We start from the raw sequence: 48,714 nt of genomic DNA, 5'->3' as shown, positions 1-48,714 counted from the left end.
AGGCAATGAGGCCAGCGCCAAAGGCGAGAGCTCTTCTGGGTACGGGCATGGGGATACTCACAATCTGTGCGGAGGAATGAAGAGGTGGTGAGGAGGTGGATAACGGGAGGTATTTGCGAGGCGTTGGACGTCAGCCCGGGAGTTCGCCGCCGGCTATGCCGCTGACGAACTTGCGTTGGGCCACGATGAACAGCACCACTATCGGCAGGGTCACGAGCAGGGCTGCCGCGGCAAGTTCGCCGTAGGAGGTGCCTGTCTCGGCCTGTTGGAACACTGATAGTGCGAGAGGAGGTGTGTAGAGCGAGCTGTCGCGCGCTACCAACAAGGGCCACAGATAGTCGTTCCAGTGCGTAAAAATCGACAGCACCGAGAAGGCCGCGATCGATGGCATCGACGTCGGGACGACGACACGCAGCAGGGTGGAGAACACGCCGAGGCCGTCGGCCTTCGCGGCCTCGAGCAGTGCGTCGGGGATCGTGACCATGTATTGCCTGAGCATGAAGATCCCGATGGCGCTCGTTGTGAAGGGCAGGACGAGGGCGGCGAAGGTGTTTGCGAGCCCCACCGAGCCGATTCCGAGATAGAGCGGAAGCGCGATGGCCTGGGTGGGGATCAGGAGGCACGCGAGCACGATCGCGAAGGCAGCATCGCGGCCACGGAAGCGCAGCTTGGCAAAGGCGTATGCCGCGGGTATGACCGTCACGAGCTGTGCGGCCAGGATGCCAAGGGTGACGAGTGCGCCGTTGAGCATGGCTTGGCCCAGGTTCGCTTGGTCCCAAGCGCGGGTGAAGTTGCCGAGGTCTAGGGATTCGGGAAGCAGCTGCAAGCCATCGAGCACGGCCTCGTCGGCAGGAGAGACCGACATGCGAAACATCCAGACGACGGGAAATACCGAGATCGCGGCGAATACGGTGACCGCCACAATCTGAATGCTCCTGCCTATCAAACGTCGGGTGCGGTGTGTGGTGCGCATTAGAGTTCCTTGTCTCCGAGGAAGGCTCGACGGCGAAGCACGCCAATGAGCACGAGAACGACCAGTAGCAGTGTTGACACTGCAGCCGCTTGACCGAGGTCGAAGTAGACAAAGCCGAGTCGCCAGGTCATGGTCAGGATGGTTTCCGTAGCCCCGAGCGGTCCCCCGCCGGTGAGGACGTTGACTGTGTCGAACACCTGCACCGCCTGCAGAACGGCCATGACTGTTGCAAACACGGTCGTCGGTCGAAGCAGGGGCAGTGTTACGCGACGAAACGTCGACCACGGGCCGAGGCCATCGGCGGCGGATGCCTCGTAGAGCGCCGTCGGGATGCTCGTCAAGCCTGCCAAATAGAAAATCATGACAAACGACGTCAGCCGCCAGATTCCAACCAGTGCCACGGTGATCAACGCGTACCTGGAGTCACCAAGAAAGTTGATCGGGGCTAGGCCGACCAGCGCAAGTGCCTCGTTTACAAAACCGCCACGGTTAGCGAAAATCCAGCGGAACACCACGGCCATCGCGACCATGTTGGTGGCGAAGGGCAGGAATAGGAGCACCTGAAGAAGTGGCCTGGCCCGCCGAAACGAGGCAACCAGAAGGGCCAGGCCCAGTCCGAGGACCAGGCTCGGGATGATCGTCATCGCTGAATACAGCACGGTATTCCAGATCGACTCGACAACCGCGGGGTCGGAGAAGAGAGCCGTGTAGTTCTGCAGCCCAGCCCAGCGCCACACAGTTCGGTCGCCGAGGTCGATTTGGAACAGGCTTCCCACGAGCGCAAGAACGCCGGGCAGTAGCAGAAAGAGCCCGATCAGGATCAGCGCTGGCAGGGCAAGCGCCCAGCCGCCGATTCGTATGCCCCTCACAAGCGTTCCCCCGCGAGCGTGGCGAGCGGGTAGGCCGCGAGAAGACCGTCACGATGCAGCGCGACGGCCGTGCCGTCGTGCACGACCAGCGGAGCCAGGATCGGAACTCCGGTGGCGAAGCGGCCCAGCTCGTCACCCGTGCGCGCGTCTAGCGTGACGATGTCACCGTCGAGCGCCGGGATCAGCAGCCGGTCGCCCACCGTGGTCGCCTGGGCGAAGAGCGGATGAGGACTGCGCCGGTAGGTCAGGAAGCACTCGTCGGAGTCGGCCGCAATTTCCGTGCGCCAAAGCTGCTCGCCCGAGACGGGGTCGAGCATCGCGACAGCGCCGCCGGCGTCGACGACTAACACGCCGTGGCTGCCGAGATTGACCCCGACAGGGTTCCACGGCACTGAGGTCGGGTACGACCAGCGTATTGCGGAACCGGACGCCGAACGCCGGAAGACATTCGTCAGTCCAGTGGCGATCAGGTCGCCCGTTGCAGGGTCAACGCTGGGGGTGCGTATCGGCAGGCCGGCGCCGCTCGTCAAGACATCGAACAAGCCTTCAGCCACCACCTCGTTAGAGTTCGCGATCGTCTCGCCCGTTTTCGGGTCAAGTCGTACGGGCGTGCTCGGCTCGGGAAACCCCGCCCAGAGCACCGTCGTCAGGCTGCCGTTCGCTCCCGATCGGTCGACTACCGGGGCGCTGAGGGTGATGAAGATCTGATACGCGGCGATGTCCGATCGCTCCCACACGATCTCGCCTGTGCTCTGGTCGAGGGCTCGGAGTGCAGCCTGGTCGCCAACCAAAACGAGTCCGTCGACGAGTGTCGGTGGGTAGAAGCCAAAGCGCCGAAGCGGGTCCGATGTCGGCCGCTGCCACAACATCTCACCCGTGCTCGGGTCGTGCGCCCACGTCGTTCCAGACACAGTCGAGCTGATGATAGCCGCGGTCCCGGCACCCGCGGGCGCGCTACGCAGCGGAGCGTCAAGACTGGCCTGCCACAGGGGCTTTCCCGAGCAGGCGTCGTATGCGGCCAGCGCGCCGCGGGCCTCATCATCGAGCGCGAGCGGTACGAGCACCCGACCGTCAGCAACGATGAAAGGTGTGCGCTGTCCAATCGCCGGGGTCGATGTGCTCCAGAGTGCCTGTGTGGTGCGGGCCCAACCTGAACGGGTGTCGGATTGTGGAGGATAGGTTTGGTGTGACCCTGTGGTGATCCGCTCGCCGTCCCACACAACGATGCGATATGTGGCCGGAGAGTTGTCTACACCGCCGAACATGGCCGGAGGGGTGTTCACGTGCAGCGTGGGGCCGCTCGCGACGACCCGGGAGGTGTGCCGGTGGCCGGAGAACGTCGCGATCGGGGCACTGGGCAGCCCGTCGAGAATGGAGCGCCACGGCTGGTCGTGACAGAGCATGATCCACGGAGTCCCGGTCGCGAGCATCTCAAGGTCGGCGCGTAGCCAGGTGTCCTGGGTCTCGTGGTCTAGACCGAGTTCATGCGTGAACCAGTCCACGGCAACGACGTGGAGGCCAGGTAGATCAAACGAATACCACCTGGGCCCCAGGTAGTCTTCGTAATGCCTGGGCTCCCCGGAATGGATGGCATAGCCGTTGCGGCTAACCAGATCCGTCGGATCCGGAACGAGATGGTCGTGGTTTCCCGGGATCGCGTAGACAGCCAACTCGGTCGTTGCGGTCGCAGCGACGAAAGCTGCGAATTCTTCGGGCAGACCACGGTCGGTCAGGTCTCCCGTGACGACGAAGGCCTCGAGTCCCGGATGAGCCGCGGCGATCTCGCGGAAGGCCTGCGACAGGCGTTCGCCGGTCCCGATTTCGGCCGGTTGGGGATAGCCGGCTCCCGTGCCGAGGTGGGTGTCTGTGAGATGTGCAAAACGGACGGGCAGCTGCACCGGAGCTGGGCTGAGGGTGAATACCGGGTCGATCGCGCTTGCGCCGACGTACCATCGGTCGACCCGCCATCCAGCCGGCCGGGTAATGAACACGGGTCCGCGGACCTGGTCAATCCGAAATCGCCCATCCTCGTCGGTGCGAGTGACCCGTAAGCCGTCGCTGACGACGACTCCTGGCATCGGTGAGCCTGCATCACTTAGTACGGTGCCTTGCATAATTTCCCTCTCTGCGTCTCTCGGCCGTTAGATGCGGTGAGAGTTAACGACTGCCTCGGATGCGGCGCGCGCTTCGGGCGCGCCTTCGAGCTGCATAGCCAGGACGCTGTAAATGGCGTCGATCAGTGACAGGTGGACGATTCGACTAGTCATGGCCTCGACCCGATAGCGTGTCTCCGAGCTACCCGCGACGAGCAAGAGGTCAGCGAACTCAGCCAACGGTGAGCTGAGGAAGCTGGTGATTCCGACAACGACCGCCTTTGACCTGACGGCCGTGCGGGCGACGTCCAGCGTCGACGTCGTTGACCCCGTGTGGCTGATCACGAAACAGACGTCGCGCTCATCAAGGCCGCGGGCGATCACCTCTTGGGCAATGAAGTCAGGGGTGAACGCGGCGTCGAGCCCAAGTGTCGTGAAACGGTAGGCAGCGTCTGAAGCGAGCGGGGCCGAAGTGCCCACCGCGGCGAAGCGCACGCGACGTGCCTTCACCAGCGCAGTGACAATAGCTACGACTGTGCTCGGGTCAAGATGCGCCGCAGCATCCTCAAGCGCAGCACTATTCTCGCGCAAGGTCCCCAACACGGTCGCGGTAACCGGATCGTCGTCGTGTGTCGCGGCCGGGCGCTGGGGAAGGACGGTCTCGCGGGAGAGAAGCAGCTTGAATTCCTGAAATCCGTGCAGGCCGAAGCGCTGGCAGAACCGCACTACCGAGCCGACGGACGTGCTAGAGACCTGAGCCAGTTCGGTCACCGAATAGGTCATAACCGAATGAGGGTCAGCACGCACCACTCGCGCGATCTGCGCCTCGGATGGCGAAAACGCAGCCGAATCGCGACGGATCTGCTCGAGGATCGGCTGCTCATCAGAGCGCCAGAGCCTCGACACTGTCTCAGGCTGTCTATTCATGGTGCTCACGCTAAGAATCGCGCGTGACCGGTCAGTGACACCCAATCAAACGGCGGATGAACTTTCCAGATACTCGCTGTTCATGGAAAGAAACTCCAGAGACACCCCTCTGATCATCCCAACGCAGAGTTGCCAGTAGTCGCGCAGGAACATTCAAAATCTTTGGTCACCCGGCCGTGAAGATCACCGTACCGAGGGGCCAGGCAGCCGTCCTGGGCTCCGAAAACGCAGCCACGCCCAACACACCGAGACCCCGGAACCGAGCGCCCAGGGCATTTCATTCTTGATCCTCTTCCAGCTGACGTTCCTTCTAAACACCTTTGTGCTGATCGACACGCTGCACAGTTGGTTGAGCGGTTTCGTCAAAGTCAGCGCGGTCGGTCGCATGATCACGACGGCAAGTTCGCGAGCGATATCTGGCTGGCCCTTACCGACGTCGCCGTGATCGTAGCGATCTCCGCGCGTCTGACCGTATGGGCGTACGTGTGGAAGCCCTAAATGTCAGGGTGCACAACTTCCGTGATGCGAACCCTGACTCAGCGTCGAAATTGGTCGCCTTCAGCCACGCTAAGCGCAAGGCGACTTTTCCGGCCGACACTCTGCCTCGGGAATCTAAAGCTTTTCGAGACACGAGTTACCTCTTGCGCGCCTCTGTAGGAGGTGGCGGATTTCCGGGGCGCCATTTGTCTTGGAAAGATGTCTTACCGTGAAATGTCTTTCACGCGCCACTTCTAGCAGTTTCTGAGGCAGAATGGCCGGGTGAGATATCTCGGGTATACGCGGGTCAGCACAAGAAGCCAAGACGCGAAGTTGCAGGTCGACGCCCTGGTCAAGTCGGGCGTGCAGGAGCGGGACATTTTTGCTGACGTCACCTCGGGCAGTCGGACCGCTATTTCACGTCCTGGGATAAAGAAGCTGCTCGAGTACGCCCAGCCCGGAGACACCGTCGTGGTGTGGAGGGTCGATCGCCTCGGCCGGTCCCTCATCGATGTACTCAACACGGTGAAGCTGCTCCGAGAGCAGGACATCCAAGTGAAGAGCATCTCGGACGGGATCGACCCGTCGACAACGTCGGGCCGGCTGATGCTGAACATGCTCGCCACCTTGGCCGAGTACGAACGCGAGCTGATCACCGAGCGTGTGAACGCAGGAATCACCGCCGCCCGAAATAGCGGCACCAAGTTTGGTAGGCCCTTGTCCGATCCCGCGGTCGTAGCCGACAAACTCAAGCTCGTAACCGAGGCCCGGGCGAAGGGCCGGACCGCGGAGGATGCGGCAAAGCTCGTCGGGTGGAGTCGTGCCACTTTGTACCGGCATCAGCAGGCCTTAGCGGCCCGCGAAAGCTCCACTGTGTAGGTGACTTGTGGACGCGGCCGAGCGGTGGCGTGTTCTTCGGCTGCATGTCGAAGACCAGATTCCGCTCGCGGTCCTTGCCCGGGAAACCGGGATCTCCGCTCGAACTCTGCAGCGCTGGCACCAGCTCTACCGCGCAGGCGGCATCGCATCACTTGACGCTCATGCGCGTATAGACAAAGGTGCCCGACGAACCTCAGCAGAGACGGTCGCGTTCATCGAACGACTGGCGCTCAGTCGGCCGCGCCCGAGTCTCGCCACGCTGCATCGTCTCGCCATCACCGATGCTCAGGCGCGTGAGCTGCCGCCGCCGAGCTATGCGACAGTGAGGCAAATCGTCCAGGCCCTCGATCCGGCACTTGTCACTTTGGCGCTGGAGGGGCCAGTCTCGTACCGAGACAAGCACGAGCTCGTCTTCCGGCGCCGCGCGGAACACCCCAACCAGACGTGGCAGTCCGACCACACTGAACTCGACATCCTCATCGTCGGCGCTGACGGAAAACCTGACCGACCGTGGCTGACGACCGTGATGGACGACTACTCCCGTGCGATCTGCGGATACATGGTGTTCAGCGGAGCCCCGTCAGCTATTAACACCGCCCTCGCCCTCCGGCAGGCGATCTGGCGGAAAACCGACCCGACATGGGCAATGTGCGGCATCCCCGACATCCTGCACGTCGACCACGGCTCCGACTTCATCAGCCACCACCTCGAACGAACAGCTATAGCTCTGCACATCAGGATCATCCACTCGACCGTCGGCAGGCCACAGGGTCGCGGCAAGATCGAGCGGTTCTTCGGCACCGTCAACACGGAACTCGTGAGCGCGCTCCCCGGCCACCTCGGGCCGGGTAGCCGGGCACCAACTCCCGTCCTCGACCTTGCCGGGCTCGACCGTGCGATCGGCGAATTCATCGGCACCTATAACGACCGGACCCATCGCGAGTTGGGGATCTCACCGCGTGACGCCTGGGTCGCTGACGGTTGGCTGCCGCGAATGCCCGACAGTCTTCAAGAACTCGACGGACTGCTCCTTACTGTTCCGAAGAACCGAGTGGTGCAACGTGACGGCATCCACTTCCAAGGCCAGCGCTACCTGGCCCCAACGCTCGCTCCGTTTGTGGGGCACACCATCACGATCCGGTACGACCCCCGCGACATCTCCGAGATCCGCGTGTACGACCGGGACAATTTTATCTGCACCGCAATCGACGAGGCCCACCCCAACCTGCGTCTCAGTCTCCGCGACATCGAAACCGCTCGTCGCGCCCGCCGCAAGCAACTGCGCCGCGCGATCAACGATCGCATCCCGACCGTTGCCACCCGCGAGGAACCTCGCGCCCCTGAACCGACAAAGCGGCGGCCGAAGCTGCGCACCTACGAAGAGGACGAGTGATGAACCAGGCATTCATCGTCACCAAAGAACACCGACGCTTCACCGAGTTCGCCAACGCCGTGCGGAAAGAAAAGACCATCGGCATCTGTCACGGCGCTGCCGGCGTCGGGAAGACGAACTCCGCCCGTCGGTACGCGAACTGGGAAGCGCTCGAGCCCTACATCAACGAATGGGGTCCCAGGGGTGATCACGATGCGAAGCATTACGCCCTCGCGAACCGATCCCGCACCGTCTTCTACACACCGGAAGTGCTCTGCCGCCCTAAAGACCTTATGCACGACATCGATCATTGGCAGGTGAAAGTTGGGATTTGCGCCGACGAGCACCTCCGCTCCCTCATGCCGGAGTCGGAAAGGGTCAGGCAGAACGATGTCACCCGCCTTGTGGAACTCCTCATCGTTGACGAAGCGGAACGGCTCACCCCCACCGCCCTCGAGCTGCTCCGCGACCAGCACGATCGCACCCACCTCGCGATGATCTTGATCGGCATGCCGGGCATCGACGAGCGATTCCGCCACTACCCGCAGCTCTACAGCCGCCTCGGATTCTCACACCATTACCGCGCTCTCGGACGCGACGAACTCCTCTTCGTCCTCGATCGCCACTGGAAACGACTCGGCAAGACTCTCGACCCGGAAGACTTCACCGACGCGCAAGCGATTGCCGCCATCGAGCGCATCACCCGCGGCAATTTCCGCCTTCTCGAGCGACTTTTCCCTCAGATCAACCGGGTATTGAAGATCAACCAGCTCGACACCATCACGGACGACGTCATTGAGGCTGCGGCCAGCATCCTCGTCATCGGCAACTAACGACACGGAGCGATCAAAGAAAACCGCCAAAGAGCGGCAAACTCCACAACGTACGCCCAGCTCATGCTTGTCTGAAACTCGTGTCGTAAAACTATGTCGAAAAACCTTGAGTCTGGGTATTATCGACAGATGTTGTTCGGTTACGCACGAGTCTCCAGTACAGATCAGAATCCAGCTCACCAAGTCGACGCGTTGGCGTTGGCGGGCGTCGAGGTCGAGAACATTCATGTCGATCACGCCGGCGGCGCGAAGGCGTCACGGCCACAGTTGGATGCTGTTCTGCAGCGAATGCGTGGCGGTGACACGCTGGTGATCACCCGCCTCGACAGGCTGGGCCGGTCGGTTTTGCATCTGATCACGCTCGGTGCCGATCTGCGTGGGCGGGGGATCGGGTTGAAAGTCCTCGAGCAGGGAATCGATACCGCCACCGCCGAAGGTCGGGCGATGTTCGGGATGCTGTCGGTACTCGCGGAACTTCAGCGTGAGCTGATTGTGGCGAACACTCGGGACGGCTTGGCCGCTGCGCGGGCGCGCGGCAGAAAAGGCGGCCGCCCATCGAAGCTCACCGACGATCAAATCGCACTTGCTCAACGGCTGTACGACGCCGGAGAGAATACGGTCGCGCAGATTGCGGCGATGTTGAACGTGCCCCGCACAACTGTGTATGGCCATCTCAACAAGAACAAGTCAGCTTCGACCTCCACAGCGCATTCTCCCGGGGACGTTCCTGTGAATTCTGTTGTGCCCATGCGAGTGCCACGCACCTGCCCGACGTGTGGTTACGAGCCGAGTACGCGAGCGGAAGCTGCTCATCAACGCGGCGACCTGGCTGTTGCGTGGCTCCATCCGGATGTCGACGATCCGAATGCGGTCGTCATCCGTTCGCACTGTCGCCATTGCGAACCTGAGCCACCCGCTTTCGACGTCGCGTGCACCGTATGCGGTGACGGTCCAATTCTTGCCGACACCTTCGCACACGCCGCGACAGTCGAAGGTCTCCCGGTTCCTGTTCAACAGTGGCTGACTGCCAGTGGGTGGAATTTGACGCCCACCCTCCTGTGCCCGGACCACCGATGAGAGGCGGCGATATGGATTCATCAGTGAAAATCCAAGCGGACCTGCGTAAACGAATAGTGCACGGTTGGAATACCGACACTCCGCCAGTCGATCGACCCGCCGAGCGGATGGAGGACGCATCGTGAGCGCCGCACTGCACTCCGTCTCGGGTATCACGAACCGCAAGCCTGCCGCAGATGACGATGCCGTAGAGAAGAGGCTACGAGCCATGCTCGCCGCCATCGACGATTCCCTCGCCGGGATCAGTGACGCCCGCGAAGCGCTCCGAGGCATGTACTCAGGTCCCGCAGCATCGGATGCAGTCGAAACGTTCCTCGCGGAGGAAGCCGCCACCGAAGACATCACCACCCATCTCACCGACGCAGCCCGCAGTCTGCGCGCAGCCCTGGCCAGAATTCGCAGTCATCAGCAGTTGACGACACCGCGACTCTGACATGGCTGATACCGGCCACCAGGCCACGAAGGCGGAACAGTGACGCAGCCACAGGTAGTACCCGAGGCGATCGACCTTGTAGGCCCCGACGCCGAGATCGACGACTACAGCATCGCCATGGACGTCGAAGCGCAGTTGTTGTGCTCGTTGCTCTGGGCGCCGGCCGATCGCGCCGCGAGCGCTACCGCAGCTCTGAGCTGCGCCGACTTCTACCGACCCATCCTCGCCGAACTCTTCACCGTCATCGCGGACCTCGTGACCGCAGGCAAACCACACAACGGGGCCTACGTTCTCAGCACCCTGCAACAGGCAGGCCGAGCAGGCGGACAACGCGGCAAACAACTCACCACAGTGTTGACGGACATCACCACCATCGGCATCCCCTCAGGCGAACTCGAACACTACGTCGGTGCAGTGCTCACCCAGGCGTACCGCCGAGGATTCCGCCACGCCGCTCAATCACTGGCGCAGGCTGCTGACGAGCTTCCGGACGATCAACTGTTCGAGCATCTGCTCAGCATCGGCCGCGAGCGCCGCACCGCCTTCGAGCGGCTCAACACCATCCGAGAAGGCCAACTATGACCGACTCAGACCGGCGCGACCACGCACACGCCAAACCTGGAGTGATCCGGCACAGCATCCTCGGCGTCACCGCACTTGCCGTGGCCGCCCTGGATTTCACGATCGGTACCAAACATGTGATCACCGCAGGCATCATCGCCCTCACCGTGTCCGCGTACAGCTTCATCAGAGCTGCCGCGCTCCGGGCATCCGCCACCACGAGAGACCGACCATGACAACCGAGAAGGACACCAGCAGACCGGGCTGGAAAGCGCACACCATCGTCGCGGTGATCAGTCTCGCCGTAGGCATCATCTTCCTCACCGGCGAAACAACCGCTTCCCTGATCGCCGGAACAAGTCTCCTCGGACTCGCGATCTACCACCTGGTCGTAGCCCTGCACCTTCGCCGAGAACTCAACACATCCACCGACGAGAAAGGGAGACCATGAACGACGACGAACACGACGCCTGGCAACTGCACCACCACGGATCGAGTTGGGAAGACATCGGCACCGACATGGGATGTAGTCCGGCAGCGGCCCGCTCACTCGCCGCCGGGTACGAGCGGCGCACCGACACCGCCGCCCAGGCCGAGCAAACGGCTCTCTTCTGACCCGCCGAAACCCTTCGAGGCGCATGAGCGACATGCAGGGGATCGTGAGTCAAAAGGCTCTCGGAGAAGATCCGATCGACGATGGCCGATGTCGTCGCCCAAGGCGGAGACGCCATCTTCTGGCCTGCAATTACCGATCTAGGTCTCACGTTGACGCTTGAGGGAATCCTCGGCGCGGGCGATGAGTTGGCTCAAAGGCATCCCGAAGACACCGGCAATTGTGTGGAGCTGCGATGCGGACGCGTCCCGCGTGCCCTTTTCGATTCGCCGGATGGTCGAATCGGCGAGACCAGTTCTTTTCACCAGTTCGAGCTGCGCCATGCTGCGTTCGACACGTTCGATCCGTATGCGCTTGCCCAATTCGACCGCTAAATCCCTTGCGGTAGGTGCGGTTTCCATTGGGTGGCTCCTGAAGGGTCGTCACTACTTTTTCGGGGGCATTCGGTTCGCCTACGCTGCACTACCTGCCACGAGAAAAGTTGCACCAGCCACGCAATGGGCGGTGCATCTTTCTGTGTTCGAGCCTATTTCGTATCGAAGTGCGTCTGCTCGCACGAGGCAGACGCGCCGGCGCCGGTGATCGTTTTCTCGGTCAGGATTTTGCCGTCCGCGATGATCTTGCAGGTGAGCGTCCCTGTGCCGGGCCGATAGTTGGTGGCTGTGATCGACGCATACTTCACCAGGCCGGTGAGCGTTACGTTCTTGCGCCACGGAAGCGCCGCTGCGGCGAGTTGCTCGGTGGTCGAATTGTCGCCTGTGTAGGTGACCAGGGCGACGGCGGCGTCGCCCGTCACTTCGTATGTGACCACGATTTCTCGCTTCGCATGCTCGTCGACGACGCTGTAAACCGCAGTGCCCACACGAACGGCACAGCCCGCGAAGAATGCCAACACCACCACGACCGCGAGCAGGATCCACGGCCACGCCTTCTTTTTCGGCGGCGGCAGTGGTTGAGGCGGGTACGGCACGTAGCCAGGCTGCTGGGGGTGGCCGTACGGGGGCTGCCAGTTGGGCTGCTGCGGTGGAGGCTGCGGTGGCTGCGTCATCGCCCTTTCACATCCGGTTCGAAGAGGCTCGGGCCGATCGCATCCTCCAGCGCCAGAAACCGATTGCCACGGTAGTTGCGGTACACGCCCACTCCACCGACGAGAACGGAGATCACCAAGAATGGGAAGCCTGCAGTTTCGGAGCCTGCACCTATCCATATGCCGACGAATCCGATAGCCACCCCGACGAGGCAGATGACCGCGCCTTGGGCCACCATCCTGCGTCCCTGACCTGGGTAGGCCGACACGCGAACGGATCCGATCATGCGCGGTGGTCGTCGTTTCACCATCAAGTTCCCTCCCTGTTTTCGCTGCTCACTGTAGTCGGCAGGATTTGTGTGCCGCTGTTAGTAATCACTCGTAGATGCGATGAAGATCGCTCGCGACTCGGGGCTCAGCCAAGCGCTCATCGCCGAGGCAGCGGCGCTGTCCCCTGGTCGGGTGAGTCAGGTGGCCACGTCCGTGGGGGGTCGGTGATGTCGCCTGAATGAGGGATGGACACAACCAGACACATTAGATACAGTCGATACACTGTACGAGACTTTGGGAGGTTCGAAGGTATCCGGAGGGTTCAGTGTCGTGACGTTAGTAGAAGGTTCCACGAAAGGTACTGTTATGCAATTGATTTCAACTGATCCTGACTACAGTGGATACGTCAACGAGGTTCGACGCTACCGAACCGACGCGGCAGGAGTTCTGTACGCGGCGGTCGTTCTTGTGGCGCATGGGCGGTGGTACAGCGGGATGGCTGCCGTCGATGTGAGAGCGGATCTGTTACACACTGTTCGGGCCGCGTGAGCGAGGACGGCATGTTCTTCAGTGAGAGTACGACCGGGGATGCGGTCGAGCGCGCCTATCGATCAGCAATCAAGGACGGACTGCTCGAAGAGCATGCATATGCGGTGATTCGGAACGCGCTTCTTTCCAGCCGCCGAGATGATCTGATCTCCGAGCGGCAGTGGCGCGTATTGCAGCTGCGCCTTGAAGGGTTGTGAGCGATGTCGACACCTGGAATCGACGGCCAACTCGACATTTTCGCCGAGCTGGCGGGTCTCACCGCCGACCAGGACGATTCGATCGTGGGGGATGGTGAACAGATGTGATGTCATCTGTTCGACGAGGACGAATTGACGTCGTGAGAGGCGGAAACATTGAGTACGAACAGCGGCCGGGACGACGATGACTGGACGGCTTGGGAGGTGTTCGAGGCTGGGGCGCGGACGCCGGTGGAGCCGATCTTCACCGGTTCGGAGGAATGGGATTCCGCACCCGTGCTGTATTCCCTTCCGACGCCGACTGGTATCGACTTCAACTCACGGACTGCGCAGGCGCTGGAAACGTGGTTCGACGCCACGGTCGGCCCGACTACGGGCGTCGCCTCCTGGTCGACCTCTGAGGCGGACAGTCCTCTCATCCGCTCGTACGAGCAGATGCGGTGGGTGATGGCTGTGTCGTCCTTTGTCTTGCTTCTTTCGACGGTGGTTGTTGCCGTGGGTCCGTGGATGCTTCAGGACCTGATGTTATGGCTATTCGTGGCAACGATCGGGTCGGCCAGTGCCGCATGGGCGTGTGACAGCAAAGCAAAAGCCGTGCGCCGTGGACAAACGATGAAAACCGCTGGTCGCGACGCCCTCGCTCACGGGCGGATGCGTATCGCGCAGGGAACGCCGAGTCCACCCGAGCTGAAACTGGCCTTGCACGTAGCGCAAACGGCCCATGTCATCGAGACTTCGCCGGCCTTTTCGAGTGGCTATCTGAGCAGTCATCGCCGCCGGATCAATCTTGCCGAAGAAGTCGCAGCCTTGTCCGCTGACGCGGCGGAGTTGTGGAACGTGCGCAAGACTCTCACCAGGAAAGAGGACATACCGGAAGGCAGCGACGCTTCTGCATTGTTGGGCGTACTTGCCGCTCACGAACGCGACTTGATCTCGGTGTGGGACTCGTTGAAAGCGCGCGCGAACGCTCTCGACCGCTACCGCACCAAGGTCGACGAGATGAACGACCGCCTGCGCTACCTCGATCAACTCGAAGCGGCGGCCGGGCACGCGGACCGTATTGTCGCCCTGAAAAATCGCACTGTCGAACATCGACAAGCCGCAGAGGCTACTGACTCGATGAGCGCAGAGCTGGAAGCGGTCCGAGAAGCGATCGACTCCCTGGTCCGAGGTATGGATAAGGACATTGCCGTTCTCGAGGCCCGACCGGCCGACCGTGAAAGTGACTGAGGTCACAAGCAAAAATCCGGGGATCTAAGTCTGTTTGAAGCAAAGGAAGGGGCGCATCACTCGTTTCATAAGCAACACTAGAACCATTAGAGGTAACCGGATTCGGTTGCCCAAAATGGAGGTGAGTTGCCTGTGGCACGAAGGCCGCGCAAATCGCGCGAATCCGAGGGACAGCTGAGTCTGGAAAGTTTGTGGGCCGACCCCGATCCAAGACCGTCGACAACGACCGAGAGGAAGAACAATGAGTACCCCGATCTATCTGGAGCAAGTGCGGACCTACTTTCGGAACTATCTGCCGAGTCGGGTCGCGACGCTGGAGGATCCGGAGAGTTACTTCGCGGAGCTGGCAGAGGCGATAGCCGAGCAGGTGGCAACAGTGAGCGCGCAACTCGAAGTAACCTCACGCCTCCCGGAGGAGAGCTATTTGCAGAGAGTGGGGCGGTTGAACGCGGTGCGGGCTCAGGCCCAGGAGCTGGCGTTGACGGAGATTCTCTATTCGATTCCACCCGAGACATCCCAGAGCGACGACGTGAGCAACGCGCGGGACGTGGAGTTGGCGACGGCGACAGCGGAATCGAACGAAGTCGATCGCCGGTTGGAGATGGAAGAGGAGTCGGCGGAGGCGATCGATTGGGATCGCAGGTTCCCGCACCTGATCGAGGAGGTGCGCTGGATGCAGAGCGATCACGGGAACCTCAGCGAGGAGGAGAAGAGGGCGCAGCTCCAGGCGATCTTCGCAGCTCAGGCCGCCGCCCGACCGAAGGGCTGACCCGGGAGGTACCGAGAGATCAGACTGCGAGGGCCGCCGACGAGCAGAGCCTTACCGCGGACGCGGTTGACGCGCTCTACGCCGGGGACCTCGATGTCGAGGATTCCGAGGAGATTCGGTTCACCCCGTACACAGAGGTCGGAGCTGATGGCCGACTGAATCGGGTCGACGGGCGCAGTGACGCGACGAGTTGGCGGCCGCCGCTGGACATGCCGCCGGTTCCGAGCGGTATCCGCGCCCGCATCTCTGCAAATCTCGATGCGATCCGGACTCTGCACCGGATCGAGGAGCACGGTAAGTCGGCGACCGCAGAGGAGCAGCAGATACTTTCGCGCTGGTCGTCGTGGGGTGCGGCTTCGCAGATCTTCGACGATTCTCGCCAGGACTTGCGTGATGACGCGGCCGAGCTGCGCGCGCTGATCGGAGAGCAGGCCTGGCTCGCCGCTCAGCGCACGGTCCTCAACGCGCACTACACCGACCCCGCTATCGTGGCGGCGATCTGGGACCACCTGGGGGACTTGGGTTTCACCGGGGGAGAGGTTCTCGAACCGGGTAGCGGGTCGGGAACGTTCATCGGGTTGGCTCCACGAGCTGCGCGGATGACGGGGGTGGAGTTGGACCCGACGACCGCCCGCATCGCGGCGCAGCTGTACCCGGCGGCGACGATCCGCACGGAATCGTTCGCGGACACACCGCTGCCGGAAGGCACGTTCGACGCGGTAGTCGGCAATGTGCCGTTCTCCGGGGCGAAGTTGCATGATCCGGTACACAACCTGGGCAATCATTCGATGCACAACCACTTCATTCTCAAGTCGTTGGCTCTGGTCAAGCCAGGGGGAATGGTCGCGGTCATCACCTCTGCCTTCACGATGGACGCGCAGAACCCGTCGGCGCGACGTGAGATCGCGGGCAGGGCAGATTTCTTGGGCGCGATCCGATTGCCGACCGGCGCTCACCGCAGAACGGCCGGCACCGACGCTGTGACCGACGTGCTGATTCTGCGTCGCCGCGACGGCATACCTGTCCCGGTGGGAGGGGATTTCGAGCGGACGCTCGAGAAGTCAGCGACCCGGGCGGGCATGCTGGACGGGGATGTCCCGGAAGTGGCCACGGTGCGGATGAACGAGTACTTCGAACGTCACCCGGAAATGGTGCTCGGCACGGTGGAAGTCGGTCACGGCATGTATTCCTCCGACACGGTGAAGGTCAATGCCGGTGATCGGGATCTAGTTTCGGATCTGCGCGGCGCATTGGCTCAAGTGGCGGCCCAAGCGCGGGGTGCCGGTGTAGTGCATGCGCCACGCGGCATCAGTGCGGATGAGCGGCGGGTGGCCGCTGTCGTCGGGGGTAGCCCAGCACATTTCCCAGGGCACATCAGTCTCTCTCCGGATGGGGAGTTCCGGCGCCGAACGGTGTACGGGACGGACGAACCACTGACGGTTCCGTCGAGTCAGCAGCGCGAACTTCGGGGCCTTCTCGGTATTCGTGATGCGACCGTGGCGTTGCTCGAAGCGGAGGCCGCCTCTGCGCAGGACAACGAGTCGATCGGTGATCTGCGTTCGGTGTTGAACGCACGGTACGACGCATACGTCGATCGGTACGGGCCGATCAACAGATGTTCATGGCATCCGAGCGGGCGCTTGGACGCGGACACCGGCGAGCCGGTGTTGTCGGTGCGACGGCCGCCGGTGATGCGAACGTTCCGCGAGGATCCGCACCAACCGGCTGTGATGGCACTCGAGGATTACGACGCAACGACGGATACGGCGTCGAAGATGGCGATCATGAGTAGACGTGTCGTTGCTCCACGCACACCCCGCCTCGGTGCCGACACTCCAGCGGACGCGTTGGCGATCTGCATGGACACCCACGGCCGTATCGATATCGAAGTCGTCGCGCACCTGCTCGGTGTCGAGGAGCAAAGCGCGCGAGAGCAGTTGCGCGGCCTGGTCTTCGCGGATCCCGAGCAAGGCGGTGCGCTTGTTTCGGCAGCGGAGTATCTGTCCGGTGATGTGCGCGCAAAACTCTCGGCAGCGGAGGCGGCGCTTGTCGACGACCCGCATACCTACTCGGAAAACATTGCGCCGCTGTCGGCTGTCATTCCTGAGGACTTGGGTCCGGCTGAGATCGATGCTCGACTGGGTGCGGCGTGGATCGAAGCGGACGATGTGGAGAATTTCCTGCAGGAGGTTCTTGGTGACACCACGATTCTGGTCTCGCGGGGTGTCGGTTCGGAGTGGCGGGTCAATGGCGGTGTCGGTGGTGTCCTTTCCACCGAGGAATTCGGCACGGAGCGGGTGCCGGCACCGAAACTTGCCGAGTACCGGCTACGGCAGAAGGCGATCCGTGTCTACGACCCGGACGAGGACGGAAACTCGCGGATCTTCAACCCGACTGAGACGGATGCGGCCAACGAGAAGGCCGCGCAGCTCGGCGAGAGGTTCGCGGAGTGGGTGTGGGAGAACCCGCGACGGGCTCAGCGATTGGCGGACGAGTACAACCGCCGGTTCAACGGGATCGTGTTGCGGTCGTATCCGACCGAACACATGACCTTGCCTGGACTGACCAAGGATTTCACTCCGCGGCCGCATCAGTTGAGTGCCGTCGCACGGATGGTGGCCGAGCCGAATGTCGGGTTGTTCCACGCTGTGGGCGCGGGCAAGACGGCCGAAATGGCGATGGGGGTGATGGAGTTACGTCGACTCGGTTTGGTGAACAAACCGGCGATGGTCGTACCGAATCACATGCTCGATCAGTTCTCGCGTGAGTTCCTGCAGGCGTATCCGCAGGCGCGTGTTCTCGCTGCGGGCACTGACGATCTTGCCGGAGACAAGCGGCGCGCTTTCGTCGCCCGTGCCACGACCGGCGACTGGGATGCCATCGTGATGACGCGTGGCAGTTTCGCGCGGCTGGTGGTCAGCAATGAGACCGCGCGCTGGTACCACGACAGGGAGATTGCGCCGAGGCGGGAGTATTTGGCAGCACTCAAACGCAACGGGGGTGCGGGGCGAACGATCAAACGCACCGAGGATCTGATTCTGAAAGCGGAGGAAAAGCTCAAGAGCAAATTGTCGGGTCCGGTGGATCCGGGAATCACCTTCGAGCAGACCGGGATCGACTACCTCGTCGTCGACGAGCTGCACGACTACAAGAATCTGTCCACGGACACCAACATTCAATCGGCCGCGATCGCCGGTTCTCAGCGTGCGCAAGATCTGCACATGAAGATCGAGTACTTGCGGGACAAGCACAACGGGAGAGCGGTCACCGGAGCAACGGCGACCCCGATCGCGAATTCGATCACCGAGGCATACGTCATGCAGCGGTACCTGCGACCCGATCTGATGGAAGCTGCCGGGATCACGAATTTCGATCAGTGGGCGGGAACATTCGCTTCCACGAAGGCGGAGTTGGAGATGTCGGTGGACGGCAACTCCTGGTCGCTCAAGGAACGGGTATCGGGTTTCCGGAACGTGCCCGAGTTGCTGAAGATGTTTCACGTCGCCGCTGATGTGAAGACGGCGGAGGATCTCGACCTTCCGACACCGGCCATCGCGAGGCGGGGCGACGGGCAGCGAGTTCCCGAACTGATTTCCGTCCCGGCGACGCAGGCTCAGCGTGATTTCGTGATCAGTCTCGGTGAACGTGCGGATGCGGTCCGCAAAAAACTTGTCGAGCCGACCGTGGACAACATGCTCAAAATTTCATCGGAAGGGCGCGCAGCGGCGCTGGATCTGCGCTTGCTCACCCGCAAGGCCCACACCGCACAGGAACTAGCCGCAATTGAAGACGGTGACGATTTGTTCGCCGACGCCGGGACGGCGTTGGAGGAGGCACAGGCCGACTCCGGACACAAGATCGGTGCGGCGGCTACGTGGTTACACCGCAATTGGGAGGAGAACAAGGACAACGTCTACATCGGGAAGGACGGCGCTCCGCATCCGCGTCGGGGCGGGTTGCATTTGGTGTTCTGTGATCTGGGAACGCCGGGGGAGGGGTGGAACGTGTACGACGAACTGGCATCGGAGCTCACTACGAAAGGCGTGCCGCGCGAGCAGATCGCGTTCATCCACGACGCCAAGACCGACAAGGCCAAAGCGGCGATGTTCGCTGACGCGAAATCCGGGAAGATCGCGATCTTGGTCGGGTCGACATCGAAGATGGGGGTGGGGACGAATGTGCAGGACCGGGTTGTCTCGTTGATGCACATCGACTGTCCCTGGCGGCCGGCCGATCTGGAACAGCGAGACGGGCGCGGCGTCCGGCAGGGAAATCAGAACGCTGAAATCAGGATCGGGATCGCCATCACCGAAGGAACATTCGATGCTCGGATGTGGTCGACGCAATCACGGAAAGCCACTTTCATCAATCAGTTCATGAGAGGCAGCCTCGACGTCCGCGAGATTGACGACATCGGAGACGCGGCGATGAACGCGAACGAAGCGGTGGCCATCGCTTCGGGCAATCCGCTGGTGCTGGAAAAGGCGGAAGTTGATGCCGAGGTCGGGAAACTGGAGCGTTTGCGAAGATCTCATCAACGCAGCCAGTCCATGCTGGCGTTGCGTGTCCGCGAATCCGAATACCGGATTCCGGAACTCGAAAAGAGCATCGCCACGTTCACCAGCGCGATCGAACAGCGGGTATCGACTCGGGGTGAGAAGTTCGTGATCGAACTCGACGGGAGCACAATCGATTCTCGAATCGAGGCCGGCGACGCGATCGCCGCGCGGTTGTATGCGCTCATCGAAGACAGATCATCGCATTGGAAAGAGATCGACGGCGGTCGTATCGGACGGCTGGGCGGCTTCGAGTTGTACGCGCGCAATGTGCCGAACGGGCGCAGCGCTGACGCCGCGATCGTGTTTCCAGACATCGACGGTCATGCGGTCACGTTCAACGCGGGCACCTTGCGCAACGGTGGTGTCGGTATCGCAGTGAAGCTCGAGAATGCGATCGAGGGAATGGACCGCCGGTTGGCCAATGCCGAACGCGAACTCGCGACCGCAGTCGGAGAGAAGGGACGATCGGAGGCGAGACTCGGGTTGAAATTCGAGCACGAGGAACGGCTGGACGCACTCAAGGTGCGCAAGCGCGCGATCGACATCGAGCTTCGTGGCGATCCGGAACCAGAGGCAGGCGAGGAATCCGAGCCGACCCCGCAGAGCGATTCGCGTGCCGTCGAGCGCTCACGTCCGTCACATCTGGACCGAAGCGGCGGGCCGTCTCCTGGTGTGAACCGTGACCGCTGAGCGATAGGGGCGCACCACGTAGTCGCGCCCTGAACATGGATCTGGCTCCACCCGAGACATCGGGATGGAGCCAGATTCATTTTTTTGTGGATAGTTGCCTGTTGGTTCGTTGTGGTGCCGGTCAGTGGGCAGGGTTGGTGCCCGAAGCGACCGGAGTGGGTGGTGAGGTGGGTGTGGACGGGGAAGCGATGTTCCCCTTCTCCTTGCCTGCTTTTGCTCGTTTGCTCACGGCTGCGAGAGCGGCGGTGGGCTTGAGGTCGATCTTCTCGAGCGCGCTGACTTTCGCGCCGCCTTCACGCGCTGCCTCGTATGCAGCGGCTACGGCATTCTCGGTTGCTTCTTCGCGTGCGATCAGCTCACGTTGACCACGCTCGCGTGCCTCGCGTGCGAGCTTCCATTCACCCATCTTCACCGCGAGGTCACCGACGAGAGTTTCGACCGAGTTTTCGACGAGGGCGGCTCGGTACGCCGATGCAGCCTTCTCGGCGGCGGAATTCTTCGTTGTGGCCATGTGGTCACCGGTCCTTTCAGTTCGAATGAATCTACTGTATCGAATGGTTCGTCGTGTTGTGAATCCGTGCGGGCGAAGCGCGGAGTCTTTGAGTGAGGAGAGGTCGTGGAGTATCGCCGTTGCCGGAGGTGTTGTCCCCGGCCTGGGTGTCCGGGGCGGCGTTGTGTGCAAACCAGACGCGGAGCGGAGGAATCTGGTTTGTGCCCAATGCCGAGTTCCCCGGTGCACAGGTTGGGGGCAACACACCAGGTTCGGATGGGCGTTTTCCGCGCGCAGCGTGGTGGTGTTCGCCGCGTAGCGGCGGCCCGTTGCCCACAGATGGGGATGGCGCATGCCGCTCCTCATGTGGATGCCCGAGATTTTTCCTCTCGCTCCGCTGCGTCTCGGGCACCCACAATCCTCGCGCGCCACCCCCAAGTGTGGACGACGGGATCGGGCGGTCAGCTTCGCAGGTAGACGTCGCGGCTAGTGGGTGGCGAGCAGAGAAGAACGCGAAGGGCGGGGCTGCCGCGAGGCCGCTTCGCGACCTCTTGCCTGATGAAGAATCCGCGCAGACGCGAGTTGGGTGTGGGCCGGCGGGGTTGCTCGGGTGCGTGGTGATCGCGCGTTGTGCATTTCCGCAGGAAGCAGGCAGGTCTAGTGGAAAAGCAGAGCAAGATATTCTAAAACCCAGGGGTTTTAGCTTGCGCCTGCCGCGGGCGTGGTTCAGACTCGAAGGGGTTCGAGGTCTGAGCACCCCGGCGGCGGGGTGGATGTCGCCGGGCGGCCGGCGAGTGAGGTCCAGTCGAGGGTTCGTCTGGACGGTTGAGGAGCTGGGTTGAGCGTGAAGGCGAAGCGAGGTCACCGTTCGCACGGTGTGGTCGTTCGTTCGCGTCGCAAGGAAGCTCTGTTCACTCCGGACGAGTACGCGTTGATCGAGCAGGCTTCGACGATGAGGGGCTTGAAGTCGGGGGCATTCATCGCGGCGTCTGCGGTCGAGACGGCGAAGGCGATGACCACAGGTTCAGGAGAGAACGCTCCGGCGACGGTGCACGAGTTGCGCGGTGTCGCGGCTGAGGTGCGGGAGTTGCGTCGATTGTTGGGGAACGTGGCCGGCAATCTCAACGATGTCGCCCGTCATGCGAATTCGACGGGGCAGCTGGGCGGTAATGCTGATGCTGTCTTGGAGTTCACGCGGCGCACGAACACGAAGATCGATGCCTGGCTGATGGAGCATCTTCGGAGCCTGCGGTGATCGACAAGATCGTGAAGGGTTGGGATGCGAAGGGGTTGGTCCGCTACCTGATGGGGCGGGGCGATCACAACGAGCACACGCGCCCGACGGTGATCGGGGCGTGGCAGTCCGACCCTGGCGCGTTGCAGCCTGATCTGGTGGGGCCGGGAGATTTCGACTTCGATCCGGCGGAGTTCACAGCGTTGCTCGATCACGTGAACGCGACTGCCGAGGCGGCCGAGTTGCCCAGGCGTCAGCCGCAGACAGGTGAGCCGGGGTACACCAAACACGGATACGTGTGGCATTGCTCGCTCAGCCTGTCGGCGGAAGAGGGGAAGCTCTCGCACGCGCAGTGGAACGAGATTGCACGCGATGTGATGGACCGAACCGGGATCGCTCCGGAAGGTGACGCCGGTGGGTGCCGATGGATCGCGGTGCATCACGGTCAGTCCACAGAAGGCAACGATCACATTCACATCGCCGCGGTGTTGGTGCGCCAGGACACGGGTCGTCGCTTCCACCCGAAGAACGATTTCGGAGTGACCCGCACGGTGATGCGGGATTGGGAGGATCGACTCGGTTTGCAGGCGACCGCGATCAACGACGGTTCTGCAGCACCAGCGGCCAGTCGCGGCGAGATCGAGAAAGCGGCGACCCGGATGCGGCAGGGTTACGAGGGGCTGAGCCGGGGAGAAGCCGGTAAGGCCGCGAAGATTCAGTTGCGTCAAGTGGTGACCGAGACCGCCGCGATGAGCGCGGACTCGGAGCAGTTTCTGTCCGAGCTGCGCTCGCAAGGTGTGCTGGTGCACTTGCACCGCAACGACGACGGAAAGATCGACGGATACGCGGTCGCTGATCCCGAGGACCGCGACGCGAAGACCGGCCGCCCGATCTTCTTCGGAGGTAGAAAGTTGGCTCCGGAGCTCTCGTGGGTGAAGTTGTCGGCGCGGTGGTCCGGGGATGCGGCATTGGCGGTACCGGAGACCGGGCGGGCGCATGAGGTGTTGTCCTCGATCGCGGGAGTCGTGCGCGGGAGCGCGGTCGCAGTACGCGGCAGGACCGAGTCGCCAGTGGCGGTGGCGAAGAGCGTGCAGCCGCTGTTGGCGGTATGGGCGAGGGTCGCGGACGGTGCGCAGCGGCGCGGGGAGCTGAGCCGCGCGGCGTGGTCGTTCGATCGGGCAGGACGGATGCCGAAGTCCTTGGAATCACCGCCTGCGGGAGAAATGGCGCGGGCGTTGCGTGCTTCGACTCGTCAGTTGTCGAGAGTAGGACTGGTGTCCGGTCGCGGTATGACCCGTGACGCCGGGCTCGAGTTGGCGTTGGCGTTGTCGGAATTGTTGTTGGAGATCGCGGCGTGGCACGAGGTATCGAAACGCTCGCATCACTGCGCGGCGGCCACCAGGTCGGCTCGTTGCGTGGGACGTTTCGCGGACGAAGCGGGCCGCGGAATGTCGGGTGCTCCGCGCACCACTGCGGCAGTAGTCGACAGTGTTCGTGATCGCGCGCCTTCGCGCGGACGTACACCAAGAGCTCCGGCGTCGAGCACGCCGGAATGGTTGCCGAGGAGAGGGGAAGAGAGGAAGTTGTGATCGCAGGCGCGTGATCCGCCGCGTACAAGTCCACATCGTCGGGAGTCGCCACCCATTGCATGCTGCGAGCTGTGCTCGTGGCACGACCGACGAGTTGGAAAGGGCAGCGATGACTGACCCCACGAACGACAATGTCACCGATCGAGGTTCTACTGTTTTCGCTGTGTCACTGATGTACCGAGCTGTCGACTCGCCGGTCAGTGAACTGCATTCGACACATCCTTCTCTTACCCGAGCTGTGGAGAGTCTTGCCCGCCACGTGCACGCCGCCGCAGTCGATCCGATCGACGACGTGCGTGTGGCCATCGTGGAGGAGCCACACGGGCAAGACGCGGTCGTTGTGTTCGAATACTCAGGTGCAGCGGTGGAGGTGATCCGCGCCTTCGATGCCTTCGCGAGCACAGTCCCTTCATCGTCTAGTCCTGAATCGGTGAAAGTGATCCGTGCATTCGATGCATTCTCAAACACGGAACACTCGGCGACTGCTCCTGCTGCGGCATGGGAACGAGCGGCGCAGACCTTTCTTGCCCCGGCGCCCTCTTCGCCGACAGCGCCGGCGGTCGTATCGGACGGAGAGCAGAGATGAGTGAACACGACGAGGTTCCGACGTTCTCGCTTGGGCGTGGTGACGCGATGCGATGGATGATGGCGATGCGCGCGGGCGCGGATCTGATGCGCACTGTTCGCGAAAGCAGGGGGCGCGCGGCGTTCGAGGACGCGGAGAACGTGGCCCGGATCGAAGCGGTTGCTGCCGAGAACGGATTACGCAAGCTCAGCGCTGACGATACCGAGCAGTGGAATGCGGCGGCAGCGGCCGGCCGTGTCTACGCAGAGCAGCATCCCGAGTCGGGGATGACTGTGCGCATCGCTCCGCTGTCGGGAGGCCGGTACGGAGTGCAGGCGGGATGGGAGGACAACTACACGTCCACGGTGGTCGGTTCAGCCAAGATGGCGGGGGAGCTGAGGTCATGGCTCAACGAGAACAGCAACTACAGCAGCATCGATGACCTCCGCGGCACTGTGGAAGAACTACATCAGCATCAGCTCAACCTTGCGGCGCAGACGGCGCAGGAGCGAGCCACCTTCGAACGCGAAGAATCCCGACGCGTCGAGATAGCACGCTGGTTGCATCAACCCGAACAAGCGCGAGTACGGGCGATGTGGGAAGACACTTCGCATCCGGAGTTTCGCGGCGAGAACGGATTCGAAGAAAGCCGCCGCAAATTCTGGCTCAACGGTGTCTTCCAGCACGCGCAGAAGCACAACGGCGACCTCGCGAAGGCCACAGAGTGGGCACTCGAACACGACAAAGAGTTTTACGGAGACTGGAGGAAAAACGCTCCACGTGTGAACTTCCAGAACTTCGAAGAACCCGAGATGCGCGACGCCGAACGCAACCATGAGCTGGCCTTGATCGGCAGATGGGCGAGCGCCTTTGCCGCGGACAAGGAGTTCGAAGCAGCACAAGCCTGGGCCAGTGAGCACGACCCGGCGCTCTATCAGAACTGGCAGCGGGCACAAGCACAAGCAACTGGTCTGGACGAGACACGGCGCGGAGAGAAGTCGCTCATCGACGCGGTCTCAGTGAGTAAGGAACTCGCGGCAGCGAAAGCGTGGATGAAAAAGGCAGGCAACGAGCAGGTCGCGTTGGACTGGGAGTTCCCGGACGCGCACACCTGGCAGGGCGAGGACGGGGTGCAGGCGCAGTGGCTCCGTGGGCAGTGGCACGCAAGCGAGGCCTACACCGAGGGGTTGCCGGAGGCCGAGCAGATCGAGGAGGCGAACGCCTGGATGGCGTTGCCACGCAACGAGAAGATCGCGGCCGAATTTAATGAGCCGAGCGCACAGACGTGGGAGGACTTCCGGGAGGAATGGCTACGCGGCCGGTGGCGCGATGCGCAGGCGGAGGCTGCGCAGGACGCGCCGCCTCCGCCGACCCTGGCGGATCGCCTCGAGGGACGCGTCGATCAGTCGATCCTCGAGGACAAGAGGTGGGCGACGGCCGAGCGGCAGTTCACCGCGTTGGTGCGCGATGGTGCCGACCCGGACCGGCTCGCGGATGTCGTCGCCGGGATCACCTTCAACGAGAAGATCCGCTCTCCCAGCGCGTTCGCCTCGTGGAACATGCGGGAGGCGGCGACGAAGGGCCGTGTCTCGCAGAAGAGTGAGGACGAAGCCAAACGCGAGGTCGCGGAGGAATGGCTCGCGCAGGCGCAACCCGGCCATCCACTCGATCGGGCGCGGGCAGCGTTGCTCGTGGGCCAGATCGACGAATCGTTCGACGCCAAACTCGCCGAACATTATCCGGGTCTGCTCGACGGAGACCGTATGCGTGAGCAGGCGAACACCCAGGCGGCGCGCCACGACGGAAACGCCGACGCCGCCGAAAGCGAGGCACAGCGCATCGAGTACGCCGAAGCAGACGAGCGTGGACGAACCCGGTCCCGGGCGGCCGATAGCGCACCTGCTCACGACGATTCGCGGTCATCGAGCGATCAGTACGGGGAAGTCGTCGATCTCGACAAGACCCACGGCGGGTGGGACGAGGACATTCCGTTGCCCGATGAACCGGAACCTGACGAGCCGATCTACGACCACGATGTCGGGTCCGAGCGAAGCACCGAGATCCCGTTCTCGCAGGCGACGGCCGAGGAGTCGGAGCGGGCGTTTCCACTCGACGAGGTCGGTGACGGCCGCACCATCGCCGATGCGCGCGCGGAACGGTCGTACGCGGCCGGGGAGCGAAGCGCTGCGAGAGAGGAACGGGCGCAAGGCGAGGCTGCACAGGTACAGCCCACCGAGGCAGCGGCCAGAGCTGCTGGCCCGTTGACGCCACCGACCGGCATCAAACCCACGCATCGCCGGGGACCGCGTAAACCACCGGGGACAGCGCCGTCGACGGCAGCGAGAGTGGCCAAACGCGCGCTGTAGTCAGGTGATCAGGGGTCGGCGCGTTGTCATGACGCGTCGACTTTCTGTATGTGAGGGGATGGTCCTCTTCACCGGATCCAGTTCAGTACCCCATACGAGTCCAAGTTCCCCATCGCATGCGCGACGATGGCCGGCCACAACGACCGAGTTTTCAGGACCAGGGGGAAGAACACCAGCCCGAGCGTGGCGGCCGAGAGTACATTCCACGCACCGAATTCCGCGTGTGAGAAGCCGAACAGCGCAACACTGACGACGACGTACCAGCGCATGACCCCACCGAGAAGTGCTGCGCGAAGTCGCCGGTCACGGACGTGATCGCGAAACTGCCACAACGACAGTCCCAGCCCGCGAAAGAGGATCTCCTCGGCGATCACGTGGGCAACAATCGTCAGCGTCATCCACGCCACCGGAACGCCCGCATACCAGTCGTTGCGGTTCTCACCAGTGATCTCCGTGGAGATGCCCGTTACCGACCGCAGTTGTCAATGGCCACGAAGTTCTCCCCGTAGGCGGCCAGTAGTTCTCCCCGCTGGTGGCCACGGGTTCTCCCCGGTGGCGGCCAGTTGTTTTTCCCCACCCGCTTTCTGATTTGGGTTAGCTGAAGGGCTTCACCCCCTTGCCGGTGGTGGCTTCGGTGAGGCGGAAGGAGTCGCCGTCGGTGACGACGACGTGCGCATGGTGCAGGAGCCGGTCAACGGTGGCGGTGGCCAATGTTTTGGGCATGATCTCGTCGAAGCCGGAGGGGTGCAGGTTGCTCGAGACGGCAATCGCTCGGCGTTCGTAGGCAGCGTCGACGAGGCGATAGAATCCTTCGGCGGCGTCTTCAGAGACCGGGAGCAGACCGATGTCGTCGACGATGATCAGGTCGGAGCGGATGATCCTCGTCAGGGCTCGGGCGATGGAGTCGTCGGCACGGTGCCGGCGGACCAGGGCACCGAGGTCTTCGATGGTGAACCAAGACACCGCCAGCCCAGCTTCGACTGCGGCCTGCCCGAGTGCCTCGGTGAAGTGAGACTTGCCAGTTCCCGAAGGCCCACAGACGCAGAAACATTCACGCCGCCCGACCCACTCCAGGGTGCGGAGCGCGTCCTGGGTGGCGCGGGGAATCGACGATTTCGTTTCGTCCCAGTCGCCGAAGGTCTTGCCGGTAGGGAAACCCGCGCGTTTGCGGCGAGTGTGCAGGTTCGCCCGGTCCCGGCCGGCGGCTTCCTCAGCGAGGAGAACCCGCACGACTTCGGCGGGGTCCCAGCGTTGGGCTTTCGCGGTCGGGATGATATCGCTCAAGGACCTGCGGATATGGGGCAGTTTCAGGCGTTTAGTCAGGTCGATCGCCTCGGCCAACGGGTCGCCGTTAGCGCTGGTAACAGTGCGCAAAGGGGTGCTCATCAGGCGTCATCGCTTTCATCGTCAGTAGTGGCTGGGCTGGCCGGCGCTGGTGTCTGGCCGAAGGTGGACCAGGCGGCGGTGCCCGGTTGCAGAGTGTGGTTCTCGCTGCGACGGACCGGATCAGCGTGTTCGTGGGTGACTTGGTAGTCGAGGATCGAGATCAGGTCCCGATCGGCGAACCGGCCGGTCATCGCCGCCGTCCCCAACGCTCTGTCGACTGCGTCCGGGGAGTGCAGCTTCGAAAGGTCCACGGCCTCGGCCATCTTCGCCCTGATGCGGCGCGCTCCCGCGGCGGCAGCCTCGACCAGCCAGCTGTTGGCACCCTGGCCCAACTGTAGGAAGGCGAGCTCGGCGGCGGTACGAGGCTTGGGCACCCGGTCGGCGGCGTCGCGGTCTGGGCGGGGTGGGTAGTGGTCGTTGTCGAGGACCGGTGAACCGGGTTGGCCGCGGCGGTGCCGCGCGACTTCGACTGCACCGCCATCATTGTCGACGGCGGTCACGATCAGCTCCTCACCATGGAAGCGGGCCCAGACCCGAGTGTCGATCAACGTGTGCGGCACCGAATACCGCACCCCTTCCACCGAGATCGTCGACTCCCAGTTCACCCGCCGGGTAGTGCCGAACACCGCGGTGAACGGAGATTTCGGCAGCGGATGCAGCCGCTGCAACTCTTCGGCCAGCCGCTCGACCGGCCGCCGCCGAGTAGAGCTGTGGACGCGGGTGTTGACGTCGGTGCAGAACTGCCGGCAAGCCGACTCGAGCTCACCGAAAGAGTGATACTGCTCGCGCAGGTTCACCTCCTTCGGCAACAGGTCGGCTTTGGCGATCCGCACCGTCGCCTCACTTCCTCCCTTCGACTCCGGATCAGCAGGTAAACACGTCCGCAGCGTCGTGCCGTAATGCCGTGCCACCTCCACGATCTCCGGATTGCGGACCGCGATCCCGGCCACGTGATCGATCGTCGCGGTCTTCTCGTTGTCGGTGAGGACATAGACCGGAACCCCGCCCAAGCGGCGGAATGTCGCATCCAAACACGCCGCCACCGTCGGCAATGTCTTGTCCCAGATCGGGATCACCACCCGAAATCGCGACCACGCCAACCATGCGCAGAACAACGTCGTCTTCCGGCCGGAAATCGTTGGCCCGTCACCGAAGTCGTACTGTAACCACAGCCCAGGTTCGGTTACCCACGGCCGATACACTCGCCGCCGACCAGCCCGAAACTGGGCCTTCGCCTCCGCGACCGTCCGGCGCGTGGTCCGCTCACCGCCGGTGAACCCCAGCGCGACGATCCGTTCGTGGATGACATCCGCGCGGACCTTGCCCTGCGAGCGGACCACCAACTCCTCGATCTTCGGCAGAAAGTCGTCGATCGCCCGCGCTCGATGCCGCCGGCGGTCCGGCGGCTGCCCCGCAGCGCGCATCTGCACATACCGGGCCACCGTGTGGTGATCACACCCAGCCAGCTCCGCCGCCGCCCGATAACTACCCGTGAGGTCGTACGCCTCCAAAATTTCCATGATCTCCCTGCTCGATTTCATCCACCCAGCGTTGCCGGGACCGAATCTGACTCACAGCAGGTGGGGAACTATCTGGCCGTACGCGGGGAGAAACCATGGCCACAAAATGCGCCATAAATGGCCGCCAGTGGGGAGCTTACGATGGCCGTCGACAAGCGTCTAAGGCCTTTTCGAGGAGGTCATCGAAATTCGTTGTCACGATAACCTTGATACTGCCGCGTTTGACCAGTCGTGCGATAGCTCGGTGCGCTTCGGCTGGTGTTTTCGTGCCGGCTTCGAGTTCCTCGTCGGTGGGTACGAAGAAAGGCTCGAGGAAGCGTCGTCGTTCGGTGGGCGTGAGTGTGCACGCTTCGAGAACGGCGTCGTAACCGAGTTCTTTGCTGGGAAATGTTTCTGCCCACCACTTTTCCGCGTCGAATTCGGTGCCGAGGGCTGTGTCCGGATCAGCGACACTTGCCATCCTGCGGACGAGCTCTTGAATGACACCCCAACCGGTGGGAACGCCGGCACCGAAGGAAATGCCTGAGCCGGCGATCAATGCGTAAATCCCGGGGTTCGCGTGCACTGATAGTGCCAGCATGGCCGATGAGTCGTAGGGTGCGGGAGGCCTAGCCGGCGTAGCAGTCATGCACTAGAGAGTAGGTCCTGGGAGGGATTCCACATCGAAACGGAGCTTGATTCGTATGACAGTCTCACTGGTTTTGATGCAGCATGTCGAGAAGAAGGTCGTTGGGGCCGCGGTAGTGCAGCTTTATCGAGGTGTCATGTGCGTTCCGGCGGGCGTACAAGGCGCCCTTCCGGTCGGGATTGATTTCGACGCGGGCTTCGCCTAGGTAGGTGAATCCTGTCGACCACAGTTCGACGACACCTGGGCTGAGGTCTGTGACCCGCAACGGTGCCTCAGGATCGGGTATCTCTTCATCCCATTGGACATCCTCGACCTCGTACGTTCGAAACTCCCAGGGGAACGCACGTGATGTACGTGTGTGAGTTACGAATTGCAGCCAAGCTCTGCGGGATTCGGTTGTCGGCCAATCTGGATCTGTCATCAGGGAGTGAGGTAGGTCTTGGATCCAGCTTCGCATTCCGGTGCTCGAATTGAAGGTTGACTCGACGCTTTCGACGGCTTTGATTGCAGCGGATCGGTAATCGAATCCCGACCTGATGATTATTGCAGCCTGAGGGTTGAGTGTCCCGGTCTCAACGGCGGCCGTAGCTGTGCCGGCGAGCAGTGCTGTGAAGGGATTGAACTGCGCTTTCTCGTAGACTCTTGCGGCCTCCATCCCCCATACCAGGCGATAGGCGAGGTCCGATTCGATGAACCGAACTATGTCGTCTCGATTGCCGCTCAGTTCCTCCAAGGGACGACCGCTCAACCAGTGAGTAAGGACTGACCGCCACTTGACAGATGTTTCGGGTGCGAGTTCTTTGGTCTCCGGTGTGAATGTGTCGACGGTGAACAGCAATTCGGCGATGCGAGTGAGCAGATCGACTGCAACGCTGGACTCGTCCGCTGCGATAGCGGCTTCGGCATCAATGATCATGGCGACGACGTCGGGTGCAACCGCAGCCAGCGCGGATCCGGCGCGTTCCCCCACGCCAGCTAGGTACCAGCCGCGACGTTGACTTGGAGTGGAATTGTTCCAGATGTATTGCGCGCGACTGGTGACGACAGCACGTAGTGCCAAGACCAAGTTAGCTTGCTCGTAGCGCGCAAGCTGTCGTTCCCACAGAGACTTGCGCAGCATGTCGAGGAGTAGTTGAGTGACTTGGTCCGGGTCGGCTTCATCATCTCCGATGATGCTGAGAATGCTGGTATCTAGCAGCAACAGATTGGTCTGCCAAGCGTTTCTCGCGTTCAGCGCTGTTTTGGCGGGCTCGCCTTCCCTTTCTGGGAACGCCCAGTCCGGCCCGCCCGTTACGTAGTCGAGGAAACTTTCTACGCGGCCAGAGCCGAACGCGATGGTCACGCGATTAATCAGTTCCATACCCACCGATATCAGGCCGGATCGCAAATCCTTGCCCTCTTCGCCTGTCGTTAGTCGCTTCCAATCGTCAAGGCCTCGTTTGTCTTTCCGTGTGTCTCCCGAGGGAAATTGGGGGTAGAGCACCAAGCCCTCTGTATCGACGAATGCGCGGCCGGCGCGGCCGATAACATTGGAAAATTGCGCTCCGGTGAGGAGGTCTCGGCCGCTACGAAGTCCGTGGAAGAGCACGACAGAGGCGGACAGATTCAGACCTTGTGCAAGTGTCGGGGACGCCACGGTGACTTTGATGAACCCGTCGTGTAGGAGGCGTTCGACTTCCTTTCTGAAGGGGCCTGGCAGTGTCCCGTGGTGAATTGCTACACCCAGTTCTAGGCATTTGAGGATGGGGTGGTCCGCTCCGAACCATTCAGTGCCCACTGCGCGGGCGTCGGTGAGATCGGCGCCGGCGGAGAGGATTGTGTCTATGAATCCCTGCTGGTGGAGTCCGACGATGTCTTTGGCGTACGGAGTCACTCCTCGGCGTTGAGGGCAGAAAATGAGAACTGACTGACCTTCCTCGACGAGCCGCCAGGCAGTTGAGATGACCAGTTCGCGAGGGTTGGTAGGGAACTGGTTTTTGCGTTTTCCGATTTTTGGACGTTGTGCTTCGACGTACCGTGGGATGAAAGCGGATTGCCCACCGCTCAGGGTCATCTCGAGTCTGGCGTGATCACTTCGCCATTGGACGACGCCGAATTTCTGTTGTGTAGGTCGCCATTTTTCCTTGTGTAGGCCGGTTGGATCGTCGTCGGTCATCCATGCGACGAAGTCCTGGAGATCGTCTCCCGAGGGAAAGACTGCGGAGAGACACACGATCCTTCTGTTGTCGGCGTCGTCGCGGCGTAGTAGGCGCTGCACTTGCGCTTCATAGCGAACTTCGCGTTCGTTGGGGCCGATCATGTGCCCCTCGTCAAGGATCACGACGCCGACGTCGTTAAGGACTGAGGGATCTGAGCGCAACGCGAAGTCGAGTTTTTCGGGGGTGGCGACGACAATATCGCTCATTCGAAGTGCGTCTTCGTCGAGGTTGCTCGTTCCCATGCTTCCGTACAGCGACGAGACTTGAACCCCCAATGGAGTGAAGGTTCGTTCCAAGATGCGTTCGGTCTGAGCGGACAAGGCTCGGAGGGGAGTGATGTAAACGGCCCTTCGACCTTGAGCGAGGCACGCGAGAATGCTTAATTCAGCAATTCGAGTCTTGCCGGCACTCGTAGGTAGAGCGACAACGAGATCGTTGGTGCCAGAGAATATTTGATCGAGGACGTGTAGCTGGGATGGCCACAGGTCGATTTCTGAGCGCTTACGCGCAAACAGCGTCGCCACAAGCGTCTCGCGGAGCTGTTCCCAATCTCGTTGATCCGCTTTGATATCAGCGGTTGCTGCCGGAGGACGGGTGATGGGAATGTTCTTCCTGATGCTGTTTTCTTGAAGATCACCAATCAATCGGCGCGTGAGTCTGTACACCCACCAGGGCCCGGGGGCGTTGATGTCGCTTGCGGCCTGCTCCCCGTTCTCTAGGTCCCTTATCGCTGCTCGAAGCAGTGGACCCTGGCCGTGAGCGATTGCAAAGATCGCGCTGGAGACAGCGGACATGTAATGCTCGCTCAGTAGGGCAACGATCGGTCCCACTTCGGATACTGCGTTCTCGATCTTTGCACCCACCGGCTGGGTCGGATCTGCCGAGAGTGCGTTTGTGTCGGCGGGGTTCCCTTGGAGTGCTTGAAGTAGCGCCTCATCGGTGAAACTTGTAGATGTCTTCAGCAGTCGGGTTCGCTCTTCGATCTGCATGGGGTTCCGCAAGATCAGATCGGCGAGGGTGGCTTCCATCGGCGTCATACGTCCGGACCGGATGCTGGCGTCGACGAGTGAGAACGCGCGAGCCGCGAAGCCGCCGAGATGACTTGCAGCTCCTGCCATCAATCGGTGGAATGCGAGGTCCTCGGAGGGCGCTGCGTTGCGGGTGGCGGCCTCGAGTGCGTGCGATGCCTGATTGAATCCATCCTGTACCAGTTGTCGCCGCGCTTGCTGGTCTTCAATCTCGTCTAAGGGCGAGTCAAGCAAGCCCAGGCTGGTGTTGATGATGGCATAGCTGTTGTTGAGAAGGTCGTTGTCGAGGTAGCGGCTGAAGCGCGGTGCATCCGCAGGTAGGACACCGCCCCTGCGGATGCTGGACTGAGCCTGTCCCTGAGCGAGTATGTTCTGCTGATATTCGAGGGCGCTTCGCAGGCTCGCGACGAGTTCTTGGATCTCACGGGCCATAGTTGGGCGCCATCTCGTAGGTGGAGTTGATGAATCTCTTGTGGTCGCCGACCTGGAGTGTGACCGTCAGTTGTTCTATCGGGCCGGTGTAGGTGTTGAGGTCTTCGGATATGTACTTGATCGGGTCGTTCGTCGTGAACAGGAACATCAAGTGCCGCACTATGCCAGGGCGTACTGCGCCAGTTGCCAGCAGACGGAAGATTGCTATTCCCAGAGCCTCGTCGGGCGTACTGACAAGGCGTTCCGCGAACTGTGCCAGGGAATGTCCCGAGGGTAGCCCTTGCTCGCGGTCGAGTCCTTCGCGTGCCTCGACGACGACGTCGTTGTATGCCTTGCCCCGGCTCTTTGCCTCGCCCTTTGCGAGCTGAACCTGCGAGGACGCGTCGAACTTTGCTCCAACCACGTCGTCGCCGCGCATTGCCCATTCTTGGTGATCGCGGTGCATGAGTCTGCTGGGGCCGACGGTGTAGCCGCACTCTTCTTCAAGGTACGACGTTGCGAGAATCTCGCCAATGTCTCCTGAACGTGACGTCAGTTTGTTCGGGAACTTGTTGCGCAGGTATTCGGCAAATTGTGGTTTGTTGCTGTTGGCAGCGATCATCGCCAAAGCCTCTGTCTTCACGTACTTTTCAGACAAGGTACTAGCAACTGCTTCGATTCCGGCGTCGTCATCATTTGATACCAGGAATCCAGCTACGTGCCCATTTATCGGCACGACCTTTGCCGGATCGCACCACGTGTCGAATTGGGTCATTTGTGGATCCGTTGTGAGGTCTCTACCGGGGCGCGCGTGCTTACGGTGGTTTCGGCAGTGATGCGGCTTCTTGAGTAAGTACTAGGAGCGCGATGGGGTGCCGGCATTTGCTTCGCTCCTGAAGTGGTCGATGAAACTTGTTGGGTGGTTTGTAGGTGACATTAACCGACCATCTGTTTCGTAGTTGACATCTAATGTTCTTCGATCGAAACGGTTGGGCCGATGAGCTAAACCCCGTGCCCCCGGCACGGGGAGGGTCAGGGGCGTTTGGCGGTTGTGCTTGCAATCTCGGTATGATTCAAAGATGGTGTGCACCGGGCGAATTGAGCACACACCGCATTGTTTCGGCCCGCCCCTTGAGGTATTGTTGTGGAGTCCTGTTAGTGGTGGCGCCTGACCAGCCCGCCGATTCGATCACCTGGAAAGGGTGGTTTTCTGATGACTGTTCTCGATGTGAGTGCGGATTTTGCTGTCACGGCTCCTGTGCGCGATGGAGTGGAGGTGCTTGAGGTGATGCCCGCCGCGTTGGTGTCCGGTTTTCCCTCCGAGGGTGTGTGGTCCGAGGTAGTTGAAGAGAGCGGCGATGTGGTGGCTGCAGGGTGGTTTTCTATTGACGCGGATGTTTCTACGCCGGAGTCGGGCAGGGTGGTGTTGGTTTCTCCGCAGTTGGCTGTGCCAGGCCCGAAGTTGCTGTCGGCGTGGGCAGGTTCCGTGCGGCCTTCAGAGGTCCGTGCCGCAGCTGTAGCGCCTGGGTGTGCGCCTGTGTGGTTCGGGCAGTACGTATCCCCTGTGCATGAAGCTCAGCGTGTTGTGGTGCAGTTGGAAGCCGAGCGTGAGAAGTGCGCCATTCTGGAGCGCGCGCAGGGTGAGTCCGTGCGTAAGCATCAGGAATGGATCGAGAACTTGAATGATCTGGCGATCGAATGGGCCGATGACAACAGTTTGTGCGAGCAATTCGATCGGTTCATGGAAGAGAACGGGTTGCGAGGGCGTGAGCGTGACCAGGAGGTAGAGGTGACCGTGACTGCAACGATGACAGCGACGGTGCGCGGTGTTTCGCAGCGCGATGCTGAGGAGCGAATTGATTCCGACGATATTCGTGAGCACATCAGCGGCCATCTCTCGTATCTGGATTTCGACTACGCGTTGGCCGACTAGCCAGGGGAGAGGTGAGGCAGGGGAGCGCGCAGCGCCCGGCCTCACCTCGATCTTTGGTGAGCGGAAGAGGGAGCGCGCAGCGCGAGTGTGTTTCTGTTGGTCTTTGGCGTGAGTTTCGTTGGTACGTAGGCACTTCAGGACCCAGCGCAGCGGAGGCCGTGTCAGTCATAGGTTGGCTTGGCGGTGCCTGGTCTGAGTGGCAGATCCACGATAGTGACGTCCGCGCTGTGCGGGCAGCGGACGGAATGATCGCGTATGCCCGCCGCTGCGGTACTGGCACCGAAGGATTGCCCACGGTGTTTGCGGACTTGCGCTCCGATGCACATCACTTGGCCGACGCGTTGGGCGTCGATTTTCGGTGATGCCACACGCAATGGGGAGGGGCATTTTCGCCGCCGAGTTGTACAGCACCGGGTAATTGGGGCACTGACGGCCCGGCAGTCCCCGGACGTTCGGCCGGCAGTCCCCGGCACCGGGAGTGTCAGGGGCGGTGGTTGCAAGGGGATGAATGGATGTGGGACCAGTACCGGTTTGCATCCCAATTCGGTATCATGGTGGTTATGAGTACGCAGATCGCGGTACGGCTGCCCGAGGACATCGTGGCGTTTCTCGACAGTGAGGTCAGTGGCGGGCGCGCGAAAAGCCGTGCCCAAGTCGTGCTTCGAGCGTTGGAGCGTGAGCAACGTCGGCAGCTGGCGGTCCGTGACGTGGAGATCTTGTCTGACGGCGCAGGTGGCGATGTGAATATCGCTGCCGCGCACGGGAAGAAGAACTGAGTGCGCCCGATCCATGACGCGCACCTCGGAGATCTTTGTCCGGTCTTGGTTCTGACGAGAGAGTTGGTCCGGCCTCATCTGGGAACGGTCACTGTTGCGCCCATTCGTTCGGTGCGGCGGGGGTTGTCGACGGAGCTGAGTCTAGGTGACGTCAACGGCGTCGAGGACGGATCGGTTGTCGACTGCGACGGGGTTACGACCATCCCCGTGTCCGCTCTCGGGGCGAACAGAGGATTTCTTCTGCCTGAGCAGGAAGTGTTGTTGAGCAGGGCGTTGCGATCTGCATTCGATCTCGAGTCATGAGGGCATCAGCAGCGATGATGGGGCAGCGATGGCGGTGAAGAAGTGGGAGCAGATTCCCCTGTTCGATCTCGATCCTCCTCCGGTGCCCGAAGTTCAGGGGGATGGTCCTGATCTCGATTCTGAACCGGCCCTTTTCGAGCTCGACGACGCCGCAACGCCGGAATCCGATGCTGACGTGATGGATGCCCACGCGCCGATCGCGGAGGATGGTGTCGACGCGGAACCAGAAGGCGAATCGGAAACTGGCGAAAGCGTCGACGCAGATCGTCAAGGTGCCGGCTCGACGTCGCCCGTGTCATCGGTCGCAGATACTGAGACCGTTGTGCCCCAAGACGACCCCACTGCTGACGTGGAACCGGGACCCACCCCGGCGTCCGAACGGGGCGCAACCGAACCGGCCGCGCTACCTCCCGCCAGCGAGTCAGCAGACGGCCACGCCGTCATTGTCACAGCAGCCGGCACCTACACACCATCCGGCCACACGCTCACCGGCCCAGTAGATTCCATCGAAAAACTCGACAAACTCATCAGATGGGCAACTCTCACCCCGCTGGGCGCACCGGCACAGATCTGGATCGTCGGAATCGAAGCATGCGAAATGCTCGGATGGATCATCGACCCAGGCAGCGAAGACGACGTCGATGACATGGAAATCCTCCGCACACGCGCGGCCGAAGAACTCACCGCGATCCTCCACGCCACGCTGACCCCGATGCTGACCGCAGGATGGGAACTCCGCGGAGAACCCGGCCACGTCGTTCACCTCTCCCGCACCACCGGGAACTTCACATCCATGGTCGACATTTTCATCGAACCCTACGTGTGGACCTACTGGAACAAAGACTTCGGATGGGGCAATCGCGTGGGAGACATGGGGATCCTCGGATCACCCACCGCCGGAACCTACCTCCCCGACGACGACCTCCCCGCTGCACAGGAACTGGGACGCCGACTCGCCTGGTGCGCACAACACCTCGGCGTACTACCCGGCCCCACCCCAGCACGCACCGGCGCCGCCATCGTCGACAAGATCAAACGCGACCGCACCCGAAGCGGTAAAGGAATCGTCGTCACCGTCGGTGGACCCGTACCACCACTGGACGGCGAACCCCGCGGAGATCTCGAACCTGCAGTCGGATGGACCCGCATCCCGGGCAGCGAAGAACTCTCCGACGCAACACAACTGGTATCGATAGACCAACGAGCGGCATACCTCGCCTCCGCTGGCATGCTCGAACTCGGCTACGGAAAACCTCGACATCTTCGCGGCGAGAACGCGCTCGACGCTGCGCGGCAATCGAAAACCCCGTTCGGGCTGTGGCATGTAACCCTCCCACCCGGTGACATACTGGCGCTCCCACCCACTCTGCCGTTACCTCACCCACACATGCTCGCCGACCAACCGGTGCAAACCTGGATCACCACCGTCAGCCTCGACGCACTACAAACCTCCATCGCAGATGGCGGAATCGGCGCAGAACTCGCCGACCTCGACATCACCGAAGCATGGGTCTACCCCGAACAAGGTCGGGCCCTCGACAAGTGGGCGAAAATCTTGAGAGAAGCCCGCAAAGTTGCCGTCGACACCGGCGACACAGCAATGAAACGGTTCATCGGCTCCTGCTACAAAGGCTACATCGGCCGAATGGTCAACCCCGACATGTGGACCGCCAAACAAATGCAACACCACCACCAACCGCTCTGGCGAGCAGCGATCATCGCGCACTGCCGCTGGCGAGGTCGCCGCGTCGCGATGCGCATCGCGCGCGAAACCGGCCGATGGCCACTGCGCACGGTCACCGACTCCTGGGTCTACCCCCTGCCCCCGGGCACCGACATCGCAGACGACAGTGACGCACTAGGGAAAATGACTCTGGAAAAGCGTGCCCCGCTCACCGAGGACATCACTGTCATGCTGACCGACGCCCGCGACACCCACGAGATCAACCTCGCACTCAAAGCTGCGTTCACCGACGAAGATGAAGGAAACATATAGTGGCCCTGCATCTTCCGAAACCGCGATCAACCAAACCCGCACAGAAAACCGTCGGTTTGGACGGCCTCAACGTGTCCGTCTCGACAGCAGCAACCAGCGGGATCGAAAAATCGAAATCAGTCAAAAGCGGGGGATTGGCCGGACTCACCAGCAAAGTCTCCGTACGCCAGATCCGTACCGACATCGGCAAAGAAGGCCTACGGCAAGCAGCTATCGACGCCGGAAGAAAACCACCCTCTGACCGCACACTGCGCCGCTGGGCCCAACAAGGACGAATCCCACACCCCGACGTCACCGAACGCGCACAACGGCGAGCCGCCATCGAACGCCTCGGCGGAATCGATGCAGTCGCAAAGAAAATCGGCCGTTCACGATCAGCGGTCTCTCGCTACCGCTCCGGGGAAACCAACGAGCTGCGCGCAGATGCGAAAAAGAAGCTCAAGAACGTCAAAGCCCGAGACATCATGGACCGCGCCGGCGTACTACGACCCGACGGACAACCCAAAAAGGCCACCATCCGAGTCCGTGGGGGAGTGTCCGTCCGCAACGGTTCCGAAGAAGGTTACGACTATCGAGTGCGTACCCTCGACTTCGCGAACTCCGACAGCCCCTTCAGTCTCGACGAAACACGGGAACTCGCCATGGCTTTGGCCAACGACGATCATGCCCGGGTGGTTGCGATCCTCGAACGTCACGCCACGATGGATTACCCTGAAAACAAGGGATTCGACCAGTACGGCGACACTTTCGGATTTCACTTCGATTCCATCGAATCCGTCCACATCGACTGGACCTAGAGAACCGTCCGGTCTGTGGATTTCGAGTGTCAGGAGGCGCGGACGGGGTTCGCCATATTGCTGAGTTCCCTGGCTAGGCCTACGGGGTCGAAATGGCGTCGAGACGGGAGTCCACTCGGAGCCTTGCCGGTGTGGGAGGTGAACAAGCGTCGAAGGTTGTGCGTGGTCGATCACTGCGCATCGATTTCTCGGGGTGGGATGGTGCTCGATTAAGAGATGCATTGCTCTATAGATCGCATACTTCATTTGCAGTGGGGTCTAGACGCTGAGTTCCACGCGCGGCGCTGGGCGCGTCTATGTTGTCCAGTCCGCCGTATCTGCTGGTATTCGCGCTTGGTACGTGATCTAGGTGTATGAGGCGCGGACGTTAGTTACGCGGTGCCGGCGGTAAGCGGCGGGCGGACGTCCTCCGCGTGTTGAATGCGGTCGGTGGACTCTTCTATGTTCGTCAAGCACCGACTGGAGCCGAGTGCAGCGCTTCGAGTGTTCGGTAGATTCGGCGAGCGAGGTAGCGCTTCAAGCAACGTCGAATTTCCTTGGTCGTGCGCCCCTGTGCTTGTCGTTTGTCGACGTAGGCACGCGTCTCGGGGTCGTGGACCATGCGCGTAACGGTCGCCATGTGCAGAGCACGATTGAGTCTCCGGTCTCCTCCGCGGTTGAGTCGGTAACGAGTGGTGTTCCCCGATGAGGCCGGAATAGGATTCACGCCTGCAAGTGCAGCGAACGCGGCTTCGCTGCGCACTCGCCCAGGGTGTGACCACGCTGCATAGGCAACGGCCACGGTTACTGGACCGAGGCCTGATTGGTCCAGTAGTGGGGCTGCTTCGCTCTGCTCGATCAGCTTCTTGAGCTTCGTATTGTTTTGGGCAAGTTCAACATTGAGAGCATGGATTCGCTTCGCCAGTCTGACGCCCTCGGCTCGTGCGACCGAGAGTGCGAGATCCTCGACGCGGCTGCGCCAAGAGGCCACCTCGGTGATCTGTGCGTTCGTCAGCGGGCGGCGAGCATCGGTGCCGAGATCGACGACCCGCAACAAGGCAGTGAGAGCGTTGACGCAGGCGGTGCGGTCGTTGCTCATATGCTCACGAGCGGTCGTCAGGACACGCAAGGCAGCCCGCACACCATCGTCGGCGCGGGGATGACGTAGCTGGTCGAGTTCGAGAGGCAGTACGGCGGCACCAATGCGACGGGCATCGAGGCAATCCGACTTGCCGACCCCGCGGTGCGCTCGCGCATCCATGCGGGCAGCCTCGACGACGTCGTAGCCGGCGCCGGTCGCTGTTCGCGCCAGCCCGGCCCCGAACGTTGCTGCGCACTCGATGACCCACAGTACAGCGAGATCGCCGCCCGTGAGGCGAGCGACCCAGTTCAGGGCCCTTTTCATCCCAGCAGGAGTCGTTGGGAACTCGTTGGTGGCGATCAGTTCGCCGGTGACTGCGGTCAGGATCGCGTAGCTGTGTTTGCGGGCATGGGTGTCCACTCCGATGACGAACGGGCGGGTATGCGCGACGATAGACATGGCGGTTCGTGCTTCCTTCCGGGACGGGAATGATGACGCGGCTGCTGCGGGCCGGTGCGAGCCTGGGTGGAAGTCACTTCGGGGCAATACTGTGATGAGTCACGACCTCGCCGACGCGGCGCGGAGCGGACAGTCTTCTGATCAAGCCATCGGAGTCGACCCGGGCGAGCGTCGGCCACCCCGCGCCGGAGCCGGACATGTCCACCGAAACGCATCCCGATAGGGAGCGAATAATTGTATGAGTCACGACCACGGCGCGGGAGCGGCACGATGCCTACCCTGCCAGCCAGTTCCAGACCAGCCACTCCAAGACTCACAGTAATTGTAGTGAACATTCCAGACCTCGACGGCGGTGCGCCGCTCAGCTTCGCTGGTGTATTCGCGTGAGCCTTCCGGATACGGCGATGCCCCGGCGACGTCGCCGGGGCATCGGGAGGTGTTCAACTGCCGACTTGTCAGCAAGTTTTAACGCCACGGAATTGGTCAATCGCGCATGCGCCTGGTCTTGGCCTCGCGCCGGATCTCGGGGGCGCAGAGGATGGCCAACGCGACAGCGGACACCACGACCAGAAACACACCGCAGGCGACACCAGCAAGGTAAGGGGTGAAGGCGAGAAAGATGGTCGCGAGTGCGAACCCGCCCGCGATGCCGGTCACTCCTGCCCTGATCGTTGTTTCGCGCACTCGCCGAGTTGCTTTCGGAATCATGGGTTCGGCCTTTCCATCCGTTGCCTTGGTGCCCGGCCAGGTCTGTGACCGAACATCAGCGCAGATAGGGCAGTAGCTTTCGTCCCTGGCATGCGTCCACCCTCGTTCCAGGCTGGATTCGACGTCAGCGCAACCGTTTTCATTCTCCTCGGTGGTGATTCCACACCCGTTGCAGGTCAGATGTGGCGACATCGTCCTCACTGTTGCTCGACATCGGCGCAAGGCGGACTCACGGGCAGCAGTACCGCGGCGATGCGCGTCTGTTCCCATCGCGATGGCGGGCGGCTGACTTCCGATCCTCCATCGACGAGGTCGCTGAGCGATCGGGCTATCTGATCGTCGGTTTCGCAGCCGTTCCCCCAGATGCTGGCCGGTCCTCGAACACCGCGGTTGTTGTCGATGACTGTGTAGACGACGCCCTCACCTTCGGGGTTCGGCCTGGTGAGGACGACGAATTGGTGGTCGTCGGATACTGCACGGACGGTCCACCACAGGTCTGCCGGTTGAACGAACTGCACGCGGTGCCCAGCAGTGAGGGCACATGCCGTGATCGTCGAGGGTGAGGATCGTGTTGCGATGCTCATGATGCGCTCTGCTCTCTGTGGTGGGGGATCGGCGACGTCGCCGGGATGGTGTCAGCAGCCCTTCGTGGGAGTGATGCCAGCGAACCGGTCGTAGAGGAAGCGCAGTGCTTCGCTCATGCACGCACGAGCGTGACTGGCCGGGTGAGTCACCGGGCGGGTCGATGACCAGATCATCGTGTCTAATTAAGAACGGGTCTCGATCTCGACAGCGTCCTTTGTCCGAAGGACAAGCTGTCATCTGGCCGAGCTGTTTCTAGGCGTGGGGGATATTGCCCTCGCTGCGAGAACGCTGCTAGCAGCTTGCGCTCGGCGTGCGTCGTGTGACGGTGTGTTTCCGGTGCTGACGATCGATAGGACGGTGGTGGCCTCGCGGTCGCGGGCAGAAGCTTTCGTATATGCCTCGGGTGAAGGGCAAATTGTCCGGTGATGCTCGTGCAGGTCCCGGCGTTCTGGAGGCGTAATCCAAGAGCCGTCGTAGACGATGGCGTTGCATCGACGGCATTGCGTTCGATAGAGCCCGGCGTTCAACTTTCGTCCGTTCAATGGTCGGTATTGAAAATTCAGTCGCCTGTCCGAGTCGAGAATCCTTGATGTAGCGCCTGACAGGAAGGAGGAGTTCGGTACGACGGATGCTGGTAGCGGCTCGCTAACGCCGCAGCCCCCCCTCACCAGCGTTCTCGGTATTTCCGGTGTTCACAGTGTCGTCCGTTGGATCTACTGCTGCGCGCAGTTCTGCGCGGGACGTCTCCGACTCCCTGGTGTGGGCCCAATTATGGGTAAGCCCACTCCATGCAAGTGGTGGCGCTCGCCAAATCTGGATTTATATACCGAATATTCGTTTGGTCATGTTTATCGCGTGAGCGTACTGCACCGTGTCAATCAGCGAAGATGAAGGCTTTGTTGGTGAACGAGTGGTGCACGAAAGTCCCACAACGTGTGCATCTGCGTCCAACTCTGTGTGAGGGAAACGTCGAATAATTAGTGGCGCGGGTCATACGGTCTTGCGGCTATCGATCGCGTCGCTGCCAAGGCTGAACGGTTCGCCGGTGTTGCGTTCACCGCGTGCACATCGACCACATAGCTGAGAAGGAGTGTCACCGCATGAGCAAGTCAATCGCTATAGTCGGAGCCGGAACCGCAGGCCTGCAGCTCGCGCTGTATCTGCAGCAGAACGGCGTGGAATCGACCATTTTCACCGATCGACGGCCGGAAGAGTATCGGGATGTCCGTCTACTCAACACCGTCGCTCATCATGCGGTGACCGTGGAACGGGAGGTTGGACTCGACGTTGACCACTGGCCAGGCGCGGGGTACTACGGGCACTACTACTACATCGGTGTCCCAGGGATGCCGATCGAGTTCTACGGCGATCTCAGTGCAGGACCGAGTCGCGCTATCGATTACCGTATATACCTGCCTACGCTGATGAACGATTTCCTTCAGCGTGGAGGCAAGATCGAGTATCGCAACATCGAGCTGAGCGACGTCGAAGACCTGTCGGACGCATACGACCTGGTATTGATCGGCACTGGAAAAGGCGGCCTGGGAACGCTTTTCGCTCGCGACGAGGACAGCTCACCGTACTCTGAACCGCAGCGTCAGCTCTGTGTCGGCATGTTCAAGGGTATCGCCGACCAAGAGACGCGCGCGGTGACCTTCTGCATCGCTCCCGGAAACGGCGAGATGATCGAAATTCCGTCGGTCTCGTTCAACGGAAATGCCACAGCTCTCGTCTTCGAGAATCACATCGGGGGGGATCTCGAAATTCTCGCCAAAACTCGCTATGACGACGATCCCCGGGCCTTCCTTGACCTGGTTCTCGACAAGCTCCGAACCTACTATCCGGTCACTGCCGACCGGGTCGACGAGGATGAATTCGATCTGGCGAACAGTTCGCTCGATATTTTGCAGGGCGCGGTGACGCCTGGAGTGCGACACGGGCACGTGAAGTTGAGTAACGGCAAGATCGTCGGTCTGCTCGGCGACGCACACGCTACGGTGGACCCGGTGCTCGGTCAGGGAGGAAACATGGCTTCCTATGCCGCCCACGTCCTGGGTGAAGAAATCGTCAAGAGTGAAACTTACGACGAGCGTTTCTTCGAAGTAGTCAATGCCCGCCGGGCTGTGCGGGTGCTTGGTGCGACGCGTTGGACCAACTACATGCTGAAGAACTTGCGTGAACTTCCCAACGAGTTGGTCGAGTTTCTCGGCGCGGTGAGCTTGGATCGCACTCTGGCAGACAAGTTCACGACTAACTTCAACTACCCTGAAAAGCAGTGGGATATATTCTCGAGCCCGGAGTCGATGCGTTCCTGGGTAGAACTCAATGCCGGTTCGGCGGAGATCACAGATGCCCGCCCTTTCGCGGGGACGGGGGTGTAGGCATGTCGCCCCGAGCGAGTACGACCGCGCCGACGCCAACGCCTGATGAAGTCGCCGCGATCACTCAGATGAATTTCCGTACCTCAGTTGCGTTGTTTGCCACAGGAATCGCTGTGGTGACGATGAATGACGGTGAGGGAGGCGTGCATGGGGTCACCGTGAACAGCTTTACCTCCATCAGCCTGGATCCACCTACCGTCATGGTTTCACTCCGTCCGGGACGGGCGCAGGATTTGATCAGTAGCGCGGGCGTGTACGGAGTCAGCGTTCTGACCGAGTCGCAGCAAAATCACTCCAAATATTTCACAGGTGCACGCGAGGACAATTGGTCGCCTGAGTTCCTCACCGGTGCAATGGTTCCCACATTGGCCGGAAGTTTGGCGCGTTTCGAATGCCGAGTGACCGACACTATCGCGGTCCACGATCACACGCTGTTTCTGGCCCGGGTCGAGCACTGTGATTCCGATCAGGGCTCGCCTCTGATGTTTTTCGCGAGCAAGTACCACCAGCCAGCGTTGACCATCCCTTCCCCCGACAAGGCGACGTGATTCGATGGTCAATTAACAGACTGGCCACGAGTGGATCTCACCCCTCTCGTGAGCCCCGATGAAAAGTGGGGGGGCGGTTGCGGTGAACCGCCCCCCCACTTTTCGTGCTCAAGTCACTCTGATCCGCGAATGGCGTCACTGTGCAAGCAATGAGGCTTTGAGTCCCTTACTCGTAACCTACTCTCGTCGCCCTGCGGGTCGTGTGAAAACTTGCCGGGATAGCGTGCGTGAAATTCTGGAAACTAGTGCGTTTCAGTGCAATTAGTCGTTCGCATCGAATGTGAGTATATGTGGTGACTCAGCTTCGATTGATTGCAACAGACGTGCAGGCATATCGGAATCGAGCGCATACCACTCTTGAAGGAGATCCGAGTGTCACTACGTAGAACACTGTCCCTGGCGCTGATTGGCCTGCTCGGCGTCGCGCTTCTGGCGCTCCCGTTCGCAACCGATATGTTCGCCAAGACGAAAGGCGTCGACGACCTGACTGGCGCCTTCCGGGATTCCTTCACCGAGCAAGCATTGAGTGCGACAAATTCTGACATGACCATAGTTGACGCAATGTCGAGACAGATGCAGGACGAGATGCTTCCGTCGCTGCCACAGGCTCTGGGTATGACTCCCGAGCAGTTTCAGGCATTCATGACGCAGCACTATCCCGCTGCCTCCGCCGGCATCGCTCAGCTTGATACGGTGGTGCCTCGCTTCCAGGGTTTGGTGGCAGGATTGAATCAACAGGCCGATAACTTTCGACAAGCTGATTCGATCCCCACGTCGTTTCTGCCTGCTCGCACCGTCTCGTTCCTTTTCGTTTTTCCCGGCGCGGTGCTGGCATTACTTGCGATTGCTGGCCTGATTACGCGCCGACGCGGTTTGGTCAAGGGAGCCTCGTTCGCTGCGGTGATCATCGGCCTGGTTTTCATCATCGCCCCATTCGTGTTGTCTGTTCCGGCAAAAGCCCAAGCGGTGGACGCGATGACCGATAGCTTCTCGACGACGTTCAGCAACACTGGAGTTGCCCAACTGGAGAATGACCTTGCACTTGTCCGGGCGATGTCGACTCAGCTCGAGACTCAAACCGTTCCGGATCTGGCCGGTAGTTTGAGCATGTCCCCCGATCAGTTCGTTCAGTTTTTGAACGAACGCTTCCCGGACGTTGCCACGGGAATGCAGCAGATCAACGCAATCCTGACTCGTTTCGATACGTTCGGGGCGGCGATGGGTGCTCACGTTGAGGATTTCCGATTGGCGGCTTCCATACCCACTGCAGGGACGTCCACGACAACCCTTTTGTACTGGTTCGTCGTCCCGGGAGCGGCATCGCTCGTGCTCGGCATCATCGCCTTACCTGCGGGTGACAGGCCACGCCGCGTGGACGATGGCGTTGGCCGGGATAAGGTTTCTGTTTCGGCGTAAGTTTGCAGTCGGGGTATCCGAATCCAAGTGTCCTCCGTTGATCGGGCGATGAACGCGATCGGCGGAGGACACTTGGATTATCGGGCGGGCAATGTAATAACTACCTGCTCGTCGACGCCTCGCCTATGTGGTCCAGGCAAATGGGAAGTACTCGGGGAGCGCCGTCGTCGCCAGGGCACATGCCCTGAGATGCGTACCGCTTGACGAACTCGTAAAGCGCCGCGAGGTGGTCACTGCGATCACTTACTGTGTGGACGTTCTCGAGCACGATGCGGGTAATCTCGCGAATCGAACGTGCTATCACCGGATCCCGAAAACCGTCTCTAGCGGCGACGACATGCAAGTCCGACAGATCGGCGATCTCGTGACGAATTGCGGATGCTGCGCCAGGTTGGATGATGGTGCTGACTACGAGTGCTGCCGCGGTGCGGATCCAACTCGGTACCGCGTCCAAAACTCGCAACTCCAGCCAGCCTCGCGGACGTACCGGGGGAAAGAGGGTGCTGAAGTGGTAGGTCAGGTCCTCTATCGTCGGGTATCCGAACTCGTTGCCTTCCGCCATCCATCTGGCAAACGACGTTCCTGGACTGACCGAAGTGCCCTGAGTGTGATCGTCAGGGTTGAGAATATGCATGACATCGGCGTGCATGGCATATTCCAGCCATGCCTGTCCGGGCGGAAGATCGGTGCGTACGGTTGCTGTTCGCGCCGGGTCCATTGCCATCCAGATACCCTGCCGGAGTGATGCCCACGACTGGCCGGTCGAATCCACGCCCCGTGAATTGGCGAACATTGCGACCAATGCCGGCGCTATCTGGTTGAGTACAAACCACCGATGGTGATCGCCCGCCTCGCATGGATCATTGCTTACGTTGACCTGTAATGATGCGGTGTTGCACATCATCCAACGACCCACCGGATTTCGTGCATCGAAGAACGATTCCATCGATTGATACCGAGGCTTGCGAAGGATGCGTTCCGGGGGCCGACATCGCTCTACCGCCCGCACCTCGAAGTCGAGCCCTAAGCTCAAAAGGCGTGCGTGAACTTCCTCGGCATCGGCGTTGACCTGGTCAATTGCATTGCTGACTCCCGGCGTGGGAAATGACGACAGCTCCACCTGTCCACCAGGTTCGATGGTGATACGGCCACCTCCGGACAGTGGGGGCTCGATGATGGACTCGAGGACCTCCAGATCGGGACGGCGATCCGGGGTGCGCCAGTCTCGCACCGGCCATTCGCATTCCAAGCCGACCAAGTCCTCACCAGTCGAGCAGAACATCGATTGTGCTAGGCCCTTCGCCAGCAACGGCGTCAAGATCGGTGTCGGTGACGGCATTACCACTCCATTCGTTACCGCTAAGATAATTAGCGATGTATGTGTTTTAGACCACTATGGCATATCGACGCGTCCCTGGTCACTGAATTTGGCCAGGCGATCGGGTCCACGGAGAGGGAAAGAGCGATTCTGCTCGATCAAGTCCTCGCGGAGAGGGAGTTACTTGTGAGAATCTCACTGGTATGACATTCGATAATTTCCTGAGTACGGACGGCCGGGCGCCGGCATTTCGTCAGTCACGCGATGGGGTCGACAAGGTGATCGACGAATGGCACGCGGAACGCGCCGACATCGACGTCACCTCAATGGGTATCGTCAGCCGAATTTGGCGTATCGCACGCCACCTGGAACGGCAACGTGAAAAGAACTTGGCGGAGTGGAGTACGGACCGTGGCACCGTTGACATCCTCAGTATGCTGCGCCGATCGGGTCCACCCTATCGCCGCACTGCCGGTGACCTGACGAAACACTCACTCATCACATCCGGTGGTGTATCGCAGCGTTTGGAAAAGCTCGAGCGAGGAGAGTTGATCACCCGCCATGTCGATGTCAACGATCGGCGACGGGTGGAAGTTCAGTTGACAGCCAAGGGGACTGAGT

The 48,714-nt window shown here is 61.5% G+C and carries 45 protein-coding genes (1 of these 45 running past the window's edge); 27 read left to right on the top strand and 18 right to left on the bottom strand.

Annotated features, from left to right (window positions below; translation table 11 throughout):
• Window positions 1-130 precede the first annotated feature (130 nt).
• From G4D79_RS32835 to G4D79_RS32820, 4 genes are read right to left on the bottom strand one after another with little or no spacing between them, the layout of a single operon-like run.
• Window positions 131-922 carry a carbohydrate ABC transporter permease gene (locus tag G4D79_RS32835; protein ID WP_228179087.1) on the bottom strand — a complete coding sequence of 264 codons (792 nt, stop codon included), beginning with the start codon at window positions 920-922 and terminating at the stop codon, window positions 131-133.
• A gap of 50 nt (window positions 923-972) precedes the next feature.
• The gene (locus G4D79_RS32830; protein WP_045245719.1) at window positions 973-1,842 is read right to left on the bottom strand and encodes a carbohydrate ABC transporter permease; all 870 of its coding nucleotides are present in this window, start codon (window positions 1,840-1,842) and stop codon (window positions 973-975) included.
• Complete coding sequence (locus G4D79_RS32825) at window positions 1,839-3,956, bottom strand: PQQ-binding-like beta-propeller repeat protein (protein WP_084603745.1); 2,118 nt, start codon at window positions 3,954-3,956, stop codon at window positions 1,839-1,841. Before G4D79_RS32825 ends, G4D79_RS32830 begins: the two co-directional genes overlap by 4 nt.
• Before the next feature lie 27 nt (window positions 3,957-3,983).
• A complete protein-coding gene (locus tag G4D79_RS32820; protein WP_214514733.1) occupies window positions 3,984-4,862 on the bottom strand; it encodes a MurR/RpiR family transcriptional regulator in 879 nt (292 codons plus the stop codon).
• Window positions 4,863-5,621: 759 nt separating this feature from the next.
• Between G4D79_RS32820 and G4D79_RS32815 the strand changes: the two genes are divergently transcribed.
• The 9 genes from G4D79_RS32815 to G4D79_RS32775 all read left to right on the top strand — a co-directional run bounded on the left by G4D79_RS32815 (window position 5,622) and on the right by G4D79_RS32775 (window position 11,109).
• A complete protein-coding gene (locus G4D79_RS32815; protein ID WP_214514732.1) occupies window positions 5,622-6,218 on the top strand; it encodes a recombinase family protein in 597 nt (198 codons plus the stop codon).
• 7 nt (window positions 6,219-6,225) lie between these two features.
• Entirely contained in the window at window positions 6,226-7,611 is a 1,386-nt protein-coding gene (locus tag G4D79_RS35365) for a Mu transposase C-terminal domain-containing protein (RefSeq protein ID WP_214514731.1), read from the top strand.
• Complete coding sequence (locus G4D79_RS32805) at window positions 7,611-8,423, top strand: AAA family ATPase (RefSeq protein WP_214514730.1); 813 nt, start codon at window positions 7,611-7,613, stop codon at window positions 8,421-8,423. Before G4D79_RS35365 ends, G4D79_RS32805 begins: the two co-directional genes overlap by 1 nt.
• A gap of 129 nt (window positions 8,424-8,552) precedes the next feature.
• The gene (locus tag G4D79_RS32800; protein ID WP_118604618.1) at window positions 8,553-9,500 is read left to right on the top strand and encodes a recombinase family protein; all 948 of its coding nucleotides are present in this window, start codon (window positions 8,553-8,555) and stop codon (window positions 9,498-9,500) included.
• Window positions 9,501-9,621: 121 nt separating this feature from the next.
• A complete protein-coding gene (locus G4D79_RS32795; RefSeq protein WP_118604615.1) occupies window positions 9,622-9,933 on the top strand; it encodes a hypothetical protein in 312 nt (103 codons plus the stop codon).
• A gap of 39 nt (window positions 9,934-9,972) precedes the next feature.
• On the top strand, window positions 9,973-10,515 hold the full coding sequence (locus G4D79_RS32790; protein ID WP_238704758.1) for a DnaB-like helicase N-terminal domain-containing protein: 543 nt from the start codon (window positions 9,973-9,975) through the stop codon (window positions 10,513-10,515).
• Window positions 10,512-10,730, top strand: coding sequence for a hypothetical protein (locus tag G4D79_RS32785; protein ID WP_118604612.1), 219 nt, complete (start codon window positions 10,512-10,514; stop codon window positions 10,728-10,730). Before G4D79_RS32790 ends, G4D79_RS32785 begins: the two co-directional genes overlap by 4 nt.
• The gene (locus G4D79_RS32780; RefSeq protein ID WP_118604608.1) at window positions 10,727-10,945 is read left to right on the top strand and encodes a hypothetical protein; all 219 of its coding nucleotides are present in this window, start codon (window positions 10,727-10,729) and stop codon (window positions 10,943-10,945) included. Before G4D79_RS32785 ends, G4D79_RS32780 begins: the two co-directional genes overlap by 4 nt.
• On the top strand, window positions 10,942-11,109 hold the full coding sequence (locus G4D79_RS32775; RefSeq protein WP_176450593.1) for a hypothetical protein: 168 nt from the start codon (window positions 10,942-10,944) through the stop codon (window positions 11,107-11,109). The genes G4D79_RS32780 and G4D79_RS32775 overlap by 4 nt, the downstream gene beginning before the upstream one ends.
• Window positions 11,110-11,247: 138 nt before the next feature.
• Here G4D79_RS32775 and G4D79_RS32770 read toward each other — a convergent pair whose 3' ends face one another.
• From G4D79_RS32770 to G4D79_RS32760, 3 genes are all read right to left on the bottom strand, one after another.
• Window positions 11,248-11,508 carry a helix-turn-helix domain-containing protein gene (locus G4D79_RS32770; protein ID WP_118604605.1) on the bottom strand — a complete coding sequence of 87 codons (261 nt, stop codon included), beginning with the start codon at window positions 11,506-11,508 and terminating at the stop codon, window positions 11,248-11,250.
• 125 nt (window positions 11,509-11,633) lie between these two features.
• Window positions 11,634-12,155, bottom strand: coding sequence for an MmpS family transport accessory protein (locus G4D79_RS32765; RefSeq protein ID WP_118604602.1), 522 nt, complete (start codon window positions 12,153-12,155; stop codon window positions 11,634-11,636).
• Window positions 12,152-12,445 carry a hypothetical protein gene (locus G4D79_RS32760; RefSeq protein ID WP_118604599.1) on the bottom strand — a complete coding sequence of 98 codons (294 nt, stop codon included), beginning with the start codon at window positions 12,443-12,445 and terminating at the stop codon, window positions 12,152-12,154. The genes G4D79_RS32765 and G4D79_RS32760 overlap by 4 nt, the downstream gene beginning before the upstream one ends.
• Window positions 12,446-12,770: 325 nt before the next feature.
• Here G4D79_RS32760 and G4D79_RS32755 point away from each other — a divergent pair, with 325 nt between their 5' ends.
• The 5 genes from G4D79_RS32755 to G4D79_RS32735 all read left to right on the top strand — a co-directional run bounded on the left by G4D79_RS32755 (window position 12,771) and on the right by G4D79_RS32735 (window position 20,398).
• Window positions 12,771-12,953, top strand: coding sequence for a hypothetical protein (locus tag G4D79_RS32755; protein WP_118604596.1), 183 nt, complete (start codon window positions 12,771-12,773; stop codon window positions 12,951-12,953).
• The gene (locus tag G4D79_RS32750; RefSeq protein ID WP_118604593.1) at window positions 12,950-13,150 is read left to right on the top strand and encodes a hypothetical protein; all 201 of its coding nucleotides are present in this window, start codon (window positions 12,950-12,952) and stop codon (window positions 13,148-13,150) included. The genes G4D79_RS32755 and G4D79_RS32750 overlap by 4 nt, the downstream gene beginning before the upstream one ends.
• A gap of 156 nt (window positions 13,151-13,306) precedes the next feature.
• Window positions 13,307-14,380, top strand: coding sequence for a hypothetical protein (locus G4D79_RS32745; RefSeq protein WP_147343779.1), 1,074 nt, complete (start codon window positions 13,307-13,309; stop codon window positions 14,378-14,380).
• A 241-nt stretch (window positions 14,381-14,621) separates the two neighbouring features.
• Window positions 14,622-15,149 (top strand): hypothetical protein, encoded by a 528-nt coding sequence (locus G4D79_RS32740; protein ID WP_118604587.1) that lies wholly within the window; start codon window positions 14,622-14,624, stop codon window positions 15,147-15,149.
• Entirely contained in the window at window positions 15,050-20,398 is a 5,349-nt protein-coding gene (locus G4D79_RS32735; RefSeq protein WP_238704760.1) for a helicase-related protein, read from the top strand. The genes G4D79_RS32740 and G4D79_RS32735 overlap by 100 nt, the downstream gene beginning before the upstream one ends.
• A 121-nt stretch (window positions 20,399-20,519) precedes the next feature.
• Here G4D79_RS32735 and G4D79_RS32730 read toward each other — a convergent pair whose 3' ends face one another.
• Window positions 20,520-20,909 (bottom strand): hypothetical protein, encoded by a 390-nt coding sequence (locus tag G4D79_RS32730; RefSeq protein WP_118604579.1) that lies wholly within the window; start codon window positions 20,907-20,909, stop codon window positions 20,520-20,522.
• An 823-nt stretch (window positions 20,910-21,732) separates the two neighbouring features.
• On the opposite strand from G4D79_RS32730, the gene G4D79_RS32725 reads away from it, so the two are divergent.
• The 4 genes from G4D79_RS32725 to G4D79_RS32710 all read left to right on the top strand — a co-directional run bounded on the left by G4D79_RS32725 (window position 21,733) and on the right by G4D79_RS32710 (window position 26,642).
• On the top strand, window positions 21,733-22,143 hold the full coding sequence (locus G4D79_RS32725; RefSeq protein WP_223304641.1) for a hypothetical protein: 411 nt from the start codon (window positions 21,733-21,735) through the stop codon (window positions 22,141-22,143).
• Complete coding sequence (locus G4D79_RS32720) at window positions 22,140-23,711, top strand: relaxase/mobilization nuclease domain-containing protein (protein ID WP_042925476.1); 1,572 nt, start codon at window positions 22,140-22,142, stop codon at window positions 23,709-23,711. The genes G4D79_RS32725 and G4D79_RS32720 overlap by 4 nt, the downstream gene beginning before the upstream one ends.
• Window positions 23,712-23,820: 109 nt before the next feature.
• Window positions 23,821-24,297 carry a hypothetical protein gene (locus G4D79_RS32715; protein ID WP_042925479.1) on the top strand — a complete coding sequence of 159 codons (477 nt, stop codon included), beginning with the start codon at window positions 23,821-23,823 and terminating at the stop codon, window positions 24,295-24,297.
• Entirely contained in the window at window positions 24,294-26,642 is a 2,349-nt protein-coding gene (locus G4D79_RS32710) for a hypothetical protein (RefSeq protein ID WP_075835957.1), read from the top strand. The genes G4D79_RS32715 and G4D79_RS32710 overlap by 4 nt, the downstream gene beginning before the upstream one ends.
• 68 nt (window positions 26,643-26,710) lie before the next feature.
• Here the strand turns inward: G4D79_RS32710 and G4D79_RS32705 are convergent, their stop codons facing one another.
• The 6 genes from G4D79_RS32705 to G4D79_RS32680 all read right to left on the bottom strand — a co-directional run bounded on the left by G4D79_RS32705 (window position 26,711) and on the right by G4D79_RS32680 (window position 34,588).
• On the bottom strand, window positions 26,711-27,040 hold the full coding sequence (locus G4D79_RS32705; protein ID WP_214514826.1) for a CPBP family intramembrane glutamic endopeptidase: 330 nt from the start codon (window positions 27,038-27,040) through the stop codon (window positions 26,711-26,713).
• Between the two features lie 196 nt (window positions 27,041-27,236).
• A complete protein-coding gene (istB, locus tag G4D79_RS32700; RefSeq protein WP_003944771.1) occupies window positions 27,237-28,028 on the bottom strand; it encodes an IS21-like element IS1415 family helper ATPase IstB in 792 nt (263 codons plus the stop codon).
• Window positions 28,028-29,569, bottom strand: a complete 1,542-nt coding sequence (istA, locus tag G4D79_RS32695) for an IS21-like element IS1415 family transposase (protein WP_030538069.1) — start codon at window positions 29,567-29,569, stop codon at window positions 28,028-28,030. The genes istB and istA overlap by 1 nt, the downstream gene beginning before the upstream one ends.
• 115 nt (window positions 29,570-29,684) lie before the next feature.
• Window positions 29,685-30,176, bottom strand: a complete 492-nt coding sequence (locus G4D79_RS32690; RefSeq protein ID WP_214514887.1) for a hypothetical protein — start codon at window positions 30,174-30,176, stop codon at window positions 29,685-29,687.
• Between the two features lie 64 nt (window positions 30,177-30,240).
• Complete coding sequence (locus G4D79_RS32685; RefSeq protein WP_214514886.1) at window positions 30,241-33,834, bottom strand: DEAD/DEAH box helicase; 3,594 nt, start codon at window positions 33,832-33,834, stop codon at window positions 30,241-30,243.
• Window positions 33,824-34,588, bottom strand: coding sequence for a Hachiman antiphage defense system protein HamA (locus G4D79_RS32680; RefSeq protein WP_214514885.1), 765 nt, complete (start codon window positions 34,586-34,588; stop codon window positions 33,824-33,826). The genes G4D79_RS32685 and G4D79_RS32680 overlap by 11 nt, the downstream gene beginning before the upstream one ends.
• 438 nt (window positions 34,589-35,026) lie before the next feature.
• Here G4D79_RS32680 and G4D79_RS32675 point away from each other — a divergent pair, with 438 nt between their 5' ends.
• The 5 genes from G4D79_RS32675 to G4D79_RS32655 all read left to right on the top strand — a co-directional run bounded on the left by G4D79_RS32675 (window position 35,027) and on the right by G4D79_RS32655 (window position 39,618).
• Window positions 35,027-35,746, top strand: coding sequence for a hypothetical protein (locus tag G4D79_RS32675; RefSeq protein ID WP_214514884.1), 720 nt, complete (start codon window positions 35,027-35,029; stop codon window positions 35,744-35,746).
• Window positions 35,747-36,306: 560 nt separating this feature from the next.
• Window positions 36,307-36,522 (top strand): hypothetical protein, encoded by a 216-nt coding sequence (locus tag G4D79_RS32670; RefSeq protein WP_047270442.1) that lies wholly within the window; start codon window positions 36,307-36,309, stop codon window positions 36,520-36,522.
• Window positions 36,523-36,825 (top strand): type II toxin-antitoxin system PemK/MazF family toxin, encoded by a 303-nt coding sequence (locus tag G4D79_RS32665; RefSeq protein ID WP_214514883.1) that lies wholly within the window; start codon window positions 36,523-36,525, stop codon window positions 36,823-36,825.
• Window positions 36,826-36,853: 28 nt separating this feature from the next.
• Entirely contained in the window at window positions 36,854-38,821 is a 1,968-nt protein-coding gene (locus G4D79_RS32660) for a hypothetical protein (RefSeq protein ID WP_250888129.1), read from the top strand.
• Entirely contained in the window at window positions 38,821-39,618 is a 798-nt protein-coding gene (locus G4D79_RS32655; RefSeq protein WP_214514882.1) for a hypothetical protein, read from the top strand. The genes G4D79_RS32660 and G4D79_RS32655 overlap by 1 nt, the downstream gene beginning before the upstream one ends.
• Window positions 39,619-40,066: 448 nt before the next feature.
• Here the strand turns inward: G4D79_RS32655 and G4D79_RS32650 are convergent, their stop codons facing one another.
• The 3 genes from G4D79_RS32650 to G4D79_RS32640 all read right to left on the bottom strand — a co-directional run bounded on the left by G4D79_RS32650 (window position 40,067) and on the right by G4D79_RS32640 (window position 42,429).
• Window positions 40,067-41,137 (bottom strand): IS110 family transposase, encoded by a 1,071-nt coding sequence (locus G4D79_RS32650; RefSeq protein WP_064444783.1) that lies wholly within the window; start codon window positions 41,135-41,137, stop codon window positions 40,067-40,069.
• 483 nt (window positions 41,138-41,620) lie between these two features.
• Window positions 41,621-42,037: a hypothetical protein gene (locus tag G4D79_RS32645; protein WP_214514881.1), complete on the bottom strand. Its 417-nt coding sequence runs from the start codon at window positions 42,035-42,037 to the stop codon at window positions 41,621-41,623.
• A 5-nt stretch (window positions 42,038-42,042) separates the two neighbouring features.
• On the bottom strand, window positions 42,043-42,429 hold the full coding sequence (locus G4D79_RS32640) for a hypothetical protein (RefSeq protein WP_214514880.1): 387 nt from the start codon (window positions 42,427-42,429) through the stop codon (window positions 42,043-42,045).
• Between the two features lie 1,101 nt (window positions 42,430-43,530).
• Here G4D79_RS32640 and styA point away from each other — a divergent pair.
• The 3 genes from styA (at window position 43,531) to G4D79_RS32625 (ending at window position 46,775) form a co-directional block, all read left to right on the top strand.
• Entirely contained in the window at window positions 43,531-44,811 is a 1,281-nt protein-coding gene (gene styA, locus G4D79_RS32635; protein WP_214514879.1) for a styrene monooxygenase subunit StyA, read from the top strand.
• A gap of 2 nt (window positions 44,812-44,813) precedes the next feature.
• Window positions 44,814-45,359, top strand: a complete 546-nt coding sequence (styB, locus tag G4D79_RS32630) for a styrene monooxygenase NADH-dependent flavin reductase subunit StyB (protein WP_214514878.1) — start codon at window positions 44,814-44,816, stop codon at window positions 45,357-45,359.
• 372 nt (window positions 45,360-45,731) lie between these two features.
• A complete protein-coding gene (locus G4D79_RS32625) occupies window positions 45,732-46,775 on the top strand; it encodes a hypothetical protein (RefSeq protein WP_214514877.1) in 1,044 nt (347 codons plus the stop codon).
• A 100-nt stretch (window positions 46,776-46,875) separates the two neighbouring features.
• Here the strand turns inward: G4D79_RS32625 and G4D79_RS32620 are convergent, their stop codons facing one another.
• Window positions 46,876-48,114 (bottom strand): glutamate-cysteine ligase family protein, encoded by a 1,239-nt coding sequence (locus G4D79_RS32620; protein WP_214514876.1) that lies wholly within the window; start codon window positions 48,112-48,114, stop codon window positions 46,876-46,878.
• 182 nt (window positions 48,115-48,296) lie between these two features.
• On the opposite strand from G4D79_RS32620, the gene G4D79_RS32615 reads away from it, so the two are divergent.
• On the top strand, window positions 48,297-48,714 hold the 5' portion of the coding sequence (locus tag G4D79_RS32615) for a MarR family winged helix-turn-helix transcriptional regulator (protein ID WP_214514875.1). It continues 149 nt past the right edge of the window; only the first 418 of its 567 coding nucleotides appear in the window; the start codon lies at window positions 48,297-48,299; the stop codon falls past the right edge of the window.

Source organism: Rhodococcus sp. WY5 (assembly GCF_018588185.1).
Lineage (GTDB): Bacteria > Actinomycetota > Actinomycetes > Mycobacteriales > Mycobacteriaceae > Rhodococcus_F > Rhodococcus_F qingshengii.
The sequence above is the reverse complement of the archived record's forward strand: the minus strand, read 5'-3'. Positions and strand labels throughout refer to the sequence as shown.

Bases quoted from the DNA above. Each gene is read 5' to 3' on its own strand.
- G4D79_RS32825 (WP_084603745.1), bottom strand. From the start codon at position 3,956: ATGCAAGGCACCGTACTAAGTGATGCAGGCTCACCGATGCCAGGAGTC.
- G4D79_RS32820 (WP_214514733.1), bottom strand. From the start codon at position 4,862: ATGAATAGACAGCCTGAGACAGTGTCGAGGCTCTGGCGCTCTGATGAG.
- G4D79_RS32805 (WP_214514730.1), top strand. From the start codon at position 7,611: ATGAACCAGGCATTCATCGTCACCAAAGAACACCGACGCTTCACCGAG.
- G4D79_RS32800 (WP_118604618.1), top strand. From the start codon at position 8,553: ATGTTGTTCGGTTACGCACGAGTCTCCAGTACAGATCAGAATCCAGCT.
- G4D79_RS32785 (WP_118604612.1), top strand. From the start codon at position 10,512: ATGACCGACTCAGACCGGCGCGACCACGCACACGCCAAACCTGGAGTG.
- G4D79_RS32780 (WP_118604608.1), top strand. From the start codon at position 10,727: ATGACAACCGAGAAGGACACCAGCAGACCGGGCTGGAAAGCGCACACC.
- G4D79_RS32775 (WP_176450593.1), top strand. From the start codon at position 10,942: ATGAACGACGACGAACACGACGCCTGGCAACTGCACCACCACGGATCG.
- G4D79_RS32770 (WP_118604605.1), bottom strand. From the start codon at position 11,508: ATGGAAACCGCACCTACCGCAAGGGATTTAGCGGTCGAATTGGGCAAG.
- G4D79_RS32765 (WP_118604602.1), bottom strand. From the start codon at position 12,155: ATGACGCAGCCACCGCAGCCTCCACCGCAGCAGCCCAACTGGCAGCCC.
- G4D79_RS32760 (WP_118604599.1), bottom strand. From the start codon at position 12,445: ATGGTGAAACGACGACCACCGCGCATGATCGGATCCGTTCGCGTGTCG.
- G4D79_RS32755 (WP_118604596.1), top strand. From the start codon at position 12,771: ATGCAATTGATTTCAACTGATCCTGACTACAGTGGATACGTCAACGAG.
- G4D79_RS32740 (WP_118604587.1), top strand. From the start codon at position 14,622: ATGAGTACCCCGATCTATCTGGAGCAAGTGCGGACCTACTTTCGGAAC.
- G4D79_RS32730 (WP_118604579.1), bottom strand. From the start codon at position 20,909: ATGGCCACAACGAAGAATTCCGCCGCCGAGAAGGCTGCATCGGCGTAC.
- G4D79_RS32715 (WP_042925479.1), top strand. From the start codon at position 23,821: ATGACTGACCCCACGAACGACAATGTCACCGATCGAGGTTCTACTGTT.
- G4D79_RS32710 (WP_075835957.1), top strand. From the start codon at position 24,294: ATGAGTGAACACGACGAGGTTCCGACGTTCTCGCTTGGGCGTGGTGAC.
- G4D79_RS32705 (WP_214514826.1), bottom strand. From the start codon at position 27,040: ATGACGCTGACGATTGTTGCCCACGTGATCGCCGAGGAGATCCTCTTT.
- istB (WP_003944771.1), bottom strand. From the start codon at position 28,028: ATGAGCACCCCTTTGCGCACTGTTACCAGCGCTAACGGCGACCCGTTG.
- istA (WP_030538069.1), bottom strand. From the start codon at position 29,569: ATGAAATCGAGCAGGGAGATCATGGAAATTTTGGAGGCGTACGACCTC.
- G4D79_RS32690 (WP_214514887.1), bottom strand. From the start codon at position 30,176: ATGACTGCTACGCCGGCTAGGCCTCCCGCACCCTACGACTCATCGGCC.
- G4D79_RS32685 (WP_214514886.1), bottom strand. From the start codon at position 33,834: ATGGCCCGTGAGATCCAAGAACTCGTCGCGAGCCTGCGAAGCGCCCTC.
- G4D79_RS32680 (WP_214514885.1), bottom strand. From the start codon at position 34,588: ATGACCCAATTCGACACGTGGTGCGATCCGGCAAAGGTCGTGCCGATA.
- G4D79_RS32675 (WP_214514884.1), top strand. From the start codon at position 35,027: ATGACTGTTCTCGATGTGAGTGCGGATTTTGCTGTCACGGCTCCTGTG.
- G4D79_RS32670 (WP_047270442.1), top strand. From the start codon at position 36,307: ATGAGTACGCAGATCGCGGTACGGCTGCCCGAGGACATCGTGGCGTTT.
- G4D79_RS32660 (WP_250888129.1), top strand. From the start codon at position 36,854: ATGGCGGTGAAGAAGTGGGAGCAGATTCCCCTGTTCGATCTCGATCCT.
- G4D79_RS32650 (WP_064444783.1), bottom strand. From the start codon at position 41,137: ATGTCTATCGTCGCGCATACCCGCCCGTTCGTCATCGGAGTGGACACC.
- G4D79_RS32645 (WP_214514881.1), bottom strand. From the start codon at position 42,037: ATGTCGCCACATCTGACCTGCAACGGGTGTGGAATCACCACCGAGGAG.
- G4D79_RS32640 (WP_214514880.1), bottom strand. From the start codon at position 42,429: ATGAGCATCGCAACACGATCCTCACCCTCGACGATCACGGCATGTGCC.
- styA (WP_214514879.1), top strand. From the start codon at position 43,531: ATGAGCAAGTCAATCGCTATAGTCGGAGCCGGAACCGCAGGCCTGCAG.
- styB (WP_214514878.1), top strand. From the start codon at position 44,814: ATGTCGCCCCGAGCGAGTACGACCGCGCCGACGCCAACGCCTGATGAA.
- G4D79_RS32620 (WP_214514876.1), bottom strand. From the start codon at position 48,114: ATGCCGTCACCGACACCGATCTTGACGCCGTTGCTGGCGAAGGGCCTA.